This is a genomic window from Bacillus massilinigeriensis, assembly GCF_900111815.1.
Lineage (GTDB): Bacteria > Bacillota > Bacilli > Bacillales > Cytobacillaceae > Mesobacillus_C > Mesobacillus_C mediterraneensis.
Map to the genome: position 1 here is coordinate 2,809,908 of NZ_LT630004.1, position 57,671 is coordinate 2,867,578.

Genomic DNA, 57,671 nt, shown 5'->3' on the forward strand with positions numbered 1-57,671 from the left:
CTCCGAAAGTGAACCAAAATGACACAGCAACTAAACCAAGTATATCACCTCTCAATCATTCTAATATAGTTACACAGACAAATTCAGCGCCGCGAGCTGAAAATGCCACACAGTCAAAACGTGTGCCGCAATTTGAAAATAACGCACACCCAAAACCTGCACCACAAGCTGAAAATGCAGCACCTACCGAACAAAAGCAAAAAGAAGATTTCATTATCATTGACGGCAGCAAATTTGAACTAGTTACGGAAAAAAAGTTCTCCATCTGGATCAATGCTGTGAAAAAGCATGGTGCAAAACTATATGGCATCAATGAGTCAGATGTTTTTGCAGTTGTTAAAGATGGCACCCAAGTTGCTGCGCTCAGCACAGGCTACGCATCTACTTCCGTTCAAAACAAGGAACTATTGATCGACCTGATGGCCAACCAAGGCAAAGTCTCCGGGGCAATAGCGGAAGGAATCCGATCGGTTGCAAGCACAGGAAATCCAGTAAATGTACCAGGAGAGTCCGAATTTGAGAGCTACTCCATCTATATTGCTGAAAACGGAGCATTAACGATTTCTTGGTAAAATAAGTACCCTCCCACTCGGGAGGGTTTTTTCATTTTCATATGTTTCCTTCAGAGCCACTTTGTTTAACCCTTTCCAATTTGGGAAGAAATAATAAAAGTTATATTTTGGGACAATGGAGGTAGCTATGGTTCAACAAAATTCGGGATATTGGAGACGAAACCTGCTAGCCGGCACGCTATTTGGCATTGGTCTCGCGGCATTTTTGGATGAGGCGGTTTTTCACCAGTTGCTTCACTGGCATCATTTTTATGATAAGTCAACAACTGCAGCCGGACTTGTTTCTGATGGATTTTTTCATGCGTTTAGCTGGTTTGCCACCGTTGCTGCGCTGGTTTTAGTTGCGGACCTTCGGCGAAGAAATACCTGGATGCCGGCAGCATGGCGGGGAGCAGTTCTTCTGGGGACCGGCGGATTTAATTTTTACGATGGGACGATTCAGCATAAAGTCATGAAGCTCCATCAAATTCGCTACAATGTCGACCTTTTGCCATACGACTTGGCATGGAATATCGCAGCGCTGCTCCTCATGATTGCTGGAACGTTTATTCTATTCAGGGAAAAGAGAAGGATTCATGCATAATCATCATAGAGGCGCGACTGCTCCCAGTATTGATTTTTCAACCGGTTCTATCGTCCTGCTGCTGCCCTTCATGCTAGTAACCGTACTCTATCTTTGGGCTGTTTTTTTCAGTAAAAATAATCTAGGCTGGCCAGTACATAAAACGCTGCTTTGGATTGCCGGAGTGACATTTGTGTCTTTTTCCGTTGCCGGCCCTTTGGCTGAAAAGGCGCATGAAGATTTCATGGTTCACATGGAAGTTCACTTGTTACTCGGGATGTTGGCTCCCCTGTTAATGGCGCTTGCCGCCCCAGCAACTGTCATTCTAAGAGCATTAAGTGTTAAGAATGCTAGGATTGTCACGCGGGTTCTGAAAAGCCGATATAGCAGGTTTGTGAGCGATCCATTTGTGGCAGCAGTCTTGAATGTTGGTGGGTTATGGATGCTTTATAGAACTGATTTGTTCGGATTAATGCATCACATTCCAGCTTTGCATGTGATCATTCATCTTCATATTTTTCTTTCAGGTTATCTATTCACGATTTCAATGGTGTATATTGACCCTACACCGCACCGTACGAGCTTTTACTATAGGGCGGGAGTGCTCATTGTAGCACTGGCAGGGCATGGCATATTGTCGAAATCCATCTATGCCAGTCCGCCAAGCGGGATTTCAGCTTCCGAAGCTCAAGCTGGAGGCATGCTGATGTACTATGGCGGAGATGCCGTCGATATCCTATTAATCATCCTCCTATGCTGGCAATGGTACAAAGCAGCCCGGCCAAGGAACGCGACTAGCAAGCGAAGCGAAGATGCTACGCTACCCCACTAAATAATTAAAGCGTGCCTGTCCCCCACTTTGCTAAAGTGCTAAACTGTGCCTGACCCCCGGTGCGTTACCGCGGTAACGCACCGGGGGTCAGGCACGCTTGCTGTTTTGCTGCATTCGATCTATGATGGTTGGTAAGATAGTACACGTGGAGGCCAGAAACATGAATAAGCTATTGGCAAGAATTGAAAAGGATTTGAACCACCTTTCGGACGCCGAGAGAATCATCGGCCAGTACATCATTGAGAACCATGAATTTATCCCAAATATGACAACGAAAGACTTATCCCACAAGACAGGGGTCAGCGAAGCCAGCGTCGTCCGCTTCTGCAAGTCAATCGGAATCGGCAGCTTCAAGCTGTTTAAGATTGAGCTCGTCAAACATAATACGATGACGCAGTCAAACCTGACAGATTTCTCCATCTTGCAAAAAAAAGATGCACCATACGACCTATTCCACAAGGTGACATACGCGAATAAATCCGCCATCGAATCATCCCTCTCCTCCCTTGACCGCAAGGAGCTGGAAAAAGCAGCGGAAGCCATCCAGCATGCCTCCCGCCTCGTATTCTTTGGTGTAGGCGGCTCCGCAACCGCGGCTTACGATGCCTATTATAAATTCACGCGCCTCGGCTTTCATTGCAATATGGACCACGATTTTCATTTCATGCTTAGCCTGATCCCTTACCTGAAACGAAACGACATCTTATTCGCAATCAGCACCTCAGGCAAAACAAAGGACGTGCTCGAACTCGCCAAATTTGCTAAAAGCAAAGGGATCATTGTCATCGCCATAACGAACCTTGACAAGTCACCGCTGCATAAATTGGCATCCATTCGCCTCTGCACCCCGGTCGTCGAACAGGATTTCCGAGTTGGGACCCTCTCCTCGAGGATGACGCAGCTCAATATCATCGACGCCCTCTACCTTGCCACCTTCAACAGAGTCGGGGACAGCGTAGTCGAACAATATCAGGAAGCCCGAAAGGAAGTCATAAAACTAAGACGTTAGCTTGCTTCTTTGTATAAAACTACTGCTCGAAGCTGGAGAAAATCCTCCAGCTTCTTTTCTTTATACATATCAAAAGCATTCTCGACAATACATTAATACCGAAAGCGAGACCAATCCTTCTTGTTTATTTTTCAAAAAATTATCACATATGAAATTTTGATTCATTTAAAAATAAAATAATATTGACTTTAAATTTCACGAGAGTAAAATGTAACTTGTAAAGGCTTCCAAGAAAGGGTGATCTTATGCTTGATAAACTCACGACAGAAAAAAGAAACAACCAGACGATGAAGCTTGACACCATGACAATCAAAGAAATCCTTACCGTTATGAACGAAGAAGATAAAACCGTTCCTATCGCAATCGCCAAAGAGCTCTCCAGCATCGAAGCAGCAGTTGCAACCGTTATCGATTCTTTTCAAAAAAACGGCAGGCTCATCTACGCAGGGGCAGGAACGAGCGGCAGGCTTGGTGTTCTTGATGCAGTCGAGTGCATGCCTACTTTTGGTTCTCCAGAAGAAATGGTCCAAGGGTTTCTTGCAGGCGGGATGAAGGCGTTCACAAAGGCGGTGGAAGGCGCTGAGGATAGTGAAACACTTGGCGAGGATGACATGAAGGAAATCAAGCTCACCGAGAACGATACTGTCATCGGCATTGCAGCGAGCGGCCGGACACCTTATGTTATCGGCGTGCTCAAACACGCAAATTCCAAAGGAGCAAAAACAATCAGTCTCAGCTGCAATAAAAATTCCGAAATCGCAAAACATGCGCATCTTGCAATCGAAGTCGAAACTGGCGCTGAGATTTTAACAGGCTCCACAAGACTGAAAGCAGGCACAGCGCAAAAGCTTGTCCTCAACATGATTTCCACCGCATCCATGATTGGAATCGGAAAAGTATATAAAAACCTAATGGTCGACGTACAGCCGACAAACAAAAAATTAGTGGAACGTGCGAAAAGAATTATCATGCAAGCTGCTGAAACGGACTATGATACTGCTTCTAAAGCATATGAAGAAGCCAACGGAAACGTAAAAACAGCCATCCTCATGGTCCTGCTCCACTGCAACCTAGAAGAGGCACAATCCAAGCTAGAACATGCTGGTGGTTTTATCAGAAAAGCATTATAAGGAGGTTTACTCATGAAAAAAGAACAGCGTTTGGCTAAAGAAATCCTTGAGCATATTGGCGGACAGAACAATATTAAAAGCCTTGCCCACTGCATGACACGGGTTCGCCTGAGCCTGCGGGACAACAGCCTTGCCAATATCAAAGCGCTGAAGGAAATTGACGGTGTCATGGGCGTAATTGAAGATGATACGCTTCAGATCGTCGTCGGCCCAGGAACTGTCAACAAAGTCACGGACGAAATAAGCAGACTTACCGGCATCCGGTCTGGGGAAGCGGCGGAAGAATCATTCAACACCGCGTCAGATATAAGAGCCGGCATCAAGCAGAAAAATAACACACCTGTAAAAAATCTTCTCCGTCGGATCGGCAGCATTTTCATTCCACTGATTCCAGGGCTTGTTGCGTCAGGTATCATCAACGGTGCAGCAAACTTCGCAAAGAATGCCGGCGTCGATGAAAAAGCAACTTGGATGCAGCTTCTTCTCGTGATTGGCGGCGCTGTATTTGCTTACCTTGCCATCCTTGTCGGCTGGAATACTGCAAAAGAGTTCGGCGGCACCCCTGTTCTCGGCGCAATTGCCGGCGGTATCCTGTTCAGTCCAGCACTCGCAGAAATCCAGCTTTTTGGTGAACCATTGGTTACAGGGCGCGGCGGGTTGTTTGGAGTTATGTTCGCCGCATGGCTGATGGCTGTTGTGGAAAAACAAGTGAGAAAAGGCATGCCAAACTCTATTGACATCATTTTTACACCTCTTATCACCCTTTTGGTTGTCGGAATGTTCTCGCTCGTTGCCATCCAGCCGATTGCTGGAATTCTCTCTGACGGCATCACTTCTGCGATTAAGATGATTCTTGATGTTGGCGGAATTGTAGCTGGTGCTCTGCTCGCGGGCTTTTTCCTGCCGCTCGTCATGGTCGGACTCCATCACGGGCTGACCCCAATTCATATGGAGCTGATCAACACTTTGGGCAACACGCCGCTTTTACCAGTGCTTGCAATGGCTGGTGCAGGTCAGGTAGGCGCAGCAATTGCCATTTATGCTAAAACAAAAAACAAGCGCTTGCGCAACATTATCAAGGGTGGCCTTCCTGTTGGTTTCCTCGGCATCGGCGAACCGCTATTGTATGGGGTCACTTTGCCGCTAGGCCGTCCGTTCATCACCGCTTGCCTTGGTGCAGCGATGGGTGGCGCATTCCAGGCAGTGATGAAAACGGCAGCTACAGGCATTGGCGTTTCCGGATTGTCGCTCACACCGCTGATCGCTGACAATAAATACTTGCTTTATCTTGCCGGGATTCTCATCGCGTACATCTTTGGATTTATTTTCACCTACCTGTTTGGGTTTAAGGATGAAATGGCGGAGAATATTTAAAAAATAAACCTGGAAAGCCTGCATACCTTATGTCAGGCTTTTCTTTTTACAAGAAGGAGGAAAAGGATATGCTCGGTATTTCTGTGTATCTCTCTGAGACTATGGAAAAACAAGAAGCTTACATTCGCAAGATGCGGGGAGCTGGTTGCAAGTCCATTTTCACTTCCCTTCATATTCCTGAGGATGACCCTGGTATGTATAAAAGTCGGCTGCAGGAGCTTGGAGGATTGGCAAGGGAGATTGGCATGGAACTGATGGCGGATATTTCCAGAAAGTCGTTGGAGCATCTCGGCTGTACATGGGAGACAGCCGGAAAGCTTTTGAACTGGGGACTTTCAGGGCTGAGAATCGACTATGGCGTGGCGGACGAGGTCATTGTCCAGCTTTCGCATGAAATGAGAGTTGCCTTGAATGCGAGCACATTGACGGAGGCTGGCCTGGATAGTTTGAGGAAGTTTGGGCTTATAACGGAAAATGCGGAGGCTTGGCATAATTTTTACCCAAGAAGAGAAACAGGGCTAGACCGTAATTTTTTCCGCCGGCAAAATCGGCTGATTAAGGAAGCAGGACTTGGCGTCATGGCCTTTATTCCTGGAGATGCTATGCTGCGGGGGCCGCTGCATGAGGGGCTGCCGACGCTTGAGGACCACCGGAGTCAATCTCCGTTTGCGGCATATGTGGATTTGCTCGAGTGCGAGGGTGTGGACAAGGTGCTCGTTGGGGATATCCAGATAAGCGACGATACTCTGGAGCAGTTCGCGATGTATCAGGATGGCGTGGTGCTCCTGCGCGCGCGCGCGGCTACGGTTCCGGCTGTTGATACGGTTCCGGTTCCGGCTGCGGCTGCGGCTTCGGTTCCGGCTGCGGCTTCGGCTTCGGTTCCGGCTGCGGCTTCGGTTCCGGGGGAAACGGATGGAGGCTTATCGACCGGACGGGCGGGTGGCTTGAGTTCTAGCTTGCCCGCAAAGGATGGAAGCAACCTTAGCGGGAACTTGCTTTCGGATAATGAAAGGATCCCTTTCGGGCGCATGCTCTTAAAGGTCGGAACCGTCCACACGAACAGGCCGGATGCTGCGCGGGATGTCATCCGATCGCTCGAATCACGGCTTTATGCGACAATTGGTCCCGGCGGAGTGGTGCCTGACAATACAACAGAGCGTCGTGCAGGTTCGATTACGGTAGACAACGAGCGGTACGGACGATATCAGGGAGAAATCCAAATTGCGAAACGAGACTTACCACGCGATGAGCGGGTGAATGTTATCGGTAGTGTGATCGATGCTGACCTCCCGCTTCTGCCGTTTATCGGAGGAGGACAAAAATTCAAAATAGAGTGGGTGTAAGTCTTGCAGGAGATGAGGTGTGGGGGGCAGTGTGGCCAGTGATGGATTGGACTCTGCCTGGCGATCACTTGTTTTAAGAGGTAGAGTCAGGTTGATTTACCAGGTTAAAGCATCACCACATCACTCCACCCCACCGTGCCTGACCCCCGGTGCAGCAGTGTGGTGAAGCGACAAAGTGTCCATACGCTGAGACTGGTTTGATGTATGAACAGCTTCCGCTTTACCGCATCACCGCGCCGGGGGTCAGGCCCCCATTGCTTTAATGTGATAAATGCTTTTCCTACACCCAACTCGCTGTTTTCATCTTTAAATGGAGTGAAAAAGCTGCTGAAATTCCGTTTTCTCCCCTATTTTCTCCCCAAATTTGTATTATCACGATTAGACTGAAAACTCGCCTTCTACTATGGTTAAGGTACCCGGGAAACTAAATGCAAAGCGCGCTTTCCGAAAGGAAGCACAATGGAAAGTTTCGAGCACCTTTACCGCCAATACACACCGCTGATCAACGGACTGATGAACTCGCTGCATATATACAAAAACAAGGAGGAATTTTTCCAACTAGGGCTCATCGGCTTATGGAAAGCCCGCAATCAGTTCAACGGCAGCAAAGGGGACTTCACTTCATACGCCTACACAACCATTAGAGGACTCTTCCTCACAGAATTAACAAAGCACAACCGTGAATCTCAGACCGCCACTCCCGCCACAGACGAACTTTTGAATGCTTTCCAGGACAATCGCCCTAGCCCAGTCCTCGAGAAAGAACTGCTGCAAAGCTATTGCGCCGCTGGACACTTAACTAAAAATCAAACGAAATGGGTGTTCCACCACTGTTTAGATAAAATGACAATCAAGGAAATCTCCGCAAAAGAAAATGTTTCTCCTTCCGCTGTAAAACAGTGGCGAGCAGGAGCAAAGGAAAAACTAAAAAACGCCATTCTATCCGGCCAAATGGACGATTAATCATCATTAATTAAATACTCAGAAAGAGGAAAGCTAACACACCTTACAATAAAACCTTTTCTCTATTTTTAATGTATACATGGTTGTTAATACAAATATAGTCAGCAATTTCAAGCGGAAAAAGACATAAATTCTTGACATTTTTTTGAATTTTACTTCCAATCCATTTATTATTTTCAAAAAAATGTTACTTTTAATGCACAGATTGTTTTCCCTTAACATCTGAACTAATTTTCCCGCGAGAGGGGTTCCTTCATGCTAAGCAATTATTTAATCAGCAAGGATACTAGTTGGTTGACAGGCGTTTACGATCAGAATGGAAGACCAATCACAAGAGTCCTCGAAAAAGGAAAAGATTTTCTCGTCAATATGACACCGCAAGCAATAATCGAAGATACTCTAAACTACTATGGTTCAAATTTGCAGGGAGCACTCGCTTCTGCTAAAAAACTATTCGGCAATATTAAAATGACACCATTCATCGTCATTCCGCGCCATGCGGTTTGCCTTTTTCCAACGAAGTCACCATCGAAACATGGTTGTATATTCATCAATGTTCAGCATATTTTAAATACAGTACCTCATGACCGCCACACAAAGATCTTTTTCATCTATGACCGCACCCTTGTTATCCCCTCAAGATATGGGCAATTTATTCAAAAAAAGGACAAAGCAGAACAGCTTCAGCGAATCTCCTATGCTCGGAATGAAGGTCTGATTGAACCCTATCAACCTACAAAGCAGCACGATTACTTCTACAGCCAAGAAACCGGCCTTCTAACACTTACTCGCGAGGAGTCTTCGAATGAAACTGGTGATGACGGAATATCGGGGTTAGTGAAGTAACCTTCCTATTGACGCTGCAAAGAGGAGGAAAACAAAATCAAAAAAAACAGCATAAAACTTCTTGTCCCAACAATTCCCCAGCTGCCTGAACTTCCAACAGGATGTGAAATAACTGCTGTCACCATGATGCTGTGCTATAAAGGGGCAACCGTCAGCAAAAAGCAGCTAGCCCATAAAATGCTGCGTCATGATACCGACCCTGACAAAGGCTATGTCGGGGACCCTTTTACGACAGAGGGCTGGACGATTTATCCACCAGCACTAATGGACCTTGTTAAAAAATATAGGGGGCACTCCATCAACCTGACAGGTGCCGCCATCTCCGCGCTTGAAGAAGTGCTTTACAACGGTAAGCCTATCGTCGTTTGGGTCTCTCCTATGCACGGATTTACTGTGCATGCTCTCGTTCTGACAGGATATGACGAAAAATATTTCTACTATAATGATCCTTGGACAGGCCGAGGCAATACCCGCCTTAGTAAAAGCACTTTCCAAACCCTATGGAGCAATCAAAGTAAACGAGCGCTTTCCTATTAACCTAAAAAAGGAGCCCCCTTTAAAAAGCGGTGCTCCTCCCATTTCTATAAAATCTCCAATGTATATCCAGTTAACTGTAACACTTTACGCGAAACTTCTTCTCTCTCCGCTTGCTCTGGCGTGTTCTCAAGTTTAATCCCAACCGCCTTACGGTCCACAAAAATCGAGGGGTTTTTTTTCATAATCCAGCTTGAAGGAATACTTTCCCCTGCTAGACGAATAATTTCATTCTGCTTCGGGTTTTTTGCATAGGTGACCGGCATCCCAATTCGCCAAGACAGCTCCTCCAAATCGGTTGTATGCCGGACAGCCACTTCAGGGGAAATGAAGTGGACTTCCATGATTGTACCTCCATCCTGCTGTTTGAGGCCAGTCTTATAAACGGTGATACCCCTGTCTGCTGCCCATTTTTTCGCTTCTTCAATTGCCTGATTGTTTTCCATTCTTTTTTCCGATGCCCCAGCAGTAAAAAAATTTGATTGCGAAGCCATTTGCGCCTCTTCTTTAAACTGGAGCGTAAATCCCGTCGTCTCCAAGAACTCTTTCAGCGCTGCATCCCCATTGTCCGGCTTTGTAACAGGCACGACCACTTTCCTCTCATGAAGCCGAATAGAAACAGGGCCTCCTGTTGATCCAATCAGCCGGATAACTTGCGACTGAAGCAGATCCTGCCTGACGGAACTCGAAAAAGAAATGTCCCAGCCTGTCTCTTTTTTCAGAAGATGTACAATTTCAGATTGTTCTTTTTCGCTAATGCTGTCAGGGAAATCAAAGTATAATGTGAGCCTTTCTCTTTCCGTTCCTATATCATCCGCACCGCAACGTAAAAACCGTGGGTGCTCCCCCATTAGCGCTCTTGTTTTTTCCATCGCTGCTGCCGGATTCATTTTCAATCCTTGTACTGCAATATCCAGTCGGGAAAACTTTTCTAATGCTGCCTTATCCAATGTGTATACAGCTGTTCCATTTTTTCTTGAGATTGCTCTTTCCGGAAGTGCCTGGAGCATGACTGCAACGGAAAGCATTTCTTCCATTGATGTGATGCCTAGTGCCTGTGAAAGGGAAGGGAAGGAGTATGTTCCTTGATTTACAGCGCTCCAATCTATTTTTTCTAAAATAGGGCGGTTGAACGAAAACGCCGTATTGGCCGCTTCAGTCAATTCCGTGATTGGTCCGTTCCAACGGCCAACTGTATCCAAGACAGTGTCCAACGCTAGCTTGACAGGCTTGCCTTTCAGTGTGGTGCAAAAAAGGATGTCATTTTTTGGATGCACACCAGTGCAGATTGCCAGTTTACAATCGCTTCCTCCTTCTGTTTTATATAGCAATACGTTCCCGATCAATTTACGCAGATTCTCACTAGACTCGCTGACTTGATACCTCTTTCCTTTCATGCCTTTTCCGGAAGTTCTTTTTTCAAAAGCGTAGGAGCCTCCATTTTCCACAAGCTCCGGCCGATACAGCGGGTTAAGGATTCCAGCCAACTGGGCGCGCGCCTCGTCGTCGCCGTGGACAAGCAGCGTGTAGCTTGGTTTTAACGTATGAATAAAACGGTTCATTTCATTTGCGTCAGCATGGGCGGACAAGCCGTACTTGCCAATCCGGCATTGGACTTCATAGTCGACACCGCTCAGTTCGAGATTCCGGGTCGTCCCTTCGGCAAGGTTTAGAAGCTTTCTGCCAGGGCTCTCTTCATCTTGATAGCCAGTAATGAAGATGGCGTTTTTTTCACCGGAAACGAGCTTTTCAGCATACCATGAGCTTGCGCCGCCTGTCAGCATGCCAGAGGATGCCACGATGCAGCCTGGTTTGCCTTTTAAAATGGCTTCCCGCTCTCTAGGATTCACAGCACGGCAGCGTTCGGTCAAGAAGGCATCTCCATGGGTTCGGACTCGGTGTGCGACTGGCCCTTTTAAATAGTGCGGATATTCGCGATAAATCCTGCTGATTGGTGTCACAAGTCCATCGACGAATATCGGAAACTCAGGTATGAGCCCTTTTTCCATATAATCTTGAAGAACGAGCAGCACCTCTTGGGCACGGCCCAGGGCGAATGCCGGGATGAGCGCGAAGCCTCCGCCTGCAATGACATCGGCCACATCCTCGGCAAGCCGCTTCTCTTCGGTATTTCGGTCAGTATGCGCGCGATTTCCATAAGTGGATTCCATTATAACGACATCAGGCTGGATGCTGTGGGGCACTTCGGCACCAGGAATGGTCCTGCCTGCTTTAAAGCTCAAATCTCCTGTGACAAGCAGCGTCTCGCCGCCACCTTCGAGCAGGAACATGACAGCGCCAAGAATGTGACCAGCCCGGTAGCTGGTTATGTTTATATTTCCGATGGAGAGCTTGTTGCTTGCCGGGAAAGAGATGACGTTCTGAAGCACGGCGTTAACCTGGTCTTCCGTATACGGGGGAAGCGTCCCCGCTTGCTTGCTGCGCTGTTCCATGATTTTCAATGAATCCCGCATCATAATGTTCATCAAATCGATTGTTGGCGGAGTTGCATAGAGCGGAGCATCAGGGTAAAGGGCGTGAACAATCGGCAGTGCGCCGATATGATCAGCGTGGGCATGTGTGACGAGTATAGCATCAGGGCGGCCTACATTCTCGAGCATCCCCAGTGCAGGAAGAAGGTCATCACCATGCATGCGCATTCCGGCATCAATTAAGATATCCGTTCCGGCCATATTGATATGGAGACAAGATGCACCTACCTCGCTTCCTCCACCTAAAATATTGATATTCATAGAATGTCCTCCCTTTTGCTTTTTTGCTTGATTTATCAGAATGTAGAAGTTGTCAACTTTTTTTCAAGGAAAGGTGTTGCAAAACTAATCTTAATCATTCTTTAATTCTTTTATTCTTTATGTGCTGATTCCCATTTATGTACGATCATTCGCAGAATCGCTTTATAAGGTTTCTGTTGGATAGTATATAGAGTCTTGCTTAGTATTGTCTATTATTATATGATCTATTCTCGTTTTCTAAATCGACAGAGCGAAAGCATTGCTTTATGTTATTCTCATATTTTAACATACAGCTGTCGCGAGTTTGGACTCCCAACGACACAAAAATCCCGGCTGAGAAGCCGGGATTTTTCTCCAAACACATATGATTTAGTACGTTAACGCGCCGGGGGTCAGGCACGCTTTGGTGCTTTAACTCGCCGGGGGTCAGGCACGCTTTGGTGCTTTAGTTAGACGAGATTGGTCTTTGTGCTATCCTTCATATTGAAGGTTTTGCGCAGGTATGGGATAACCCAGTAGTCTAGTCCGAAGCGGCCTGCGTTGTAGCCTGCGAAAAGGACAATTGCGCCTAGGAACAGGTCAGTAGGGTTATGAGATACAGTTCCTGCGAGGAAGAAGGCAAAGTTCATCACAAGTCCGAAGAACATTGCAGCAGTTGTCAAGCAGCCAAGAATCAAGCCTAGTCCGACAAGGAATTCTCCAAGAGGAACAATTGAATTGAAAATATCTACATTCGGCAAAGCGAATTTCTCTAGGAAAGATACATACCAGCCATAGACAACACTGCCGTCCGGCCCTTTAACAGGGTTTGCAATTGCGCCTTTCAGATAGCCTGAAGCATCGAATCCACCAGTCAATTTACCATATCCTGCAGTCAGCCAAGAATATCCAAGGAACAAACGGATGACAAGAAGAATGCCGGCAGCAACTTTGCTTTCCCTTAAAAAATTTGCAACCATTATGATCGCTTCCTTTCGATATAAAAGATATATTTGATTACACTGTTAATATATCAAAAACCACCGCCCTTGGATCATCCACGTGACAAAGTTCACACTTCGTTAAAAAGATTATGACAAATAGAGTAACAAAAGGACTAGCCCCTAGCGTTCCCGCCCAGGAACCCCAACGGCTAACCCTCCCGTTCCTTCTCCATCGGCTAATTCGTTTCCGGAACAATCGGCAAATACTTCGACAACAAGGAAAAAACAACAGAAGAGATCAAAATGCCAAAGTCACTAGGCTTCCTTCGTGACTCTTCTGTCACACTCGCACTGACAATGGCATTGATGTTCATCATTGTCGCTGCTTTCACAGGTCCTGACTTTATCGAAAAAAAACGGAGCGGCGGAACAAACCTCATAGTATTCTCGCTCACTCCAAACCATTCCATTTGCTGGCGGCGTCTACACCTAGTACTGGCAACAGCAGTGCTGGCAGGAAGCTGATGATGAGTCCGGAGCACAAATGGTGTGAAGGGCTTTACTTTAGAGTAAGTCTAACTCAAAAACTCCAGAAATAATCGTAGTTTTTACCAGCCTCTGGTTCATCTATCAGTTTCAAATAACGATTATCTTTATTTAATCCAATCTCCAAAGCAAGAAAATAAATAATGTTTGTATTTATTGTAAAATTATTCTTAATAAATCTTACTGTTATGAATGGAAAGGTGAAGGAACCTTCTTAGAATTTGTAGATGTTCTTGACGTAACTTTAAGTTTTCTTTCATATTAAAGCTTAAGTCTGATTTCTCCTTTTTATTGTCCGTTCTCGGCATTTTATTGTCCGACCATTAGTCGAGCACCTTTCTATTTGCCGTTCCACTCGCTTATTATCCGAAATGGCATTTTATTATCCGATTTCTCACTTTTATTATCCAAAATGGGCATTTTATTGTCCGATCAGGGGTTGGATCACCTTTTTATTTTCCAAATCCCCACTCTTATTTCCCAACCGGATTGGTTTACAAATCCATTTCTGCTAGGCCATTTCCGTTTTCTATATTTTAAAAGAGTCTGCTTTCTTCCCTGTATTATTTACTTTTCAACAAAATATCCCAATATACTTTTTCCAGGATTATTGCCCCTTGCTCTCCGTTTCGTTACAATATAGATTGTCGCTGTGTAAATATAGTAAAAAGGGGGCAGGGGTATGCACCCACTCGAAGAAGAGTATTTGGAATTGCGGCTTTCCTTATTTAAAGAGAGTTTCATCGAGATTGTGCTGAAATATGGAATTAACAGCAACAAAGCAAAGCGGTTCAGTCAACGTCTCGAAGAACTCATCCGGAAACACGAGCAGTTTTGCAGCGAGAAAAACCAAATCCTTGTAAGAAGCTAAAAAGGGCAAACTCCCTACCATCACTGCCCAAGCGGACTAATCCTCGCAGCATCCTTCTGCCGGTGCGAAAAGAGTCATCCTCCACTCTTCTCGCACCAGGAGCCGGCACTCCATTTAAAATTCTCACTAACCTTAACATCCATAAACTGCTTGTATGACAACAATACTTTTTACAGATATTATCCCAAAAGCAAGTCACGACTATCCAAAGGGTGATTGTCTTGAAAAAAGTATTCGTTACATCAATTGTATTAGCATTTTTAATTGGGGCAAGTTTTTTTACCGTTAAGTTAATCGAGGCAACAAGCCAGGAGGATATGCTGAAGGAAGATAAATTCCTGATTATCGCTCATCGCGGGGCGAGTGGCTATGCACCTGAGCATACGCTTGAGTCTTACAAGCTTGCCAAAAAAATGGGTGCAGATTACATCGAGATTGACCTGCAAATGACGAAGGACGGCGAGCTTGTCGCCATGCATGATGAGAAGGTAAACAGAACAACGAACGGAAAAGGCTATGTAAAGGACTATACGTTAAAAGAATTGAAGCAATTAGATGCAGGGTCGTGGTTCAACAAGAAATTCCCCAACCATAGCAGCCCTCACTATAAGGGACTTCAAGTGCCGACGTTAAAAGAAATTCTAAAAACCTTTGGAAGCAAGGCGAACTACTACATCGAAACAAAACACCCGAAGGACCATCCCGGCATGGAAAAAGAATTGATTACTCTGCTCGATCAACACGGTCTTCTCGATGGAGATCTCGCAAAAGGGGCAGTCGTCATCCAGTCATTCAGCAGCGAAAGTCTCACCAATATCCATAAGCTGAACAAGGACATACCGCTCATCCAGCTGCAGCATTTGAAAAAAAACAAGAAAGTCACGAAAAAAGAGCTCGCTGAAATTAAGACGTATGCGGTGGGCGTTGGACCGAAGTTTTCCAGAATGTCTAAAGACTACGTGAAAAAGGTCAAAGAAGCAGGCCTTTTCCTTCACCCATATACCGTTAACGAAAAAGAGCCTGCACAGTCGCTTCAGGAAATGGGGGCAAACGGTGTCATCACCAATTTTGCCGATATTTTATCAGAGGAAAAAGGGAAACGAGCTTCAAGGTAAGAGTTTTCAAGTCGGGTTTCTCCCAGGCTAAGCCTTTTTCTTGCGCATGCTGCTGGCTGAGCATGACCGTGCTCATTTTAACGGTCAGACGTCTACAAAGAAAATAGCATAATGTGATATAAATCACATTGTTATTCGGTGCAATATGTTATTTTTATGTTATCCAAAAATTAACTACCCTCAAAGGAGAGCTGCTTCATGAGCTGTGGTTGTTCCAGTTTGAAAGATGGCAAGGCGATTGTAGACCATGTCAAATACAAAGGAAAAGAAAATCACCAGCCCCTCGCGCCACTTGAAATCCATTGTGAATGCGGTGAAAAGTTCACCATGCCAACTGTTATAGCCAACTGCCCGAACTGCGAGATGACTTACGCTGTCACACCGTGCAGTTCCGATAATATCGAAAACGTTAAGCCAGCCGGCATCAAATATGCCTAAGTTCTAGAAGAAAACTTGCAGCTAATTTTGGCTGCAAGTTTTTTGGTGTGGAGTGAGGATGCTGAGAGAGAGTTTGCGTATGTTTATTTTCCTATTTTATACATAATTACAATTAAAAGGACTCTACTGTAGATATACTAAGGATTACTGTAGATATATGGTGATTTACCGTAGATAAATTCGTGTTTACCGTAGATAAATCACCTTTTACCGTTGATAGCACCTTCTGCGGCAGTAGTTCACGACCAATAACGGCTTGTGTAATCGGTTACATATTGCTGCTACTGACATCTTTTTATCCAAAATGTACTTTTTCACAAGAAAAGGCACCAAACTTGATGCTATATTTAATTTTTCGGGTAAGTATGCAAAAATCTCGATGCAATGCAATACATGTACCCAGCTTGCGGATATGCCGGATAGAAGAATCGGAGATAAGATGATGTACATATGAATTTACAACAAACAGCTTCAAATAAAAAAGGCGCCCCATAAGGGCACCAATTTAAAAATGTTTCAAGTTCCAATTTACTGATTTGATATCAAACTCCTTGTAACCCTGCCACTTTGCCCACTCACGCATATGCTCATGGTTCGGATCGCTTGGGTCGGCCAGGATTCGTAAAAACTCTGCGTATCCGCCAGCACCACCGACATCCTCTGGAGGCGTATTTCCCTCTCCCTCCAGACAGATTGGATAGTTGACACTATAGTCTTCGATTACTTTTTCAAATATAATATGATGCTCCCAGTTGTCTCCTAAATCATAAATATAATCTAGCTCTTGATATTTCGGGAATAAATCGGCGAGCGTTGAATCGACCTCAAAGAAAAAATTCCCTTCAAGGTGAAATTCATGTTGGTGGCTGTCTGTCCAGTTAAAAGCTTCCTGTATAATATAATGAAGCCTCGCAAAAGGCAAAAACAACGGAACTGCCAAGCGGCGCCACACATCCGTGCCATCCAGCTTAATGAGAAGCTGCGCCGCTTCCTTTCTGATTATAGGCTCACCGGCAAAGGTCTCGAGAAGCTTAAACATTTCCTTACTAGGGGTAATAGTTACTTTACCCTTGCCAGCGTACATTCCGCTTAATCTTTTACCAAGCTGAGGCTGATACATACTCTCCAAATCTAAGTCTTCCTCGAAATAAAGAACAGTTTCACAAGCTTTGTTCATCCTTGCAACAGTAGAGCGATTTTTTGTTTTTGCGAAAGAAACCTCACCTAACGCATCAAGGTACTTTTCAATGACCTCATCTTTCATTCCTTCTGCTTCGAAAGTTTTGCGGATTCCGTCTTTAGCAATCCGACCTAGATTTTGAAATTCCTTTGCCTTCAATCCGTAAAGTACAACAACATAAAGACTGCTGTCATTCACGAGCACGACTGTCTTCCGGCGATTTATCATAACCATGTGGGCATGCCAGGAAAAAAACTCATCCTCTTCGTTCCCTGGAACGGCCGGAAGCTTCAGTTGATCCAACAATTTTTTCGAACATTGAATGAGCATCGCTGTTCCCCCATATTTGCAATTTATCTCATTATATCAAACGCATGAGAGGGTTAGCTGACACCACTTTCCACAATAGAAAACTTCTTCTTTTCACAATCGATTTCAGCGAGCGCACCATATGGCAAAATAAACTTCGGCTCGGTATGGCCAAAATCCAAGTTATACAGGATCGGCAAGTCTTGCAAACCGTATTCCTCCATCACCTGCAGAATGGCGTCCTTATACTCTTCGTAAAAACTTTCATCCTTCGGTTTTGCAAAAATCATTCCATTCGCCTTTTGTAGAATACCTTGTGCAGCATAGTTTCGCAGCCAATATATAATAGAGGAAGGATGCGGCTTTTCTTCAGACGTTTCAAAGAAAAGAATGCTGTTCTCCCAGTACTTTTTTTCAGGCCAAAGCTCAGTGCCTTTTGCAAACTCGAGCACTTCTATGCACCCTCCCAGCAGGCGCCCCCTTACCGTACCGGAACCTTGCAGCAGTTCTACCTCACGATTCGGCTGCATCTTCCGCCGCTGCTTCGCGTTCTCTTCAACCGTCCACTCCAGAAATTCGCTCGTCCATTCTTTCGCCTGCTCAATCTCGCCGATACTCTCACTTGAAAAAAGCGTCCGTTGAATACTTTTAACCGTATAATCATGCATTTCCACATTCTCCGCAAAATCCGTCAAAACCGCAGGACCGTAAAAAGAAGAGAGCCCTGCCCTGTAGCAGAACAAGTGGGAAATTGTGATATCAGAGTATCCCATAAAGATTTTTGGATGATCACGAATCACATCAAAATCGATATAAGGAAGCAGCCGAATGCTGTCCGATCCGCCGATATTTGCGATAATCGCTTTAATGCTGTTATCGCGAAACGCTGTCATTAAGTCCTCCGCTCTAGCCTGAGGATTTCTATAGAGGTAATCGGCCCCCTTCAGGCTGTTTGGCATCGCAACAACTTCCAGGCCAAACACCTCTTCCAGCCTCTTTACCCCTTGTTCATAACGCGGCCTAAACTCAGATTCCCCCGCTCCACCCCACGAAGGACTCACCGTCGCAATCCGGTCTCCACGCTGCAGCTTACTTGGTTTTATCAGCATCTCCCCAGCCCCCTAAATAGTAGTGCCTTTGATTATAACAGAAAATTGAAAAATTTTAATTTGTTTTGGATATTTAGGGTTTAATGAAGCAGGAAACCTTGTTATGGGTGGAGTCATATACCAGTTGTTCTACCTCCATTATGAAGTGTAATTTGATGAATTCCGTATGTAACTAATTCCATCTATCCAGGTGTTTCTGCGTGATAGGCGCTTTTTATTAAACTGTCCGTAAATGGGGATACAGTTCAGTATTTCCTTCATGGAGTCTTTATTTTCGAATATCTTAATTAATCCGAGTATATTCTAGTAAAAAATTCTTATTCGAAAATTTAGATAGCTTTAATTTCGTAAAATTCCATACCTGTTAATGCATTATTTTCAATTTCTTTTTTAAATATTTCTGAAACAAAAATAGGAATTTCCTGTCTATTTCCCAATTTAAAAATATCACTATTTTCTACTTTACTCTCATAAATTGCATATTTTCGTACATTATATATTGTCCCAACACTTTTAGTCTGTATTTCATGGTAGTCTGATTCTTCTAAACAAAGTGCATCAACCACTTTAAGAATATTAGCAATATAATATCCTTCTAAAGTATCTCCACTTTTCAACTCAACAATGTCAATTGGAAAGTACTTTAGGTATAAGACCTAGTTCTTCAGCTCGAAGTTTTATCATTTTTCTTTTATTACTTGTTAATTTGTTTCCACCTTGAATATTATTGGCCCAAGACCAGTTTTTAATCTCTATTACTTCAACATAATGTCGAGCATAATCATCTATAACTTCATCAAATTTCTTATTACCTGCTATGAACTGATCAATATTTTTCAAATGTAGCTTACCTTTTTCAGTCTTACCCTTGCCCCCACCCTCAACCCGATCCCCAACCTTCGCAAACTGAGAAAACTGGTCGTTGATGGTTTTGGTTTTGTGGCCGTAGGTGGTGATGTTGTTGAAGCCTGTGGAGACGACTTGCTTTTCGATGCCGACTGGGATCTTCAAGCCCCCAAGGGCGCGGCCGACTTGGGCTAGTTCACTTCTGGCTCTGGAAAGAGCACCTTGGACAAACCTGTTGCTGAATGGTGCCTTTACGGCTTTTGTAAACTGGCTCGCAGCACTGCTAACTTGGCTAGAGACACGGTTTTTAAATCCCATAAATGCCTTGTTGCCACCGACGAGATTAACTATATTTGCTAATGGAAAGCAATGTGTAATGTAAAGTGCAGAGAATTATTTACCTATTAATTTAAAGCCCCTAATGGATCGATATATTAGTTTTTCTATCAAGTCTTATAAAAGGACAGCTATTTCGTTTAATTTGTCATGTGTTCTACTAAAAAAGCACTTGCTACCTAAATAGGCATCAAGTGCTTAGATCAACTAGCATTTTTATGGCTTTATAAAAGGGTTTTGCTAAAGGGAAATCTTTTGACCAGCAACTTATATCTCTTAGGATCATTAATTTATTAATAGTATTAAAGGTTATTATTCTTTATCTCCTCAAACCACTCATCTGCAATATGCCGAGCAGTTTTCTACTTGTGATTAGTATACACTAAGTCATACTTGTATTCAGCTTTAAACTTGCCACTCATTACATCATATATCAATTTCATTTCAGTAGGCATGTCTCTATCATATTCTTTGCACAATGCTTTTATTTTCTCTATATCCTGATTTAAGATGTCTAATACCATAAATCCCCTTTCTGGAGACACATCATACTTTGGATCGCCATCTTCCAATGCATCGTTAACTTTATGGCTTTTCACATACTTATTGTTAATCAAATAGAAGAATCTGGTTGAAATAACACCTTCTTCACATGAAGCATTTATACAAAGTATAGACTATTAATAATTGATGAAATTGGTTATTTGCCCATTGATCAAGAGGATGCCAAGCTGTTTTTTCAGCTGATTGATCAGAGGTATGAGAAGCGAAGTACCATCTTTACGACAAATGTAAATTTTAAAGCGTGGGATGAGATCTTTCAGGAAGCCAAACTGGCTAATGCGATTTTAGACCGTATTTTACACCATGCATCGGTAGTAGCAATGGTGGGAAGTTCTTACCGCCTAAAGGATCACTTTACAACAGAAAGCGAGTAATTTTGTACACTCTTAAACGAGCAATAATGTACATATTTACGTTGACATTTATAGGTTAGAGGCCAAAAATGTTGATAAATAAACGATTATAAAATACTGCATAATTGCTAAAAAACTGACAATTACCAAACCCTTTGTATACTCTGTTTGGCTATTTTTATCGTGTAATTGTAAATATGGGAAAAACACTGTAATTTCTCATCTGAAGAATCATGAGTTAAGACTACATAGCCCTTGAAATTTGAATGTTTCAAAGGATATATTGATTAATACCGTCTCTAATCTGAAACCTTATTTCTGTATAGATTAATTGCTTGACCATTGCCTTTTTTCCATATTTCTTTGATTTCCTTTGTTTGAAAATCATAATAATAAACTGCTGAAGCCGTCTCTGGTACTTTTTCGGTATTAATATCAGCTATAAAATAAAAACCTTTATTATCTTTGCTATATATTGGTTGTCGGATATTAATATAATCTTGAGATTCTTCTATTAGAACTTTTGAATTGTTATTCTTTATATTAAAGTTAACCATTTTTGATGGTTGGTTTAGTTCAAGCCCGTCTTTATAGTTAATTAAAAGTTCATCCCCTTTCTTTGATAAAGATGCGCTTCGAACAAATTTGGATAAGGTCAAAATGCTCTTCTTATATTCTCCTTGTTCAGTATATAAAGAAAAATGATACTTAGGGGGTTTTGGAGGGGTATTTGTTTTATTTGCAAGTTCTATATTTCCAGCTTCTTCTTTTAAAGATTTCGTTATGACTAACAACTCTTTTGTTTTAGGGTTATAATCAAAAGCGACTACAGAAGAATCTTTATTATTCGGATATAAAATTTTATATTTGGCCGTTTCTAAATCATAAATTACTGTTTTAAAACTCCGATCTCCCTGATTTAATAAGACTCTCATATACATAATTTTCTCGGTGTCATTTAAGGATAAGAGATCTACATAATAAAAGTCTTTAGTTACCTGTTTGGATTTTTTATTAATGATATTTTTTTCAAAAATCTGATATTTTTTATTTATAGAACCTGTATAATATATTTTGTTACTTTTCTTTGCATAGGCTGATGTGGGATAATCCTCTAATGTTTTTTTTAATAACAATTGTTCTTCGTTGTAATTATTGTTTATCTTCAACATGTATAAATAATGATTGTGGTTTAATTCATTAGCAAAGTCAATATATAGAATATCCGATTTCATTTGATTTGTAGATGCTTCATTTGTAGTGTTACATCCACTCAGAAGAATAAAACAAGATAGCGAAAAAATGATTTTAACAATTCTCATTAGTACACCTCAAGTGAAAAATTACCCCTATCAATATGACAAGTTCATAAAGATAGGGGATCTTCAGTAACTTATTTTCCCATTAGTGATATAACCTGCAGAAGTACTGCCACCTAAATTAGTTACATAAGTTTCTCTTTGTACATCCAAAATAATAGGATCCCAGAAGTTACCATGATCCCATTTGTAAAGTGTAGCAGACTTCATATTAGATAAATTAGTAGTATATATTGGAGTTCCCTTTGTAATAGTATATCTGTAATTAGAACCTACTGCACAATCCCACTTTGTTAATACCTTTCCATCAGATCCTACTCTACCTACCCCATCATAATAAGATATTTTCCCATTTCTTACCGTGGCAGCACTTGCTACTGATAAAGAGCTGAGGAATAATCCTAACATTAGAGTAAAAACAACTACTTTTTTAGGCAAAGACATTCTAAACTCACTCCTTTTGATATTATAATTCCACCCTTTTGCTAAAACCCCCATAACTTCCTATTTTTTGAATTATATTAAATATATTTCAACCAAGATTTATGATTTCCTTCTAATTTTCTGAAATTTTTAAAAATATATTTCGTAATTAAAAAAGATAGTGGATGGAGATATTCCATGAGAAGCCTTTTTTTCCTTTACCTCTGTAATCTCGAATTATTAGTATAAAGAGGGGGGATTTAATATTAACCTTTTTCCATCTAGGAGATTTTCGATTAATACTATTCCAGCAAATAATGTAACAAATAACANTGAATCCGTGAAAACCTGGCGGCTTTCTCCTGCCACCTCCAATTGATGTTTGATGTATTCTATCATTTCTTCGAAACTCATCCCATCAAGGTGGAAGCGGGTATTGATCCTTTGAGAAATGGCTTCCAGGCTTCTTAGACGGAGCTTGTCCCTTAATTCGGGCTGTCCAACCAAAATAAGGGCCAAAGGTGACAGGGAATCAATTTGAAAATTTGTTAGGAATCTGATTTCCTGTAACATCGATGATGACAATAAATGCGCTTCGTCAATCACTACGACGGGCGTTTTCTTTTTGTTTTCATAGATGTCTAGGAGGGCTGTTTTAAATTGTCGTTTGAGATCACTCGCCAGAAATTTGGGTTCTATTCCTACCTGGAGAAGCATTTCTCGATAAAAATCGCGGGGTTTTAAAGCTGAGTCAGATAAATAAAGAAAAACATGCTGATTTGCTTCCAATCGTTCTTTCAGTGACCTGATGGCGGTTGATTTTCCAGCGCCGACTTCCCCGGTAATCAGACCGAATGAACGCTGCTGAATCATAAATGTCAGCCGTGCCTGCAGCTCTTTATATTGTTTTGCCATGAATAAGTGTCTAGTAGGAATGTCCTTTTGAAATGGAGTGTGCTTCCATCCAAAATGTTTTGCAATCATTCTTCTTTTCCCCCTATAAGAGTTTGATAGCTTAATGACCCTCGCTTTTCCTTTTGTTTCTTTTCATGGTCGGGTTCTGTTAAATCCAAAAAGTTGAGGCCAGATTCTTCTTCAGCTCTATTTGAGGTTTCAGAAGCTACCTTTTCATGTCTTGGACGGGCAAGTTTTAAAGGAATTGCATTTTCAAACTGTTGTCCGTCAAACCATACTTCGATTGATTCCAGGTCATTAGGATCGAAACGGAGAGTAATCATTTCACCGACCAATCGGGAATCCACTTCGTATTTATTTCCCTGAAAAGAGATGCAGCCTGTCTTGTCCACTTTTCGCTCTTCTTCCCAAAAGAAGGCGTTCTTTAGTTCCTGAAAGGAGATGGAGACCGTAGGTTGCTCACACTCTTCCCAGCGATGTTTCGGCGCTTGCTTCGTTTCCCCATGTGTTCTTTCATGATAAATGGATTCTTTCCAAATGTGGAAATACCGATTTAATTGTTCAATGGATTGAATCCTTCCTGATTCGATCAGATCATAAGCCTCAGGCTTGAAGGACGTATCTACGAATCGGAAAAAACGCTCAATTTTCCCGCGCCCTTGTGGCCGTCTTGGAGTAGAGTGGGACAGTTTTATCCCGAGCTTTGCGCAGGTTGTCTCCAACGCCTTTGCGCGATAAATGGATCCGTTATCCACATAGATTTGTTCAGGCTTTCCATTAGTTAAGATGGCTTTAAAGAAGCAGTCTTCCAGTTGCGCACCTTTTTCGTCAAAGTAAAACTGCCCATGCACAATGAATCGGCTATAATCGTCAATGAATGCAAACAACTTGGCCACTCGCTTCTTATTTGAATCCTTGGGATCCGGAAGATACAAAGTATGTTGGACATCCCCTTGCCAACAGGCATTGCGATACGGAAATTCAAAGCGGCGAAACTGGTTGCCTACAGGTGTTTGTTGTAGCCGTTTTTTCGTTATACCTGCTTTCCTAAACTGTTTGGAGAGGGTGCTTTCGGATATGCTTCCCCTTGGCATAATGGCTGCCAACTCCATCATGCGGATAATTTGTTCGACCGATCTCTCTGGGCGTTCCTTTTTCAATTGAATGGCCTTTTCCAGTATCTCTTTTGAGATAGACCTTGGTGCATATCCGCCTCGTTTCACCGGCTTCAATGCCTCAAACCCTCCCTTGCGATAAAGCTGCAGATACCTTTCCAGCGTACGGATGCCGACCTTTTGCATCTCTCCATATGGATTCATATGTTCAGCCTCTGCGATGCTACGAAGCCGTTGTGCTTGTTCTCCTTTTGGGAGCTCTCTGGTGACAATTTCAGCGATCAAACCAAAGCGGTATAAGGCAATGTCATTTCTAAGCTTTTCGTCCATATAAAACTCTCCCTCTTTTTAATCAACTTCTACAAGTTTCATTAAATAACAGGAACCAATGAAAAGGGAGAGCCCAAATTCTGTGGGAACGTTCGTTTTAAATACATATTTTAGGAGAATTATACCCCGAAGGGGGGAGAAACAGGATTCGGAAAGAAAGTAGGCGGAGAGTGGAATGGGGAATAAAGGATGGAGTGGTTTATATTTTTTCTCTTAACTGATTTATATNTTTGCGATAAAGTAGCCATTAGAAGAATCCTTTCTAGTTGGTTGGTGTTTAGTCGCAATAACCATAACAGAAATGGATTCTTTTTTCATCTTTTAAGTGAAAAAGAGAATCCCACAGAAAAGCCAACAAGTCGGCTTTTCTGTGGGATTTTATATATATCGGTGAATAATCTAGGTAAAATCAATTTTATCTTTCATGACTGTATCTCCCATCTTTCAAGAACTAATTATTGAGAAAGGAACTCACCCCAAAAAGCAATCGCGGCCGCTAATACTACCCTTTCCTCACTACTTTGACAATCCTCATATTTATCAAGCAACCTTCCAATTTCTAAAATTATTGCTAAATATTCATCTTCTGTATACATTCTTGAACCTCAGCTCTGTTAAATGATTCTTTTTTATTGATTGGTTATCACCCTCANGTCTTGTCCACTTTTCGCTCTTCTTCCCAAAAGAAGGCGTTCTTTAGTTCCTGAAAGGAGATGGAGACCGTAGGTTGCTCACACTCTTCCCAGCGATGTTTCGGCGCTTGCTTCGTTTCCCCATGTGTTCTTTCATGATAAATGGATTCTTTCCAAATGTGGAAATACCGATTTAATTGTTCAATGGATTGAATCCTTCCTGATTCGATCAGATCATAAGCCTCAGGCTTGAAGGACGTATCTACGAATCGGAAAAAACGCTCAATTTTCCCGCGCCCTTGTGGCCGTCTTGGAGTAGAGTGGGACAGTTTTATCCCGAGCTTTGCGCAGGTTGTCTCCAACGCCTTTGCGCGATAAATGGATCCGTTATCCACATAGATTTGTTCAGGCTTTCCATTAGTTAAGATGGCTTTAAAGAAGCAGTCTTCCAGTTGCGCACCTTTTTCGTCAAAGTAAAACTGCCCATGCACAATGAATCGGCTATAATCGTCAATGAATGCAAACAACTTGGCCACTCGCTTCTTATTTGAATCCTTGGGATCCGGAAGATACAAAGTATGTTGGACATCCCCTTGCCAACAGGCATTGCGATACGGAAATTCAAAGCGGCGAAACTGGTTGCCTACAGGTGTTTGTTGTAGCCGTTTTTTCGTTATACCTGCTTTCCTAAACTGTTTGGAGAGGGTGCTTTCGGATATGCTTCCCCTTGGCATAATGGCTGCCAACTCCATCATGCGGATAATTTGTTCGACCGATCTCTCTGGGCGTTCCTTTTTCAATTGAATGGCCTTTTCCAGTATCTCTTTTGAGATAGACCTTGGTGCATATCCGCCTCGTTTCACCGGCTTCAATGCCTCAAACCCTCCCTTGCGATAAAGCTGCAGATACCTTTCCAGCGTACGGATGCCGACCTTTTGCATCTCTCCATATGGATTCATATGTTCAGCCTCTGCGATGCTACGAAGCCGTTGTGCTTGTTCTCCTTTTGGGAGCTCTCTGGTGACAATTTCAGCGATCAAACCAAAGCGGTATAAGGCAATGTCATTTCTAAGCTTTTCGTCCATATAAAACTCTCCCTCTTTTTAATCAACTTCTACAAGTTTCATTAAATAACAGGAACCAATGAAAAGGGAGAGCCCAAATTCTGTGGGAACGTTCGTTTTAAATACATATTTTAGGAGGATTATACCCCGAAGGGGGGAGAAACAGGATTCGGAAAGAAAGTAGGCGGAGAGTGGGATGGGGAATAAAGGATGGAGTGGTTTATATTTTTTCTCTTAACTGATTTATCCATTGGAAGTAACCACAGGAAGGATAGGGGGTGGTAGGATGAGAAATTTCCCATGCCAACGGGAGAAGGAATAATAGAAGTTGTTCCACTGTTAAGTGCTTAATTTTTTGAAATTCAAATGCAAATGGCTTAATTTCAACTGTTGAAGAAAGAAGGAATTGGACAAGAGACTTGAGCGGGCCCTTCCAAAGCCGATCCCATCGTTTAACAGTTTTGTAGCTTACTCCCCCTAAAACATTTTGCGAGAAGTACGTTTGAATAAAAGAATAGCTTCGACCTTTTACATACCGCAAAAGCCAGGCTCTTTGTAAAAGTTGCCCACTATGGATTTGGTAGCGGAAGAGAAAATCTGGCAATAATGAAAAAGTCTTTCCACAAGCAGGACAATACCATCGGTAGATCGGAATCCTTCTCGCCTTTTTCCCTGTGATAACCATACGATAGTACCGGCCATGCTTATATAATTTTCTATTACAATCAGGACAGTTCTCATCGCAAGGAGGTGGTACATCCTGATAATATCTTAAATATTCTCTGATTGTTCTACCAAGATACTTTATCCTAGTCATGGTTTTGGCTAAATTAGGCTGAAGGAACGCTGTCTCTTCGGGCCCTTTTTGCCCCTCCTCCCGCCAGGGAATGATTAACATTAATCTATTGTCGCATGATTTTCTAAAATTGTACCGCCACAATTTTTTCCTAAAACAACAAAAAACACTGCCAACGAATATGGCAGCGTACAGGAGACGACTTGCTTTTCGATGCCGACTGGGATTTTCAAGCCTCCAAGGGCGCGGCTGACTTGGGCTAGTTCGCTTCTGGCTTTGGAAAGAGCACCTTGGACAAATTTGTTGCTGAATGGTGCCTTTACGGCTTTTGTAAACTGGCTCGCGGCGCTGCTGATTTGACCTGAGACACGGTTTTTGAAACCCATAAATGCCTCGTTGCTCCGATGAGATTATCCACGGGTCTATTAGATATGGATAAATATTATAGGGCTCACCTGGTGGATAGTATCCTCTTTCATAGATATGAGGGTTACTGTGGATGATGGTTCTTTCTATTACTCTATAACCCCAAAAAGCACATGATTGCCAAATGGATAATCATGTGCTTTTAAATAATAATAACTCTCTAGATTTATTATTGGACCGAATACAATTCTAATGACCTTACTTGTTAATCATATAATTTATAAAGGAAATCTGTAAATGTCTCTGCAACGTAAAATACATTTTCTCTTGCACGGGTTTCTGCCTGTTCTTTAGTTAAGCCTTCTTCTCGCATTAACATTTCCTTTTCCCCTGCATTCTCACGTTCCCAAAAAACTACCAAATACTTTCTCTTTATTTTCTACATTAAATAGATCAGGTTCTACGTTTGCACCATTATTTATTGAAACACAACTTATATAATCTTTTGGAAAATTAAAACCTAAGGAGTCTCCAATTTCCCCTACATATTCTTCACTTACTGGTTCATCAGCAAATTGCCATTCGATTTTTCTCATCTAATACCGTCTCCCCATAATTTCCACCTAGATGGTTTACATCATGAACTTTTGAAATAACCAACTGCATCTTTCCTGGAAACTGATGATGATGCCAAGTTAATCCCTGTATCCTCGGTTTTCCAGCATTTATTTGCCATGTTTAAAGCCTTTCGCAGGTTTATCGTACTCCTTACAATATCACAATATTAAATCAATACATCATGTATGGTAGTACCTTTATAAGTAATACTAATTGTCTTATAAAAAAAACAGAAAACACTTGTTCCTAACAGGCAATCAAGTGTTTTCTGTTTAGCTATATAAAATAATTTACTACTAGTCCTATCATTAAATGAACGAGTTGTAAGACAGCTAACCCTCTATAACTCTTCCTTATTCTTTTTCATCCATCTTCTGTTTTAGATATTCAGCGATTTCTGTTTGCCCAAATTGTCTAGCATATTCATACGCGTCCATATTATTAATATTTTCTCCAGTATATCTAATTGAAATATTTATTCCCTTTTCAACTAGAAACTCAGCTACTTCTTTATGTCCGCCATAAATTGCTCCAAATAACGGATTTCTTTTTGCCAAGCTCACATCTAATTCTGCACCATTATCTATTAAATACTTTACTATCTCCAAATGCCCCGCTCCTGCTGCCACTCTTAAAGGAGAAGCGTCAAATATATCACCTTTTGTATTAACATCAATTCCTTTATGGATTAGATATTCTACTATTCCAAAATGTCCTTTTTTTGCTGCAACATGTAACCAAGTACCAAATGGTGTCATTGAATGTAAAGATTCTGGATTATCGCCTATTAAACGCTTTACTTCATTAATATCACCAACCTTAATAGCATTTCTTATAGTTTTATTGAGATTTTTTTCATCCATAATATTACCTCCCTATATTTCTGCTACCTTGTACTAGCTATGTCTCCTAAATCTTCAAGCGCTTCAACAATATCATCAAAGTCACCGCCCATTTCTTCAATAGCCTTTAATCGATTAACTACTAACTCTAAAGCATTAAGACTATGTTGTCCTACTACGGCATTTGGTGCCCAGATAAGGTTTTCTTTCCCAATTATTGGATCAATTCCATACCTTCTTAATATTTCCTGACCTTCTCGAACCAGTTTTTGCTGTTTCTGACCAAGCCCTTTTTTAAATAAAATATGATGTGCATGAGGATTTATCATAGCAGTAGGAGGCTCACCTATTAGTCCTCTGAGATACTTACCAAAATCGATTTTAATTAATGCTTCATCGTATTCCTTAGTAATACCTAATTCAGACATCTTTTTGCTAATCTCCGAAAGCTCATCTACACTAAATGTATTATTTTGAATAGCATTTTTTATCCTATTCATTTTAGCCGGATTGACATTTCCATTTACAATTATATCATCGAGATAATCATTTACAGTATTAGCGGTATTTCTTCTCCCACTCCCCTCAACCTTATCAACAACCTTCGCAAACTGAGAAAACTGGTCGTTGATGGTTTTGGCTTTGAGGCCGTAGGTGGTGATGTTGTTGAAGCCGGTGGAGACGACTTGCTTTTCGATGCCGACTGGGATTTTCAAGCCTCCCAGAGCGCGGCCGACTTGGGCTAGTTCACTTCTGGCTCTGGAAAGAGCACCTTGGACAAATTTGTTGCTGAACGGAGCCTTAACAGCTTTTGTAAACTGGCTGGCAGCACTGCTGATTTGACCTGAGACACGGTTTTTGAATCCCGAAAATGCTTTGTTTCCGCCGATGAGATTATCTATATTTGCTTTTATATTACCAGAAAAGCCCTTTGTTTTTGAAGCGGGAACCTTGCCGGCGACCTTCGCGACCTTTCCGAGTTTCCCGACAACCCCCGCCACAGGGATTAATGATGGCGCTGCAGCACCTGCCAGGTAGGCAATGCCTTCTTTTTCGNTTGTCGAGAATGCCATAATTGATCTGCAGGTCGCGCTTCATTTCGCTCCCCCCTTGATTTTACTGCTGATTTTCTCATCTGTTTCCTTCATCTGCTTGACGAGCATGACGCCGGCATCATGGATCGCGTCTAGGTGCTCGAGCAGCTTCGTGCTGCTGTCGTCGTTCATATTATCAAGCAGATCATCCACTGCATCGACGAAGTCAGAATGAAAGCTTTTCAGCTGACTCCGTGTTCCTGAGCGGAAATTGGTTGTATAGCTCTTGAAATCTGAAATGGCATGATCCAGCGAACGCAATGCCGACTCTAGTTCACTAAGATTCAATTTAATTTGTTTGCCCGCCAACTTTGCCTACACCCCTTTGCTTCCCTTCTTATACAAAAACTTCCTGTTCGCTCTATCACTTAAAATGAACTGCCATTATTTCCCCGATCAAATCATTGATTTCATTGGCCATTTCTCCTATGACCTCCCGCATCTCTTCCTTTGCATCGGCATTCTCAAAATCCATTTCTCTGTAATTTTCCCAGATGGACTCTCGTATGTCCTTCAGTTGTCCAATAATATTGTTCCTAGTCTTTTGACAGACATGGTAACTATAATACGCCATCAATGCTCACCCGCTTCCACTTTGGTTTTTTCCTCGGAATCGGAATGTTCGTCTTGTTTCGCTTGGAGCTTCGCCATGTCCTCTGGAGAGAACTCGATGGACTTCAAGCCTCTGTCGACGATCATTTCTTTTTTCATCAAAAGTTCGAAGGATGTTTCCATTTCGTCTCGGTAGCCTTCATGGATGACGCTCCGGATTAGCGGGCTGGTGAAATGGATTACCCGGTCCTTCTTCATTTCGCCAAGCGGGTATATTACCCCGGCGTATGGAAAATAAGAATGGTATCCTTCTGGGGCGATGCAGCGGGCAGTGATAACCACCTTCACCGCTGACTCGATGGACGGATCTGGCTGGAAGTAGCGCGAATCGAGTTCGACTACGGAACCTAGAGGCAAAAAGGGCCGCATGATTTCCGTGCAGCTTGCCAAATAATCCGCGAACAGTTCGCGCTCGAGCGCAAATTCTTTGCCTAGGAAGGAAACGGAATGAAGGCCAGCACCGCTCCGGTAAAAAATATCGACATTCTGGCTGAACAGCTCAAGACTTTCCATGTCTTGGCGGAACGCTTCGAGCAGATTTTCAAAAACGATCCAATCATCAAGGAACATGCCGGTGAACTCCTTGATCACCGACCAGTACTCCAAAGGCACCTCTTTATCAGATTGGTATAAAATGCTATGGACCCTTTCCATCGCCAATGCTTTTAGTTGTTGTTGATGCTTTTCGCTCATCTTTATCCCCACTCTTTTCCTATAAATATAGCTGTCTGCCTAAAAAATTGTTAGTTCATTCCAGTTTATTTTACGAAGCTACGGGACTAGTATTCAAGCATGGCAGGGTAATATTGGGAAAAATGAGAAAAAGGACCCAAACATGGATCCTTTTTTTGCGCTCTCTAGGCTATTTTGTTCATATAATAGGAATCAGTATTTAAAGGTTGCAATCGACTCTTTCAGCTCTTCCGCCATTTTTGAAAGTTCGTTGGCAGCGGAAGTGATTTCCTCCATCGAGGCTAGCTGCTCTTCGGAAGATGCAGCAACTTCCTCTGATGCATTTGAATTTTGCTTCGCAATTTCTGCAAGCTCGTTGGCCGTAATGACGACTTCTTCTACACCGGAAAGAATGCGCTGCGTACTCGAAGATATCTCGTCCATTTGCGGATTGATTTCTTTTGTGCTCACAAGGATTTTCTCGAACCTTTCAATCGCTTTATGAGAGATTTCCACGCCAGCTTGGACGTCCTCGTTCACCTTGCTCATGATTTCCACTGTGTTCTCTGTGTCCTGCTGGATGGTCTTGATAATATCACCGATTTTTCCCGCAGATTGTTGAGATTGTTCAGCAAGCTTCCGCACTTCATCTGCCACAACCGCAAAGCCTTTCCCATGCTCCCCTGCTCTCGCCGCCTCGATTGCCGCATTCAAAGACAGGAGATTCGTCTGTGCAGCAATGCCTGCAATGACTTCAAGAATGGAACTAACTTGCTTCGAGTTTTCGTGAAGAGCGCGGATTCTTTCATTGGACTCCGACACAGATGCCGCGATAGAATTCATCTGGTTCACCGTATTGTTCACCGCTTGGCCGCCCGTCTCCGCTTGCTCTGTCGTATGGTAGGCGAGTTCCGACACCTTCTGCGCCCTATCCGCAATGACCATAACTCCCTGCTTCATTTCATCGAGGGAGCGCGCATTCTGCTCAAGACCATTCTTTTGCTTCTCCGCACTGCCGGCAACCTCTTGGATGGAGGCCGCAACGTGAACCGTTGAACTGCTTGTCTGTTCCGCACTCGCTGTCAGCTCTTCCGCCGATGCCGCAACATGATCCGTTTTTGCATCCACCTTTTTCACCAGCTGCCTCAGCTTATCCTGCATCTCGTTAAAAGTAACGGCCAGCATGCCAATTTCATCTTTGGAATGAACAAGAACATCCTTCGTCAAATCGCCTTCGCTGATCTTCACAGCACTTTGCTTAAGCTCTACAATCGGCTTCATGATAGAACGGATGATGAAAAAGACAAGCACTCCGCCAATAAGAATGGCTGTTGCAATGACGATCATTGTCTTGTTAAGAATAGGACGGGCTACTGCATCAATTTCCGAAAGAACAATATTCCCGCCTATTTTCCAGCCGGTATGTTTATTTGTTCGATAAGTTAATGACTTTTCTGATCCGTCATACGAATAGCGTAACCGCCCTGAATTGTCTTCAAATATAGGATCTAATTCTTTCTCTGTAATTTTCGAACCAATTTTTTTCGTTGGATGGGCAATGACTCCCTTGTCCTGGGAAAAAAGAAAAGCGTAGCCACTCTCGCCAATTTTTATTTTACTTGCAGCTTTTTGAATAGGATTCATATAAATATCGACCGCGATTACCCCAGTACCATCCTTGATAGCTCGAGAAATCGTAAATACCAAATCATTTGTTCCAGCAGAAAGATACGGTTCGGAGATAATGACCTCCCCTCTTCTTTCCATTGCAGCTTTATACCATTCTCGATCTCTAGGGTCATAGCCCGGCGGGATTGCCAATGTATTGGGCTCTTGAATTAAAAGACCGGTATTGGTGCCGACGTAGCTTCCCTCAATCTCGGGATGGAGATTGCTATATTCAGACAATGTTTTTCTTAAATTTGCAGTGTCCTCTCCTGAATACGATTTACTGTCAATATTCTCTGACAGCCATTTAACGACATACTTCTTATCCTCAATCGTTGTATTAACCATATCGTCCAACTGTCTAACATTCTCGTTAATCCCAGCTAAAATTTCATTCTCCAAAGCGTCTTTTGCAGTAGTAAAAGAGAGAATACCAATAATGATTGCAGGAACAATGAGAATAAAAGCAAAAGACAGCAACAGCTTAGCCTTTAAATTTTTTGTAACTCTTTTCATACACAACCTCCGAAATTTCGATAAAATTGACACTTTGTTGCGTTGATACTTTCTCCCTTCTTGAAAATGTGGACCATTATTGTCCCAGGTAAATTATCGGCAGGAAAGTTGTATTTTGCAGTTTTTATCCCCTTTTTTTGTGAACATCTTTAGCAGTTTAATGGAATATTTAAGCGTGTTGGAGTAATTTTGTCTCTAGTTTCGACAACCTCAACCTTCATCTATTTCTGCATAAACGTTATTTTACTATAGTGCCCTTTAAGGGAATTTGGCCTAGTTACCATCTGACTTGTCTCATAATAGCGGAGGCTTAATTCTATATTCCTAGTAGCGCACCACTCGTGTTTTTACTTTTTCACTTCAAAAATACCAACATTAACAGCACTTTCTTTTAAATTATTTGTATATTTTTCTTAAAAATAATGAAAAGATTAAAAAAAGGGTAGATTTTATCGAAATTTCTGTTTATCATAATGTTTGTACTAATTTTTTAGTGCTTTTTAACAATTTAGGTAGAAGGGAGGGAAACTATCATGACAGGAACTCAACAACGTAAAGATATTCTTGTATGGTCTTTGGCTTTGGTTGGAGCTTTTGTAGCTTTAATTGCTAGCCAAACTATGGTACTAGAGCTTTATGGAAAAGTTGCTTGGACTGGAGTAACAAGTGCAACATTGACTAGTGTTACTCACGCTTTGCTAAACGGTGCGAGCATTGCTAACGCTGTAACAATAGTATCAGCATTCATCGCTGGTCCACTTGCAGCAGCTTTGACAGCTGTTGGCCGCGGTATGTTAGTTACACTAATTAAGCGCTGGGGCGTTAAGAAGTTTGTCGCATGGTAAAAAACGATTAGGCGTAAAAATTTGTATCTTGGTAAAATACTTTATCGTAAGCACTTCGAAATTTTCGAGGTGCTTACTACTTAATGAGGGGTAATTATTGATCGCAAAAATTTCTAACTTTAAAGTAAGTTTTACCATTGCTTTTTCGGTATATTTAATTGGAATGTTATTAAGCAGTGTGATCTTTTTTCTATTGAATATAAATGAAGGGGAACTATCATTCGATAATGACCTTGGAAATTGGTTTAATATCTTCTTACATAACTTTCGTATACATATCTTTTTAATTATTGGCGGTATTATCCTTAGTATTCCTACAATTATTATTGTTTTTATTAATGGTACTGTAGGCGGGTTTTATCTCACGCAGTCTATTATTATCGACCAATATCAGGATTTGTTTTTTATGGTAATGAAGCATGGTATATTTGAAATTCCGGCAACACTTATCAGTGCTGGAATCAGCATTCAAATATCCAGTTTTATTATTAGAAGGATATTTATTAAAGAAAAAGTTTTATTTAAAGACTTAAAGATTTGGAATCCTTTTTTGATTATGACCCTTTTAACTCTCATTGCTGCAATCATAGAGTCAATATAATTAGGAGGAAATGATTAATCGTGAATACTTTAGCCCAAAATGAGCTTGAAGAGACTTCTGCAGAAAATAGCAATCCCTCAATAGTTAAAACGATCACGTCCCCGCTAAGACAATTTAGTCTGATTAAAAAATCACCTAAAATCTTAAAACCGTTAATTGGTATTATCATCCTTCAATTATTCGTTTTTTCATTTTTAGGATTTTTAAGTGTAGATCCCGAAATACTCTCAAGCGTAAAATCCAGCTTAGAAATATCAGAAAAAAGAATAAAGATGGTTGTGGCCATTTTTACAACGCTTGGAGGAGTACTAAATTCCCTCTTTAGTTTGCTTATTATGTCCATTGCTATAAAGATTGGCATGATATTTGTTCAAAGTGATATAAATTTCAAACAAATTTTTTCTTTATTGGTACATGTATCTATTATTCCTATGATAGGGATATTCATTAATATTATAATGAATCTTCTTATAGAAACAGATGCTTTTACTACTTTTACCAATTTAGGAATATTCTTTCCTGAAGATACATCATTGTATAAAGTGTTTAGCAGTATAGATATCTTTTTTATTGCACAAATTATATTAATTGGGATGGGACTATTTATTATTGGTGGAATTAGCAAACTGAAAGCGACGATACTATGTTCTCTCATCATATCTTTCAATCTCGCATTTGCAATAATCAATGTTTCTATTTGAAACTTAAAGGGATGAAGTATTTTTGTTTACACAATCTTTATTGGCTATTTTAAAACTGAAAACGGCGTATTTCCTTTCTAGAAAACTCCAGTTTTTCGAAAAAGCAGTAAGTAAACTATTCCGAATCAAAAAGGTTGGTAATGGTGTCTCATCAATCTTTTTGATTTGGAATTTATTTCAATATGGACTTTATTTTGTGATTGTATTTTTTGGATATTCCAAATTGAAGGTTTATTTTAGTTCGTACGAAATACTGCACTTATTTTTCTTTTTTATCTTCATAAATGCTATTATTTCTGGTTTCACTTTGATTAAATATGTCATTTCCCCAGTGGAAGAAACCTTGCTTTCATTATCACCATTATCAAATAGACAAATATACTTTTTTACATGGATCAGCAATTATACGATAAATATACTTCCAAACTATATTTATATTATTTTAACGTTTTTCGTTATAAATAAAGGCGGGACTTTGTTAAGCTGGGGAATTTTTATATTGTATTTATTATTCGCCAATATTTGTTCTTTTATTTTAACGATCATTGGCGCGTACATCTCCATTAACAGAATTACGAAAGGATTTAGGTTCAGTACATTTATTATTAATCTTTTCTGGGGTTCATTAATTCTCGCTGTTAGTTATTGGATTTCTAAATCAGTAATATATTGGATGATCAACAAGCCCAATTTGCTGTCATTAGGCGAATGGAAAGGCCTGATAACAGTCGCTGTAAAATACTTTAAGGAATTATTAATATATAAAGAACAATTCTCCACGCCTGATGTCATTTTTTCAAGGATCTTAACAAACCATCCATTTAGTTATATGAGTATGGCCATATGGGTTAGCATCCTTGTTATTTTATTGGGCTGGTGCATTACGAAAGCTGGATTTTGGTACAGGACTTCCTGGAAACACAAATTAAGAACACAAAGAGATTGGCTTGATATTCTTGAAATAGCTTTTTCCAAATTCATTAGAAGCACAGTAGAAGAAATACAAATAAAAAATCTTTTTCGAAATAGGGAGCAATTATCACAAAATATCAGTTTCTTCTTTTTTCATTACACTAATTATATGTTTATTGGTATGGCTTTAGGTTTCGCTGCTTTAATAGAGTTCAATGGTAATCCAATGTTTAGATTAATTGGCCTTACATTTCTCTTCAACTCTGTTTCCCGAGATTCATTTGAATCAGGAAACACTTTATTTCCGGGAATATTTAATTTTGATGCAGATGGAAAATCTGTTTTGTTGTACCGGTTATCTGGCGTTACTTTAGAAAAACTGTATGATGCTAAAGTGAAGTTACAAAGAATATTTGGAGTTCCAGAGTTTATGCTGATGTTTATCGTATTCTTCTTCATTTTAGATATGAATTTTGTTGAATTATTATATGTTTCTTCCATTTGTATTTTAAACATTGTTTGTATACCTGAGCTTAAAATGCTCCCCTCTTACATGTCACCTCATTTAGACTTTCAACATTATACTGAGATTGAGGAGTATACAGAAAGAGAAGCATGGGGAGATACAGTTGAATCTAAATTAGTTCAATTCTTAATGTTTATCGTTTTCCTTCCGCCAATCGGATTATTGCTGTTGGATATTGAGGCAAACTTGGTTTATATCATATGTACGTCTGTCATCTTCATTGCGACACTTATTATTTACCAAACAATAAAATATTTTAAACAGAAGATTACGATTAAAGTTAATAGGATGGACTTATAAGAGGAGTTTATTATGTTAAAAATGAATGATTGTAAAAAGATTCTTGAAGGCAATGAAATTTTAAAGGGCATTGATACCGCTGTAGCTAACAAAAGAACTGCAATTATTGGAAAAAATGGTGCAGGAAAAACAACGTTACTTAAACTAATTGTCGGATTAACGAAGCCTGATAGCGGTGAAGTTTTATTTTTAGAAGAAGATTTATTTGAAAACCCAATGAATAGAAAGAAAATAAGCTATGTTCCGATAGAGAGTTTTTTTTATGAAAAGCTCTCTGTTTTCGATAATTTAAAACTTGTTGCCAGTCTTTATGGAGTTAGGAATTTCAAGAGCAGCTTGATTGAAATCAGTAAGATAACACAAATTGAATCCTTCTTAAATAAAAGTGTTGAAGACTTATCTAGTGGCATGAAAAAAAAGCTTGCTCTAGCTGCAAGCTTATTGACAGAACCAGATTTAATTGTATTGGATGAACCATTTAATGCATTAGATGTTGCTTCTATCTCTTTATTTACAGATATATTGCTTAATTTTAACGGATCCATTATATTTACTAGTCATATTCCTGAAACAGTATATGAATTGGCTGAGCGAGTAATTGTTTTAAAAGATGGAAAAATAAGTGATGATGTAAATATGGATCGTTTTTCACACTACAAGGACTTCCATCAGTGGATGAGAAACATCATCGATTAAGCTTTGACATTTTTATTGTAAGAGCGGTATAGACTGAGCATTCCTAATAAGGGAGTCAGAACAGCATAACCTACCGCATAAAGGATGAGAAATGAAGTTTCGGCGCCAATATAATTTAATAACAATAAAATACCAGCATAAGAAATAAGATGAGTTAACCAAAACTCTGGAGTAACTACTTTTTCTCTTAATTTAGATTTAAAGTATACGTTAAAAGATTTATTTTCCAATCTAATCCTATCCTTTCTAAAATACACCAAAGGAGAATAGCTTAAATATTAAATATCAATTTGTATCTTGGTAAAATACTTTATTTTTATTTAAATTAAGCTATTCTCCTTTAATTTATTTATAAATAAATAAATGATCCACTGTAACATCAAGAACCTTCGATAATTTAAATGCTAATTCTAAAGATGGATCATATTTGCAATTTTCAATGGCATTAATTGTTTGTCTTGATACGTTACACAATTTTGCCAGTTCTTCTTGTGAGTATCCCAACTGCTTTCTCAATCCCAGGATATTGTTTTTCATTGTCAGGAAGCCCTTTTCGTATTCAAGAAATAAAATACGATATATCCAAACAAACCGACAATAAACGTATCCAAGTATCCGTTGTGTAAATTGAATTTTTCCTCCGTAAAAAATCCAGAAACAACATTCACTAACAAATATAAGACTATGACATACCAACTGCCATTGGAGGCTTCTTTAAAAATAGTCTTCTGCCTTTCATCTCCCTTGCTCAGCTCACTGTTTTTTTCTCCTATTAAAGAGGGAACTACCAAAACTAATAAAATACATATGATACACAAAGTTATCAGATACATAAAAACTCCTTAATCTTAATGACTATTCTGTATATTTATGTTAGCATGTATGCAGGAATATGTAAAACATTTTTTACAAAAAGGAGGATACTATGAAAAAATCATTAGGTTATGGAATTTCATTTATTATTTCCGCGTTAATCATTATTGCGATTTTAAGAATAATCGGAGTGGATGTTTTTAATTAATATCAAATTTTAAAAGCAACTGCTTTGATTGACAAAGCCAAGGTTTATACCACCTATCGCCAAGCTCTTTACCAATAAAAACTCCTCCATTACTTTTTGCAGTGTGGAGGAGTTTTGCATTTACTATAGTGAAAATTGCTAGAGTCATGGCGGCTAGATGCGGCCCCACTTTTCTGACTTGGAGCGGAAGGAGTATCCTCCACTCTCCCCTCAAATAGAAAACCAATTTTCTCATTTGAACACCCAATTGATCCATGGAGTATTGCTATTTGTCTTTTTTGGCTAGTCAATGGAACTAGCCTTCCAACCAAAAAACGCATTCACTATTCCGTCACAATATTCTCCTGCCCACCCTGTCCTTTTTTTCCTTAAACCCATATATAGAGGGTGAAAGGATGGTGCAGAAAAATGACAATTAAATCGGGCAACATTAAAAAATTTGCAGGCTATTCGCAGTTTGAAAGCGTAGAGGAGTTCAACAAGCATGCGGAGCAATGGTTAAAAGATTGCAAGGACGAATTCACGAAGGGCGAGATTGTCGGACTCAAGCAGCTGATCACCTTCTCCTCTGAACTTCCCGGTGTGTGTAATCTTCGAATCACGACAATCCTGCAAAAGATTGCGGATGAGCATCTTGGCTGCGGCATTTCCCGCGCAACGTTCAAGCGAATGATCCTTAAGGCAAAGTCACTGGGCATCTTAACGGTCTATGAAACGGAGAACAAACGCGGCACCCAGAACAGCAACCTGTATGTATTCTCCCGTATTGCCGATCCTCAAACCACCTATCGAAAAAAATTGAACCACCTTAATAAATCTTTAAATCCTTTAAAAACAAAAACATCTAAAACCTTAAATATAATGTAAACGCTAAAATAAAAGTTGACCACTAAAGTACAATTCGCTAATCAAAAAGTTGACCACCCTTAACACCAAATCCCTTATCATAGAGTTTGTCGAGAACTTCATGATTTGGGAGGAAAAAAGGATGTTAAAGATGGCTAATATAGAGCTTATCAGAAAATTGCACTTTAAAGAAGGTCGATCTATTCGGCAATTATCAAAAGATCTCAAACTATCAAGGCAAACCATTCGCAAGGCATTACAACAGAATGAAATTCCAACCTATCAACGCTCAAAGCCAGCTGCCAATCCGGTCATCGATCCCGTTAAATCAACCATTATCCAATGGTTAATGGATGACGAAACAGCCCCAGTAAAACAGCGTCATACAGCTGCTCAAATCTTCAGACGCTTGGAGAAAGAATACGGTTTTAAAGGTGGAGAATCCACTGTCCACCGTTTCGTACGCCAATACATNGGAAGCCCAAGACGAAAAAAGGCTCCTCCAACTGGAGAAACAATGGTTGGCCGCAGATGTCACGATTATCGATGAACTTGGCTATATCCCCTATCATCAACGAGCAGCTGAATTATTGTTTCAATTTTTTTCTTCTCGTTATGAAAGAGGAAGTATGATTATCACAAGCAATCGGGAGTTTAGCCGGTGGGTAGAAGTTTTTCATGATGAACAGATGACCGCCGCCTTGTTGGATCGAGTGACCCATAAGGCCCACATTATTCCCATGAACGGAGAAAGTTATCGTCTTAAAGAAACCTATTCGAAATAACAAGAGGGTGGTCAACTTTTGCATGAGCGACATGGTCAACTTTTGTGTTGACATTTACAAATATAAAAAAACGTGAAGAAAAAGAACGTAAAAAAACGTATGCGAATGATACACACGCGCAAGAAATGGAACCACCTACGGACCAGAAGCCCCGAGAAGATTCGCAGGCCAAAAACAACAGCATACCAGAAGAGTTTGCAAGACTGGTAAAAAGCTTTTATCCCGAGCCTAAGATCATGAGAGAATTCTGGAGAATGAGCACCACCATCGCCTATCGTAACTGCCGTGAGAAGGAGCACGAGCTAATTGTGGAAACCTCCATCGAATCGTTCAAGCAGCTAATAAGAAAAATCAAAACCCGAAAAGAAGTGCGCAATCCAATTGCCTACTACACAGGGATTTTAAACAAAAAATATCAGGAAATGTACTTTGAGGAACTGTACCAAATGAAAATACAGATGGTGTATTTGGCAAGCAAAAAATGTATGAAACGGCAGTTAAAAATGTAGCCACCTGCCAACCGTTTTCTAATTTTANCCTGACACACTCGTACTCTTTAGACGGTAATGTGAGGAAGGCGGACTTATCCTCTTCAAAGAGTTCTGAAATCATCTTCTCCTTCTGGTAATGCTTCCTATCACGGTCTTTCTCTGCCATAGCCCATAATTCCTTATTTAGCTCGTCCAGGTTGATGACATGAAGTCCTGGGAGGAGGAAATTATTTCTGATATACTTGACCATTGCTTCCACATGGCCCTTTTCATTTCCACTATTAGGATTGCAGAATTCACACTCGAAACCGTAGTGAAGGACGAAGTTCTGGAACTCGTCCGTTAGTTGCCTTTCACCATTTGGCAAAACTTTCTTAACGGCAGGAGTAAGGTTATCAAACCTAATAGCCTTGGGTACTCCACCCATATGGTGAAATACTCTTTTCATCCCCTCAAGGAAACACTCCTTATTTTGGGATGGGAAAGCCTGAAAATAAAAGCCGTTACTGGAAGGGAAGGACATTACTAGGAACGGTAATACAATTTCTTCTCCTCCATAGATAAATGGAGCTTCACCAAAATCCACTTGGGCGGTTCCTGGAATGGATTTGAGTGGAAGAGCAGCCTCATCCGTCTCGTTAAGGAAGTCTTTTTTTCTTGTGGAAACATAATCCCTGACCGTTCGGTCGGATCCTTTAAATCCATGATGATCTTTCAATAGTTCCCACATTCTCTTGGCTGTTCTACGAAACTTCTTTTTCTTTTTCAGATCCTCCCTAATCCATTCATCTAGTATGGCTTTCACTGGATCTAATACAGGTGCTGTTCTTGTCTGTTTCTTTTTAGGCTTTTCGTTGAAATCTTCCAAGTTCGCATACTTCTTAATTGTCCTTGGATCTTTCCCCATTCTTTTAGCTACATTTGCATATCCGCAACCTTTATTGTTAACTTCATGTCTGATATACTTAATCTCGGCCACAGCCAACATCTCCTTAATACCTCCTGCACGTTTTGTACCCAACAGGAAGTGTATGTGTATTTTGGAATGTTGACAAGTGGCTTTTTTTAATTTGTGCAGTCCCCTCGGGGCCTGCACAAATTAAATGCCATAACCTACATTTTTATGATGCCATAAACACAGATGGGGTTGCGGGAAGCAGAAGAGGACCGGGAAGCGGTGTAAGCCTTATTGCGACCGCAAAATCGTTTTCACAAATATTTCATAAAAAAGCGATAAATGGTACATAATTGCGTACCGCTTTCATCATGAAAAAATGTTACTTTTTTACTATACATCCAAGAAAGGAGAAAGCAGATGGAGAGACAGATTACAGTCCATATTGACGCCAAAATACATATCTAGGAGAGATGGCAATGGACACGAGCAAATATATCGCAAGGGAAGTAACCCGCTGGATCAATCAAAACGGAGACGAAATCGAAGCAGAGATCTTTCAATACAAAAACCATTACAAAGTCGTCGCAACAATTTGCCAGGAGTTCCCGCCATACAAAGACCTAATCGCTTACGGGAAGGACCAGACCAAGTTTGGAGCACTTTTCAAAGCGGAAATGGGACTGCAAATGCAGGATTATTATACGGATTGGGATTGCTGAAATTCATGGGGAGGCGAAGATAAAGCCTATCATATCCGCCGCCTAATAGGCTTTATCTTCCTCCTAATTCATTGGTACTATATTTTTGAACTTAATGTGCCTGACTTTCCTGCTAATGGCCGCACGACACCTTCAGCAGCTGGAGCATGGTGGAGAGCCTTACTGATACCTACGGAAATACCGAGCCATTGAATCAAACCAATAGCGAGCATATTCGAAAACATGGATATCTCGAAGTTCTGATACACCAGCAACCCTAAAAAGAAACAGGCAGACCACTGGACATAATGGCAATCCAAGTTTACTTGATACGATTTCCAAATAAAATACAATAACAAAATAAAAGCAAAGAGGCCTAGAAAGCCGCTTTCGACAAAAACCTGCAAATACTGATTATGTACATGGTAAATGTTAATATGCGGCATATATTCCTCTAACGGAATCCCAACTCTATGCCCAAGCAATGGGGAGGTCAGTCCAAAATCAAAAACTTCACCCCAAAACCTTTCTCTACCAGAATAGAGCGGCTTGTCAGTCAGCCTTAGAAAGAAGTCATTGATAACTGGGGCATATGAAGTCTTAGACAAGTAGACATACACGAACAGAAAGAGGAAATTTCCGCTCAACACTAAATAGAATATCTTTGAAAAAATCTTTCTGGAAAAATGTAAGACTATGAATGCCCCTACAATAACTATAAGAGAAAGCCAAACATTACGGGAAGTTGCTACAAAAATTAGCAATAGATTAACTAATATTCCAATCAAGAAATACATCTTTACAAAAATAGGATTATTCTGTACATTAACTACTTGAAAATACAGAAGAGCGAACAGAATGTTAGCAAAAATATTAGGATTATCATAGATTCCGCTATACATGTAAGAAATATTTCCATGGCCAACCCAATGAAAAAGAAAATAAATTACAGCAATATTCGCTATATGTCCGAATATATTCAAGTGAGCGGGAGTCCAACTTATTTTCATCACTGCCAGGATGAAAGCAAAAATGCAGAACAGGAAAAAGAGCTTTTGATTTACTTCGAAGTTACCATAATAAATATGATTGGTTAAATAAATGCCACTTAACAATATAAAACCAATATAGATATACATATAGCTTCCTGCAAATCCCTTCATCTTCATCATTGCATAGGCAAGAAGAAAAAAAGAAATGTAAAGGGTAGCTTCCATCGTCATTGATGCAGCTCCCTTGTAATGCTGAGGTCCTGATCTGCCAAGAGTGTTAAATACCAATATAGAAAAGAAGATAAAACTGACAAGTCGGATACTACTTAAATTTAATTTAGTATTTGTCATCGCCTAATGTCCTCCCCACAGAATATTCAAACAACAAAAACGAGGAAATATCTTGGTAGAGCAGTTATTTCTAAATAGGTGATTTTCTCAATAACCTTATTAATTGAACAAAACACCAAAGCAGCACGTGCAGTACCAGTTCACCCCGTAATTATTACATTCTTCTTCACTGTTTTTTATAATACTTGCAATACCAATCGGTAAACTGCTGCAATCCATCTTCAATAGCAGTCTTTGGCTTAAATCCTACAGCCTCTTCTAATCTTTCTGTGGACGCATACGTTGCAGGAACATCTCCTGGCTTGATTGGCTCGAATACTTTCTCAAATACAACTTCCCTATCCAACGATTTACTTAGACACTTTTCTAATGTGGTGATAAAGGTCATAAGTTTTTCCGGATTGCTGTTACCAATATTATAGACCTTATGTGCGGCATCTCTTCCCCCTGCAGGAGGGTTGCTTAACAGCCGCTCGATTCCTTCTACAATATCATCAATAAACGTAAAGTCACGATAAAGGTCGTTGGCAAAATCCCCATTATTAAAGATTTTGATTGGGGCACCAGCGAAATACTTATCAGTAAAACCAAAGTAAGCCATATCAGGACGCCCCATTGGTCCATATACAGTAAAGAACCGCAATCCTGATGCAGGAATTTTATAAAGATGGCTATACGTATGTGCCATCAGCTCGTTGGATTTCTTCGTAGCAGCATACAGGGAAACAGGAGTATCAACAAGATCCGTCTCTTCAAAAGGAACCTTTTTATTTGCTCCATAGACAGAGCTGGAAGATGCGTATACTAAATGTTCCACAGGATTATTCCTGCATGCCTCAAGGATGTTGTAGAAGCCTATCACATTGCTTTGGATATAAGCATCCGGGTTTTCAATAGAATAACGGACACCAGCCTGCGCCGCGAGGTTGACCACGATATTTGGCTTGTATTCTTTAAATAGCGTGTCAATCGCTGCTTTATCTGAAATATCGCCTTCCATAAAAGTGAATTTTTCAAAAGGCTTCAGTTGCTCTAACCGGGCATGCTTCAGTTTAACATCGTAATACTCATTAAGATTATCAATTCCAATGACTTTACAGCCTTGCTCGAGTAGTTTCCTAGATAGATAGAAGCCAATAAACCCTGCTGCACCTGTTACGAGGTAGGTTTTAGTATTGTCTAACCGGTTGTAGTCTTTGTTCAACTGCTCCTATCTCCTCTGCATCATTATTATTCGATACTTTTCTTCCCACCGAATGGTACTAAACGCCTGCAGCACCCCTTGCATGAACATCATAAATATTACGGCCATCAAACACCAGCGGTGTTCTCATCAGCTGTTTATAAGCATCTGGGGTGATGGCTTTCACTTCTCCCCATTCGGTAAAGATGAAGCAAACGTTGGCGTCTCTCAGCGCTGTTTGTGCATTCGATACATAAGTGATAGTACCTTTCTCGTTCTTGCCTTCAGGATAGACTTTATATTTTCAAGAGAAGCAGTCTCTCTTAAATCATCCGTTCCCGACTTGAAGGTTAAACAAAGAACGTCCGTTTTCGGGATAATAATACTCAAAATACTCTAGATTACTACCATTCACACTTACTGCTTGGTGCACATTAGCACAGCTAAACCGTACTGGGTTTCTTTTGTTCGAATTGTAATTTTTACCACAGTCTTTTTCCCTCCTCATTATTGACGTCTACTTCTTGTTAGCTTTTATTTCTGGTCACTTGTCCTCTTCTGACACGAGCTTTACCATGCATGACACCCTGGTAACCAATGAACCAAGCAACTCTTCAAAGGCTTTTTTCCGTGTTCTTTTTCAAGCGTTATAATCGTATTCAACGTTTTCCTGTAGTTCACTTCACTGTCATCCTGCAGCTGAAAAGTTTTTGAGTATTGCGTTTTCATCTGTAAGTTTTCCTCTGCCTCTACCTTCCACAAGTTTCATATCTAGCCACTTCTTGTTTTATTCAATGGCCTTAATTCCTGAACATTCTTGCCCAACTGTTCAACTAATCAATTGAAGCGAGTCCTTCCGTCATTTCTTCACTTGCCAGTAGCGGAGGTTGCTGAAATCCAAAGATGCTAGTTTCATATTATCTTCCCCTTTCGCTCTGCACACCGCGTACGCCTTGCACCATCTACTGACTTCTCAAAAGGTGAAAATGCTACCCTGCGTTGGCTGACTAATCGTTATATGAATCGTTTCTAGGACATATTAGAAACCAAACTGATTGATTGTCCCAAGTGCGTAAAGCTTCATTTGGTGTATTCTCATACGCACTAACACCTTACTGAAGCCAGATACAAAACTGCCTCAACCATTTACTGTTCGCAAAGTGATCGATGTGGGAGGCACACAAAGTAAGGAAACGGGACCATCGCAGAAACGACGTATTATTCATGATTCATCTCAATCCTTACTAGGAAGGAGAGATCTCTATGCTCGAATGACATGACTTAGGAATTGAGGTTTAAAGAATGGAGGTACTGACTCCAAAAGATTTGATAAAGATGGAGGAAATTATTACTGGGCTAGTAATAAAGACCGAATCCCTTTCCCCATAGGATTAAAACTAGAGGTACTAAAAAGTATAAAAGTATTTAATAGAATACAAAACTCCTCAACATTACTAAAATGATGGAGGAGTTCATTATTGGTAAAGTGTTTGGCGTCGTCTGGTAAAAACATAGGCGTAGAGCGGTAAAAAGATGGCATAAGTGGTAAATTCCTTTGGCCTTGAGACTCTTGCCTGGTACATAAATTCCCCATTATCTGTTCATATTCTCACCGCTTATTTCGAGTCCAGAATGTGACACAGAAACCGTCCCTTGTCTCAATGATGTATTGCGTGCGGGTATATTAATTGCTGATTACGGTGTATTGTTTTTTAAAGAATGTAATATAGCTTTTGTCCATTAAATCTAGCAAAAAGTAAAGTAAACTAAACAAATAAGCACATTAAGTTAGAACTGACCCATCGGGTTATCTACTAATCCCTACTAAACAAATCTCTAGTATAAACCTTGTCCTTTACAATACGTAAATCATCAGACAAGCGATTTGCTACAATTACATCTGAAACACTCTTAAACTCTTCAAAATCATTGATTACTCTAGAATTATAGAATGTCTCTTCATCTAAAGCTGGCTCATAAACAACAACATCAATCCCCTTGGCTTTAATACGCTTCATTACACCTTGAATAGCTGATTGTCTAAAATTATCTGAGTCCATTTTCATGGTGAGTCTATAGATCCCAACAATTTTGGGTTTTTTATTTATAATCATTTCAGCAACATGGTCTTTTCTCGTTCTATTCGCATCAACAATTGCTGTCATTATATTGTTAGGAACATCCGAATAATTGGCTAATAACTGTTTTGTATCTTTAGGAAGGCAGTAGCCACCATAACCAAAGGAAGGATTATTGTAATGATTCCCTATTCTTGGGTCGAGGCCAACACCTTCAATAATTTGCTGTGTATCTAATCCTCGTACCTCGGCATATGAATCGAGTTCGTTAAAAAAAGCGACTCTCATGGCAAGATAGGTATTAGCAAATAATTTAATAGCTTCGGCTTCTGTAGAATGTGTAAATAAAACATCTATATTTTGTTTTAAAGCGCCTTCTACTAGTAAATCAGCAAATATCCTAGCTCTTTCGGACTGTTCTCCAACAACAATTCTGGAAGGATAAAGGTTGTCGTAAAGTGCCTTTCCTTCTCTTAAAAACTCTGGGGAGAAAATAATATTTTCAGTTTCAAACTTTTCTCTTACCTTTTCTGTATAGCCTACTGGTACTGTTGATTTAATTACCATTATTGCTTCTGAATTAATAGATAATACATTAGCAATAACTGCTTCAACGGTTCTTGTATTAAAATAGTTCTTCTCCGGGTCATAATTCGTAGGAGTTGAGATAATGACATAATCTGCATCTTTATAGGCTTTATAATTGTCAGTTGTTCCAGTTAATTTTAATTCCTTTGTTGCCAAATATTTTTCAATTTCATTATCTATAATCGGAGATTTTTTATTGTTAATCATATCTACTTTTTCTTGAATAATATCTAGGGCAATGACATCATTATTTTGGGCTAGTAGTATTGCATTGGATAACCCAACATAGCCTATTCCAGCAATTGTTATTTTCATAATAAAGAAACCCCTTTTACAGTTTTGCTACATAGTTTATATTTACTAACATATAAATAGTTTACCACCATATAAAGCTAAAACTTTACTATTTCCTATATTTCTAAATTCATTTTACTTAGATTTTTTAAAAAAACACTAGTGTTGCATTAAGTTAGTTTTACTATTAAAAATGTACAATGAAGTTATTTTGTGCAAATAAAGTCTTTTATAATAGATTAGTCAGCAAGTAACCCATCCAAATCTCTAAAATCTGCGTTGTGGAAACCAACGAAGATTTTGCTTCGGAAGATTGAAGGAAAAGCTATTCCTTAGTAATGGGAATTGTCGTTGTTGCACATGTTTATTTGTAAATAAATTTCCAAATGGATGAAGCCACCTTTGGTTGGGATTTGTTTTTTTGGCTATAACAAAGAAAGATAAATCAACTGAAAATTACACCAATATTTATGCGACGCTATTGATAAAAATGGTTAAACAAAATAGCATTTTCCCTATTATTATACGGACTTTTTTCATTGGTTTAGTTTTTACCCACTCTAACTTTGTCAAATTTCTTACTTATTTTGAATGTAATTAATATTAAACCTAAATTAAGAAGTGCACCTGATATGCCAAAAAGAGCTATTGCTATCTTATCATTATTAAAAAAATAATATCCTATACCTAACAAAACAAGTCTAGTCACTAACATAAAAACAGTATATTTTAATTGAAATGCCTGTGCAGATAACACAGGAAGAGATTTGACGCTAGGTATATTTATTAATGCAAAAAAAGACCAAAGCGAAATCCATCTTGCGTATTCTCCTGCATCTATCCAGTCTACACCGAATACAAGTCTAAAAAGCCAAGGACCAAGTATTATTACAATCCCAAACGGGATTATTCCAATAAACGCAAGTATTAGTGTTGCTTTTTTAATTAATCCCGTAACATTTTCTTTATTATTAGCAGCTTCAGCTACTCTTGGATAAAACACATCTCCAACTGATTTACCAACTAGTTGTGCTGGCATATTTAGAACCGTTTTACAAATTGAATAAAAACCTGCAGATGCCGGACCAAAAAAACTAGTTAACATTAAAATTGGTAAACTTTGAGAGAGCGCATTTAAGAATGCTTCCGGAGCTCTAAATACAGGGAATTCATAATATTTTTTTAAAAGAATTTTTCTGGAATATTGCTTGTTATTAATTTTTAATAGTTTATTTCCTTCCTTTTTCCTCATAAATAACATTATTAAAAAGGCTTTAAGCCCATCTTTCAAAGATTGAATAATTACCAATATTGAAGCTAACGGGTAAAAAACACCAATGCATACAATACTTCCTTGAGTTATAAGAGCTTGTATAAAAGTTACCCTAGCAGAAATTTTGAATTGTTTCATTCGTATAAGCCATTGTTCTGTTACTTGGAGTATTCCTGCAAAGAGGATTGCTAAAGGAATTAAATATACAAAGCCTCTAATTTCACTTAAATTAAATAAATTTATAATGGTTTGGTTAAACAATAAAAGAATTATAAACATTATCCCTGCAATTATCGTAGAAATAGTTAAAGAAAGGTGTATAAGACCCTTTGCCTCTAAATCGCTTTTAGGCAAAACAATAGCAATTGGATATGTGAGAGATGCAATAGGTACCAAGATGGCCACAATAGCTATAAATGACCCCATTAAACCATAAGCTTCTGGTCCATATAAACGGGTAGTAATAGGGGAGAGTACCATTGATATAGCTTGTGCCGCTGCTGTTCCGGTAACCATTACAATCACATTTCGTACAAAAGATTTTTTTAGTATTAACTGAAATTTACTTTTCATATTTGTCTTAACACCCTTGTAAAACTGTTATTAGTAATTAATGAAATTTAGATTTTGCTAAATAATTAATCCTCTCTGAAATTTTTCCATAATTCACCTAGTTTGAGATCATATTTTCTTGGATAGATCAAATCATATCCACTACCGTTGGTAAACGTCATTTCCCCAAAGTATATTTTCCCATCAACATTATAAAGGTCAACTCTTACATGAGAAAACCCAGTAGCAAGTTTCTCAGCTAAAGTGATCATCAATTCGAAATTTTCTGGCTTCGGTATAACGTTATCGGTATTCTTCTTTACTTGACCCCACGGCTGTAAATCCCAATTAAGATCATAAACATTTCTCCTATGATCTCCGTTTCTATCAACATCTACCCAACAAAAGTGGGCTTTCCCATCAAAACAAAGGAATTTATAATCTTGCAAGTCGTTTCCTTTTGTTTCAATATATTGTTCAACAAAAATCATTCTAGTTATATCCGAATAGTGTAATTCAAAACCATGACTATACCCAAAATCAGTCTTCATCCATCCATTGACTAATATCTTAGCAGTCTTTTTATCAAATCTATTTTTATCTTTTACAATAATATTAGTACCTGATCCATGATTAGTCTTAAGTACAAAAGAGTTTGGAAGCATATCAAAATCTATATCATCAAATGCAGCCCATTTACCTATTAGTGGTATTAAATATTCCTGTCCTATTACATTTTTAACATAATTTCTGACAAGAATTTTATCTGAATATTCCGTTCTACGATAATCTTGTGAATATAATTTTTTCCATTGCATTATTTCCGTATATTTTTTGGGGTTTTCCCAATCAATTGATTCATTAATTCTTTTATAATAATCATGTTCAATAATTTTTTTAACTTCTTCAATATTTAAACTTTTGCGTTCCTCGCAAATTTTAATTGTTTTGGAAAATTTATATTTAAGGTACAATCTATAAACAAACTGATTTTCCTTTAATCTGGTTCTGATATTCACATTATATACTCCTAAATTTAATATATTATTTGATTACTTTTACACTTTTGTACCTATCATAAACATAAGTGAAAACAAAAAAAGCTAAAATAAAACTGATTGTTTGATTGACTTGATTAAAGTAAAACCTAACCATAGAGAAAACTAATTTCTGTGCTAACAACAAATAAATAAGAACGTATTTATTTGAGAACGTTAACATCATTCTAGAGTAAAAATGACCCACAAATATACCGAAAAAAAACATACCTAACACTACACCAAAAATCCGCCCATCTATGTAAAACTGATAAAATATTGTAGCAAAAGCATTCATATTAGTAATTTCTCCACCAACGTTTATCCCTGTTTCCAATACTTCGAAGGAAAGTTCATTAGCCCTTAAAAAGGGATCCGGATATGAACCAATTACCTTAAAAACACGTAAAGTCAGGAAAAATGTTTGAGTTAATCCGTTTAATGAAGATAAACCAAAACTATAATAATTCGGGAAATGAGTGTCAATTACATTTATTCGATATTCCATATGAATTATCGGAACTCCAAAATAAATAAAAAACTCTTTAAATAAATTAAAATCGACTTTTCTTTCAATACTCATAAATATCATATAGAATATTATTAAAGATATACCGATGGTTATTGCTACTTTTGTTTTATAGTTTAATTTCAAACTAATTTTTTCCCCGAAAATCAGTTTTGCAAAGAAAAAGTAAAGAATTAACCAAATCAGTATGGAACGACCGCCCCCCGAAGATAATACCCATAATGCAACCATTCCAAAAGTCATAAAAATTAATACTTTATCACGTTTTCCATTAAAATAATCTATAGCTAAAATAGGTAATGATAAATATACTATTGGTGTAGATATATATCCTCTGAAGTTTACAACAACACTTGATGTATTCAAATTATCAACATACAAATGTCTTATAGTATCCATTGAATAGCCATTCAGCAATAGCTGAACTACATTTAATGATTGAGAGGCGAGAAATATAATTACCATTGTATACAAAATGTATAATAGTTTATAATTAAAATTATTACCCTTACTCCTACTCTTACTTATATTATTTGGGTGCATTTTCTTTTTAAAAACAAAGTATCTATTATTCATAAGTAAGATACCAATATTAAAAGCTAATAATCCTAGAAGAATCATACTATAGGTTTTATTGCTTGGTCTATCCACTCCATAAAAGGCGAAAAAAGAAAGAGTAGTAAAAAGCAGCCACATTATGTTCATTAAAAATAATGGATTATAAATGTTTCGTTCTTTAAGGTAACCTACAAAAGTAAAAGCTACCAAAAATAAAACTAAGATATATACCACGAATATTCTCCTTAACAATTGTGACTCTTGCCACTAAATTTGTATTTGCAAATTCTATTGCTACTTAAAACAACTCATCTATTAGTGTTAAATATTTACCATTTTGTTTACTGCGTGAATAATTCCGCATATTTCCTTTGTTTGTCAACGAAGAAATTTCCATATCTATAATTTTTACGATATTATCTACCAAATCAACCTCATTATAACATGAAAATCCATTTTCAAATCTATTAACTAGATGGTCTAATTGTGTATTTTTCTTTCCTAAATATATTAATGGCTTATTAATATAGACATAATCATAGAATTTTGTTCCCATTGCTCCTTTTCTAACATCAATAATTACGTTTACATTAGAATGTTGAAGTAACTGTATCCCATCAGTATACTTTACAAATCCTGTATTTATATATTTTTCTCTATCGAAACCACTGATCTTAATGGCTTCTTCTGTTTCCTTTTCAGGTAAACCGATATGAAGAATGAGTAAGTTAGGATACTTTTCACTAATTATCTTCATAGCACTGAAAAATTTGACTCCATATTCAATTGAGTAATATGAAAGTTTTCCAAAGGCAGATATAACAAAATTCTCATTATAAGGATAATCTTGTGTAAAGCCCAATTGGTGCAATTGTTCATCATCATATCCATTAGCAATAACTTCGAATTTACCATTTCTATAAACCTTCTTTAAGATTTGTTTCCAATTTTCAGTAACGGTAACCACTAAGTCAGCATGTTTTATACTTTTTTTCTCTATTGGAAAGTAAACAATCTTTTTTGCTATACTAATTGGATTGAAAAAGTCTAGCTTTTTTCTCATGTCAAAAATCCAAAGATCCCGATAATCGATTATGCATTTTGTATTATATTCTTTTTTTGCAACTTGACATAGAGGAATGGTGTAAAAAGGCCCTGCTGTTATAAAAACTAAATCAAAATTATTATTATCCATTACTTTTCTAAAAACAGTCTTATATCGCTTACTCGCTTCAGGAAACCTAACTGATTGATCCATTTTCACTTTATATGTTTTAAGATCAATTAACTCTGTATTACTATTTAATAATTGTTTGACTTCGTCATCGTATTCATTTCTTATTATAGTAAGTTCATGCCCTCTTTTTAAAAACGCATGTGCCAAACTCGAAATTCGCACTATTGCTACCGATGCGCTAGGTGGAAACAAGGGAGAAACTATTAGTATCCTCATAATCTATCTCCTCATAAACTTGGTAATTTATGCATCACAATATATTGAATACAGTTGTTTTGCTACTGCTTCATCACTAAAATTGAGTTCTGCATAATCCGATATGTCACGATGGTTATAGTTAAAACGCTGTTTATACATTGCTTCCATCTTATCTGCTAAATCATCAACATTATTTACTTTAAACAAAAGACCCCTAGCATTGTTAATATACTGTTTTATAGGTGAGGTATCGGCTATAATGACAGGTTTCCCACAAGACATTGCCTCAATGACTGGCACCCCAAAGGTTTCCACAGTGCTGGCTGAAATATATGCATTGCTTTTCCCTAGTAATTTGGCTGTCTTTTCTCGATCCAAAAATCCTGTTAAATTAATTTTATTTTCCATTTTTAGAGAAGAGACTTTCTTCTTAAGGGGTTCATATTCCTCACCATCACCAATAATGATCAATTCTATATTAGGATTATCTTTAAACCTTTTTGAAAAGGCCTCAATTATTAAATCAAATTTCTTCACTTTAACTAGTCGACCTAACGCAATAAAACGATAAATATCTTTATTAGGTTCTGATATGTTAGTAAATACTGAAGAAACAACATTTGGTACTACAATAAACTCTCTATTTACCCCAGTTAATTCCTTAATGACCTTTGGCAAAATATCATTAACACATAGAAATTTATCCGCTTGAATCGATATCTTTTTAAGTAAGTTTATTTGTTGAATTGTCAATTCTTTAGTTTGAACTCTAGTATAATGTTCAGTGATCACAATTTTGCTTTTTAAAGAAATTAAGTATTCCCATATTTCTTCAGTTAAAGTAATAATCGGAAAATGAATATGAATGATATCTGGTTTCCCGTATTTCTTAATCGCTTTTTTTAGAACTGTAATACTTAATTTTGATTTAATTTTATTAAAAACTGAAGTAGGAAAACCACCAATTGGAAAATACTTCCCGTAAGTGAATATACTTTTATCTTCCCTTGAAATACTATTAAACCTTCTTAATCTAAAAATTGAACGATTATCACAGAAGGCATATACTATTTTAACAGAATCACTGTAGAATTTTGAAACAGCCTCTGCCTGTTCATACTCAAAAATTCCAATCAACCCAGTTTCAACTTCGGGGTACCCTCTACCTATTACTAAAAGATTCACTATTACACCTCGTACAAGAATTAATAATATCCTTTCCTCTAGCTAAATCAGTAATACCTTTTTTGCTAGAGGAAAGCTGTTATAATATGTTGATTCAAAATTAGTAAAACTTTATATTAATTCCATTACAATTTTCTTTTCAATACTTGTAATTTTATCAACACATTCTTCGAGAGTTTTACCTTTAACTATTACTTGTCCAATGCAATCATTTGAACTTTCAAAGGCTCTAACTTCATCACCTGGTTTAATAAAAAAAGTGATTTCTAATATATCATCATCTATTATACCAGTGTATTCTATATTTTTTAGAATCCCATTTTCCTTTTCTGAAAAGAGCATTTTAGCTAAACCAACATTAGGTTCTTTATCACGTTTTTCCCATATAAGTCTAGGATCCTCACCCACTGCCATTGCACTAATCATTTCATAATAGTTAATTCCATAATTAATAGATACCAATTCAGGAAGGCAATTTGCACCTACACGGCCAGTAAGTTCAATAATATATACTTTCTCATCTTTTACTATTAAGTCGACATTAACCGCACAATTATCAAGGCCTAAAGCTTTTATTGCATTACGTATACATTCTTCAGTTTGTTGAAGTATATCCTCAGAACATTCAATCGGTACATAATGTCCCACAGGTATTGCTGTATGACTCATGAATGTTTCATCTCCATGAGGCAAAACAAATAAAATTTCACCATTGTAAATGAATGATTGTGCCCCATATTCCCAACCCTCAATAAATTCTTCGATAATACAATAGTCTCTCTTTGTATCATGCATTGTATTTCTATATCCTTCATACGCTTCTTCTTCTGTATGGGCAATATATATTCCTTTACTTCCCTGTAAATCCGTTGCCTTTATGATTACTGGTAACATTAAATTTTGAAGACATTGGCTTAGCTCTTCCTCTGTAGAAACTTTAAAAAATTTTGCCGTACTAACTCCATTCTCCATTAATGCTGTTTTCATTTTTAGCTTATCTTGGCATAGCTCTGCTGCATTTTCACTTAACCCTATAAAATCAAGTTGATCACAAGACTTTCCTAAAGCAGTAACTCCGGTATCTAAACAACATGTAGCTATACCATCTAAATTCAACTCTTTCGATTTTGTAAGAACATCATCGGGATTCGAAATATCCATATGACATACTTCATCAGCAATAGCTATCCCTGGTGGATTATTATTTGGCAAAGTACCAACTATTGTTTTTATCCCCATTTCCTTTGCTGTTTTAATTAATCCAATCTGTCCTCTTCCTGCTCCTAAAATTAACAATCGTTTGTTATCAAACATTTTTTTTCTCCTTTATCATTCAGCTATCAATAATCAAATTTTTATTTTTATACAACCCGCAGCTTTTTTACAAATATGCATTGCTTCAATTGCTGTCGAACCTTGTGCTATTATATAGCCTAATCTATCATGGCTACTACAAATTTCCCTTGACTGCTCTCCTACATTTTTCAACATCTTAATCTCAAAAATTCCGTCTATTTTGCCCGCTGTGTCTAGCCCTTCAATACTTTTTATATAGCCTTTGTCCCCAGATATATATTGAATAGAACTTCCTTTATTAAGATTTGGAGACAAATCCACATCTTCACCACATGCTATATTGATTACAGCCTTCACCATATCAATTCCTGTAGAAAGAGGAACTAAGTGTGTTGAGATAAAGTCCCCTCCCATTCGAGCTCCTAGTTCAATTATCTTCGGACCATTCTTAGTTAACATGATTTCAACGTGAGCTGGTCCATTTGTAATCCCAAGAGCTATAACAGCCTTTATTGCCAGTTCTTTAATTCTGCATATATTTTCATCACCTAAGCAACTTGGCTGACTGTGAAGCATTTCAACAAAATGTGGTGCCCCATTTGTCAATTTATCAGTAACAGCTAATACATGGACTGTACCATTATAAACCATTATTTCTACACTTACTTCATCACCTTGCATGTACTCTTCAATGATAACCCCTGCATTTCGACCATGAGATAAACTGTATGCAATAGCTGTTTCTAGTTCCTCCTGACTGTTTATAAGGACAACACCCCTACTACCGGAACTATCTACTGGTTTACTTATACAAGGATAAACTAGTTTACTTTCTATGCTTTTAAGTTCATCAAGTTCTTTTAAAATAAAATACCAAGGGTGTTTAACTCCATTTGCCTCAAAAGCTTTGATCATTTCCCCTTTGTCTGTAGATTTTAATGCCGCATCATATGAGATACCAATTAATCCGAGTTTCTCACAAGCGTATGCTACAGCACGCACTGGCATATCTGTTGCTAATGTAATAACCCCATCTGCACAGAAGTCTTTAGCCGCTTCATATACCCCTTTTTCATCTATAGTGCTTACATTATAAAATTTGTCTGCATAGGGGATACCTATTGCATCTGAATTAAAATCGGCAATAGCAACATGAAGTCCCATTTCCTTTGCCTTGACTATTGCTGGCAACTGCAAATAAGATCCACCTACGATAAGCATTTTTTTATTATTAATCATTTTGATTACCAGATAAACTACCTTTCTCTGATGTATTTGTATTAATATTTTTATTTAAAAGAACCGTTTTAATTGTCTGCAAAATAATCTTAATATCTAAAACAAATGAAATATGGTCTACATAATAACAATCATTTACATATTTTTCTCTTTGTGGAATTGAGTTTCTAAAGTACGCTTGATTATATCCAGTAATCCCCGGTTTGATAGTGATTCTTTTCAACTCGTAATCATCGAGAGCTTCCAATGGTTTAGAAGTTAAATTGGGTCT

At 39.0% G+C, this 57,671-nt stretch carries 53 protein-coding genes and 8 pseudogenes (2 of these 61 cut by a window edge); 23 read left to right on the forward strand and 38 right to left on the reverse strand.

Annotated features, from left to right (window positions below):
- From BQ5796_RS14560 to BQ5796_RS14605, 10 genes are all read left to right on the forward strand, one after another.
- Positions 1-572, forward strand: partial view of a hypothetical protein gene (locus BQ5796_RS14560; protein WP_071460877.1) — the 3' portion only. It extends 202 nt beyond the left edge of the window; the window shows 572 of its 774 coding nt (coding positions 203-774); the start codon falls outside the window, past its left edge; its stop codon occupies positions 570-572.
- Between the two features lie 127 nt (positions 573-699).
- On the forward strand, positions 700-1,155 hold the full coding sequence (locus BQ5796_RS14565; protein ID WP_200792887.1) for a DUF2243 domain-containing protein: 456 nt from the start codon (positions 700-702) through the stop codon (positions 1,153-1,155).
- Positions 1,148-1,966, forward strand: coding sequence for a cytochrome c oxidase assembly protein (locus BQ5796_RS14570; protein WP_071460879.1), 819 nt, complete (start codon positions 1,148-1,150; stop codon positions 1,964-1,966). The genes BQ5796_RS14565 and BQ5796_RS14570 overlap by 8 nt, the downstream gene beginning before the upstream one ends.
- A gap of 160 nt (positions 1,967-2,126) precedes the next feature.
- Entirely contained in the window at positions 2,127-2,975 is an 849-nt protein-coding gene (locus tag BQ5796_RS14575; RefSeq protein ID WP_071460880.1) for a MurR/RpiR family transcriptional regulator, read from the forward strand.
- Between the two features lie 245 nt (positions 2,976-3,220).
- Complete coding sequence (gene murQ / locus BQ5796_RS14580) at positions 3,221-4,105, forward strand: N-acetylmuramic acid 6-phosphate etherase (protein ID WP_071460881.1); 885 nt, start codon at positions 3,221-3,223, stop codon at positions 4,103-4,105.
- Between the two features lie 12 nt (positions 4,106-4,117).
- On the forward strand, positions 4,118-5,479 hold the full coding sequence (locus BQ5796_RS14585) for a PTS transporter subunit EIIC (RefSeq protein WP_071460882.1): 1,362 nt from the start codon (positions 4,118-4,120) through the stop codon (positions 5,477-5,479).
- A 68-nt stretch (positions 5,480-5,547) separates the two neighbouring features.
- On the forward strand, positions 5,548-6,822 hold the full coding sequence (locus BQ5796_RS17720; protein ID WP_071460883.1) for a DUF871 domain-containing protein: 1,275 nt from the start codon (positions 5,548-5,550) through the stop codon (positions 6,820-6,822).
- Between the two features lie 459 nt (positions 6,823-7,281).
- On the forward strand, positions 7,282-7,785 hold the full coding sequence (locus BQ5796_RS14595) for a sigma-70 family RNA polymerase sigma factor (protein WP_071460884.1): 504 nt from the start codon (positions 7,282-7,284) through the stop codon (positions 7,783-7,785).
- 255 nt (positions 7,786-8,040) lie between these two features.
- Positions 8,041-8,631 (forward strand): competence protein ComK, encoded by a 591-nt coding sequence (locus BQ5796_RS14600; RefSeq protein ID WP_071460885.1) that lies wholly within the window; start codon positions 8,041-8,043, stop codon positions 8,629-8,631.
- A gap of 51 nt (positions 8,632-8,682) precedes the next feature.
- Entirely contained in the window at positions 8,683-9,168 is a 486-nt protein-coding gene (locus BQ5796_RS14605) for a C39 family peptidase (RefSeq protein WP_071460886.1), read from the forward strand.
- A gap of 44 nt (positions 9,169-9,212) precedes the next feature.
- Here the strand turns inward: BQ5796_RS14605 and BQ5796_RS14610 are convergent, their stop codons facing one another.
- Together BQ5796_RS14610 and BQ5796_RS14615 are read right to left on the reverse strand one after the other, a co-directional pair.
- On the reverse strand, positions 9,213-11,918 hold the full coding sequence (locus BQ5796_RS14610) for an MBL fold metallo-hydrolase (protein WP_071460887.1): 2,706 nt from the start codon (positions 11,916-11,918) through the stop codon (positions 9,213-9,215).
- 449 nt (positions 11,919-12,367) lie between these two features.
- Positions 12,368-12,877: a DoxX family protein gene (locus BQ5796_RS14615; protein WP_071460888.1), complete on the reverse strand. Its 510-nt coding sequence runs from the start codon at positions 12,875-12,877 to the stop codon at positions 12,368-12,370.
- Positions 12,878-13,081: 204 nt separating this feature from the next.
- Here BQ5796_RS14615 and BQ5796_RS17495 point away from each other — a divergent pair.
- The 4 genes and pseudogenes from BQ5796_RS17495 to BQ5796_RS14635 form a co-directional block, all read left to right on the forward strand.
- Positions 13,082-13,328: pseudogene (locus BQ5796_RS17495) on the forward strand (PTS transporter subunit IIC); the annotation flags it as partial.
- A 741-nt stretch (positions 13,329-14,069) separates the two neighbouring features.
- A complete protein-coding gene (locus BQ5796_RS14625) occupies positions 14,070-14,258 on the forward strand; it encodes a hypothetical protein (RefSeq protein WP_071460890.1) in 189 nt (62 codons plus the stop codon).
- A gap of 221 nt (positions 14,259-14,479) precedes the next feature.
- Positions 14,480-15,373: a glycerophosphodiester phosphodiesterase gene (locus BQ5796_RS14630; protein ID WP_071460891.1), complete on the forward strand. Its 894-nt coding sequence runs from the start codon at positions 14,480-14,482 to the stop codon at positions 15,371-15,373.
- Positions 15,374-15,571: 198 nt separating this feature from the next.
- Positions 15,572-15,811 (forward strand): hypothetical protein, encoded by a 240-nt coding sequence (locus BQ5796_RS14635; protein ID WP_071460892.1) that lies wholly within the window; start codon positions 15,572-15,574, stop codon positions 15,809-15,811.
- Between the two features lie 505 nt (positions 15,812-16,316).
- Here the strand turns inward: BQ5796_RS14635 and BQ5796_RS14640 are convergent.
- From BQ5796_RS14640 to BQ5796_RS14660, 5 genes and pseudogenes are all read right to left on the reverse strand, one after another.
- Complete coding sequence (locus BQ5796_RS14640; RefSeq protein ID WP_071460893.1) at positions 16,317-17,321, reverse strand: plasmid pRiA4b ORF-3 family protein; 1,005 nt, start codon at positions 17,319-17,321, stop codon at positions 16,317-16,319.
- A gap of 53 nt (positions 17,322-17,374) precedes the next feature.
- Complete coding sequence (locus tag BQ5796_RS14645; RefSeq protein ID WP_071460894.1) at positions 17,375-18,409, reverse strand: S66 family peptidase; 1,035 nt, start codon at positions 18,407-18,409, stop codon at positions 17,375-17,377.
- Positions 18,410-18,738: 329 nt separating this feature from the next.
- Positions 18,739-19,026 carry an imm11 family protein gene (locus tag BQ5796_RS14650; protein WP_200792888.1) on the reverse strand — a complete coding sequence of 96 codons (288 nt, stop codon included), beginning with the start codon at positions 19,024-19,026 and terminating at the stop codon, positions 18,739-18,741.
- Between the two features lie 10 nt (positions 19,027-19,036).
- The gene (locus BQ5796_RS18510; RefSeq protein WP_234969355.1) at positions 19,037-19,573 is read right to left on the reverse strand and encodes a hypothetical protein; all 537 of its coding nucleotides are present in this window, start codon (positions 19,571-19,573) and stop codon (positions 19,037-19,039) included.
- Between the two features lie 380 nt (positions 19,574-19,953).
- Positions 19,954-20,256, reverse strand: a pseudogene (locus tag BQ5796_RS14660) (DUF600 domain-containing protein); the annotation flags it as partial.
- On the opposite strand from BQ5796_RS14660, the pseudogene BQ5796_RS14665 reads away from it, so the two are divergent.
- Positions 20,254-20,529: pseudogene (locus BQ5796_RS14665) on the forward strand (ATP-binding protein); the annotation flags it as partial. The pseudogenes BQ5796_RS14660 and BQ5796_RS14665 sit on opposite strands and share 3 nt — an antisense overlap.
- A 278-nt stretch (positions 20,530-20,807) precedes the next feature.
- Here BQ5796_RS14665 and BQ5796_RS14670 read toward each other — a convergent pair.
- The 15 genes and pseudogenes from BQ5796_RS14670 to BQ5796_RS18880 form a co-directional block, all read right to left on the reverse strand.
- Positions 20,808-21,830 carry a hypothetical protein gene (locus BQ5796_RS14670; protein WP_071460895.1) on the reverse strand — a complete coding sequence of 341 codons (1,023 nt, stop codon included), beginning with the start codon at positions 21,828-21,830 and terminating at the stop codon, positions 20,808-20,810.
- A 63-nt stretch (positions 21,831-21,893) separates the two neighbouring features.
- On the reverse strand, positions 21,894-22,271 hold the full coding sequence (locus BQ5796_RS14675; RefSeq protein ID WP_071460896.1) for a hypothetical protein: 378 nt from the start codon (positions 22,269-22,271) through the stop codon (positions 21,894-21,896).
- Positions 22,272-22,490: 219 nt separating this feature from the next.
- Positions 22,491-23,234, reverse strand: a complete 744-nt coding sequence (locus tag BQ5796_RS14680; RefSeq protein ID WP_083413139.1) for an ExeA family protein — start codon at positions 23,232-23,234, stop codon at positions 22,491-22,493.
- On the reverse strand, positions 23,231-24,610 hold the full coding sequence (locus BQ5796_RS14685) for a DDE-type integrase/transposase/recombinase (RefSeq protein WP_071460622.1): 1,380 nt from the start codon (positions 24,608-24,610) through the stop codon (positions 23,231-23,233). The genes BQ5796_RS14680 and BQ5796_RS14685 overlap by 4 nt, the downstream gene beginning before the upstream one ends.
- A gap of 649 nt (positions 24,611-25,259) precedes the next feature.
- Positions 25,260-26,327, reverse strand: a complete 1,068-nt coding sequence (locus tag BQ5796_RS14690) for a DDE-type integrase/transposase/recombinase (RefSeq protein ID WP_071460897.1) — start codon at positions 26,325-26,327, stop codon at positions 25,260-25,262.
- A 199-nt stretch (positions 26,328-26,526) separates the two neighbouring features.
- On the reverse strand, positions 26,527-27,204 hold the full coding sequence (locus tag BQ5796_RS14695; protein ID WP_071458604.1) for a DUF6431 domain-containing protein: 678 nt from the start codon (positions 27,202-27,204) through the stop codon (positions 26,527-26,529).
- Complete coding sequence (locus tag BQ5796_RS14700; RefSeq protein ID WP_071460898.1) at positions 27,204-27,488, reverse strand: hypothetical protein; 285 nt, start codon at positions 27,486-27,488, stop codon at positions 27,204-27,206. Before BQ5796_RS14700 ends, BQ5796_RS14695 begins: the two co-directional genes overlap by 1 nt.
- Positions 27,489-27,733: 245 nt before the next feature.
- Positions 27,734-28,064: pseudogene (locus tag BQ5796_RS14705) on the reverse strand (hypothetical protein).
- Positions 28,061-28,200 (reverse strand): annotated as a pseudogene (locus BQ5796_RS17500) (HNH endonuclease); the annotation flags it as partial. The pseudogenes BQ5796_RS17500 and BQ5796_RS14705, both read right to left, overlap by 4 nt.
- 239 nt (positions 28,201-28,439) lie before the next feature.
- Positions 28,440-28,949 carry an ankyrin repeat domain-containing protein gene (locus BQ5796_RS14710; RefSeq protein ID WP_071460899.1) on the reverse strand — a complete coding sequence of 170 codons (510 nt, stop codon included), beginning with the start codon at positions 28,947-28,949 and terminating at the stop codon, positions 28,440-28,442.
- A gap of 1,073 nt (positions 28,950-30,022) precedes the next feature.
- On the reverse strand, positions 30,023-30,331 hold the full coding sequence (locus BQ5796_RS14720) for a hypothetical protein (RefSeq protein WP_071460900.1): 309 nt from the start codon (positions 30,329-30,331) through the stop codon (positions 30,023-30,025).
- A gap of 55 nt (positions 30,332-30,386) precedes the next feature.
- Entirely contained in the window at positions 30,387-30,596 is a 210-nt protein-coding gene (locus tag BQ5796_RS14725; RefSeq protein ID WP_071460594.1) for a hypothetical protein, read from the reverse strand.
- A complete protein-coding gene (locus tag BQ5796_RS14730) occupies positions 30,596-31,327 on the reverse strand; it encodes a DUF4176 domain-containing protein (protein ID WP_071460901.1) in 732 nt (243 codons plus the stop codon). Before BQ5796_RS14730 ends, BQ5796_RS14725 begins: the two co-directional genes overlap by 1 nt.
- Before the next feature lie 192 nt (positions 31,328-31,519).
- On the reverse strand, positions 31,520-32,467 hold the full coding sequence (locus BQ5796_RS18875) for a methyl-accepting chemotaxis protein (protein ID WP_428839321.1): 948 nt from the start codon (positions 32,465-32,467) through the stop codon (positions 31,520-31,522).
- Positions 32,459-33,490: pseudogene (locus BQ5796_RS18880) on the reverse strand (HAMP domain-containing protein); the annotation flags it as partial. The gene BQ5796_RS18875 and the pseudogene BQ5796_RS18880, both read right to left, overlap by 9 nt.
- Before the next feature lie 533 nt (positions 33,491-34,023).
- Here BQ5796_RS18880 and BQ5796_RS14740 point away from each other — a divergent pair.
- From BQ5796_RS14740 to BQ5796_RS14760, 5 genes are all read left to right on the forward strand, one after another.
- Positions 34,024-34,335, forward strand: a complete 312-nt coding sequence (locus tag BQ5796_RS14740; protein ID WP_071460903.1) for a putative cyclic bacteriocin — start codon at positions 34,024-34,026, stop codon at positions 34,333-34,335.
- Positions 34,336-34,432: 97 nt separating this feature from the next.
- Entirely contained in the window at positions 34,433-34,936 is a 504-nt protein-coding gene (locus BQ5796_RS14745) for a stage II sporulation protein M (RefSeq protein WP_071460904.1), read from the forward strand.
- Between the two features lie 20 nt (positions 34,937-34,956).
- Positions 34,957-35,637, forward strand: coding sequence for a YknW family membrane protein (yknW, locus tag BQ5796_RS14750; protein WP_071460905.1), 681 nt, complete (start codon positions 34,957-34,959; stop codon positions 35,635-35,637).
- Positions 35,638-35,659: 22 nt separating this feature from the next.
- A complete protein-coding gene (locus BQ5796_RS14755) occupies positions 35,660-37,375 on the forward strand; it encodes a hypothetical protein (RefSeq protein ID WP_071460906.1) in 1,716 nt (571 codons plus the stop codon).
- Between the two features lie 12 nt (positions 37,376-37,387).
- Entirely contained in the window at positions 37,388-38,071 is a 684-nt protein-coding gene (locus tag BQ5796_RS14760; protein WP_071460907.1) for an ABC transporter ATP-binding protein, read from the forward strand.
- On the opposite strand, the gene BQ5796_RS14765 is transcribed toward BQ5796_RS14760, so the two are convergent.
- From BQ5796_RS14765 to BQ5796_RS14780, 3 genes are all read right to left on the reverse strand, one after another.
- The gene (locus BQ5796_RS14765; RefSeq protein ID WP_071460908.1) at positions 38,068-38,301 is read right to left on the reverse strand and encodes a hypothetical protein; all 234 of its coding nucleotides are present in this window, start codon (positions 38,299-38,301) and stop codon (positions 38,068-38,070) included. The genes BQ5796_RS14760 and BQ5796_RS14765 overlap by 4 nt on opposite strands.
- Before the next feature lie 115 nt (positions 38,302-38,416).
- Entirely contained in the window at positions 38,417-38,608 is a 192-nt protein-coding gene (locus BQ5796_RS14770; RefSeq protein ID WP_071460909.1) for a helix-turn-helix transcriptional regulator, read from the reverse strand.
- Positions 38,609-39,084: 476 nt separating this feature from the next.
- Entirely contained in the window at positions 39,085-39,327 is a 243-nt protein-coding gene (locus tag BQ5796_RS14780; protein WP_071460911.1) for a hypothetical protein, read from the reverse strand.
- A 173-nt stretch (positions 39,328-39,500) separates the two neighbouring features.
- Here BQ5796_RS14780 and BQ5796_RS14785 point away from each other — a divergent pair, with 173 nt between their 5' ends.
- Positions 39,501-39,959, forward strand: coding sequence for a hypothetical protein (locus tag BQ5796_RS14785; RefSeq protein WP_071460912.1), 459 nt, complete (start codon positions 39,501-39,503; stop codon positions 39,957-39,959).
- 500 nt (positions 39,960-40,459) lie between these two features.
- The gene (locus BQ5796_RS14795; protein ID WP_282956868.1) at positions 40,460-40,723 is read left to right on the forward strand and encodes an ATP-binding protein; all 264 of its coding nucleotides are present in this window, start codon (positions 40,460-40,462) and stop codon (positions 40,721-40,723) included.
- 537 nt (positions 40,724-41,260) lie between these two features.
- Here the strand turns inward: BQ5796_RS14795 and istA are convergent.
- Positions 41,261-42,202, reverse strand: a pseudogene (istA, locus tag BQ5796_RS14800) (IS21 family transposase); the annotation flags it as partial.
- A gap of 386 nt (positions 42,203-42,588) precedes the next feature.
- Between istA and BQ5796_RS14805 the strand changes: the two are divergent.
- A complete protein-coding gene (locus BQ5796_RS14805; protein ID WP_071460914.1) occupies positions 42,589-42,831 on the forward strand; it encodes a hypothetical protein in 243 nt (80 codons plus the stop codon).
- Between the two features lie 77 nt (positions 42,832-42,908).
- Here BQ5796_RS14805 and BQ5796_RS14810 read toward each other — a convergent pair whose 3' ends face one another.
- From BQ5796_RS14810 to BQ5796_RS14860, 12 genes and pseudogenes are all read right to left on the reverse strand, one after another.
- On the reverse strand, positions 42,909-44,153 hold the full coding sequence (locus BQ5796_RS14810; RefSeq protein ID WP_071460915.1) for an O-antigen ligase family protein: 1,245 nt from the start codon (positions 44,151-44,153) through the stop codon (positions 42,909-42,911).
- A gap of 166 nt (positions 44,154-44,319) precedes the next feature.
- Positions 44,320-45,357, reverse strand: a complete 1,038-nt coding sequence (locus BQ5796_RS14815) for an SDR family NAD(P)-dependent oxidoreductase (RefSeq protein WP_071460916.1) — start codon at positions 45,355-45,357, stop codon at positions 44,320-44,322.
- Positions 45,323-45,708, reverse strand: a pseudogene (locus BQ5796_RS17725) (UDP binding domain-containing protein); the annotation flags it as partial. The gene BQ5796_RS14815 and the pseudogene BQ5796_RS17725, both read right to left, overlap by 35 nt.
- Positions 45,709-47,150: 1,442 nt before the next feature.
- Positions 47,151-48,317 (reverse strand): nucleotide sugar dehydrogenase, encoded by a 1,167-nt coding sequence (locus BQ5796_RS14820; RefSeq protein ID WP_071460917.1) that lies wholly within the window; start codon positions 48,315-48,317, stop codon positions 47,151-47,153.
- A 523-nt stretch (positions 48,318-48,840) separates the two neighbouring features.
- The gene (locus BQ5796_RS14825; protein ID WP_071460918.1) at positions 48,841-50,142 is read right to left on the reverse strand and encodes a lipopolysaccharide biosynthesis protein; all 1,302 of its coding nucleotides are present in this window, start codon (positions 50,140-50,142) and stop codon (positions 48,841-48,843) included.
- A 65-nt stretch (positions 50,143-50,207) separates the two neighbouring features.
- Positions 50,208-51,140 carry an ATP-grasp fold amidoligase family protein gene (locus tag BQ5796_RS14830; protein ID WP_071460919.1) on the reverse strand — a complete coding sequence of 311 codons (933 nt, stop codon included), beginning with the start codon at positions 51,138-51,140 and terminating at the stop codon, positions 50,208-50,210.
- Between the two features lie 25 nt (positions 51,141-51,165).
- Entirely contained in the window at positions 51,166-52,479 is a 1,314-nt protein-coding gene (locus BQ5796_RS14835) for an O-antigen polymerase (protein WP_071460920.1), read from the reverse strand.
- Positions 52,480-52,543: 64 nt separating this feature from the next.
- A complete protein-coding gene (locus BQ5796_RS14840) occupies positions 52,544-53,698 on the reverse strand; it encodes a glycosyltransferase (RefSeq protein WP_071460921.1) in 1,155 nt (384 codons plus the stop codon).
- A 27-nt stretch (positions 53,699-53,725) separates the two neighbouring features.
- Positions 53,726-54,865, reverse strand: a complete 1,140-nt coding sequence (locus tag BQ5796_RS14845; RefSeq protein ID WP_071460922.1) for a glycosyltransferase — start codon at positions 54,863-54,865, stop codon at positions 53,726-53,728.
- Between the two features lie 111 nt (positions 54,866-54,976).
- Complete coding sequence (locus BQ5796_RS14850) at positions 54,977-56,179, reverse strand: ATP-grasp domain-containing protein (RefSeq protein ID WP_071460923.1); 1,203 nt, start codon at positions 56,177-56,179, stop codon at positions 54,977-54,979.
- Between the two features lie 33 nt (positions 56,180-56,212).
- A complete protein-coding gene (locus tag BQ5796_RS14855; protein ID WP_200792889.1) occupies positions 56,213-57,358 on the reverse strand; it encodes an ATP-grasp domain-containing protein in 1,146 nt (381 codons plus the stop codon).
- Positions 57,359-57,392: 34 nt separating this feature from the next.
- Positions 57,393-57,671, reverse strand: partial view of a sugar transferase gene (locus BQ5796_RS14860; RefSeq protein WP_071460924.1) — the 3' portion only. The gene runs 351 nt beyond the window's last position; the window shows 279 of its 630 coding nt (coding positions 352-630); the start codon falls outside the window, past its right edge; its stop codon occupies positions 57,393-57,395.

Bases quoted from the DNA above. Each gene is read 5' to 3' on its own strand.
- BQ5796_RS14785 (WP_071460912.1), top strand. From the start codon at position 39,501: ATGACAATTAAATCGGGCAACATTAAAAAATTTGCAGGCTATTCGCAG.
- BQ5796_RS18510 (WP_234969355.1), bottom strand. From the start codon at position 19,573: ATGGGATTTAAAAACCGTGTCTCTAGCCAAGTTAGCAGTGCTGCGAGC.
- BQ5796_RS14740 (WP_071460903.1), top strand. From the start codon at position 34,024: ATGACAGGAACTCAACAACGTAAAGATATTCTTGTATGGTCTTTGGCT.
- BQ5796_RS14820 (WP_071460917.1), bottom strand. From the start codon at position 48,317: ATGAAAATAACAATTGCTGGAATAGGCTATGTTGGGTTATCCAATGCA.
- BQ5796_RS14585 (WP_071460882.1), top strand. From the start codon at position 4,118: ATGAAAAAAGAACAGCGTTTGGCTAAAGAAATCCTTGAGCATATTGGC.
- BQ5796_RS14670 (WP_071460895.1), bottom strand. From the start codon at position 21,830: ATGAGAATTGTTAAAATCATTTTTTCGCTATCTTGTTTTATTCTTCTG.
- BQ5796_RS14595 (WP_071460884.1), top strand. From the start codon at position 7,282: ATGGAAAGTTTCGAGCACCTTTACCGCCAATACACACCGCTGATCAAC.
- BQ5796_RS14760 (WP_071460907.1), top strand. From the start codon at position 37,388: ATGTTAAAAATGAATGATTGTAAAAAGATTCTTGAAGGCAATGAAATT.
- BQ5796_RS14635 (WP_071460892.1), top strand. From the start codon at position 15,572: ATGAGCTGTGGTTGTTCCAGTTTGAAAGATGGCAAGGCGATTGTAGAC.
- BQ5796_RS14730 (WP_071460901.1), bottom strand. From the start codon at position 31,327: ATGAGCGAAAAGCATCAACAACAACTAAAAGCATTGGCGATGGAAAGG.
- BQ5796_RS14725 (WP_071460594.1), bottom strand. From the start codon at position 30,596: ATGGCGTATTATAGTTACCATGTCTGTCAAAAGACTAGGAACAATATT.
- BQ5796_RS14810 (WP_071460915.1), bottom strand. From the start codon at position 44,153: ATGACAAATACTAAATTAAATTTAAGTAGTATCCGACTTGTCAGTTTT.
- BQ5796_RS14640 (WP_071460893.1), bottom strand. From the start codon at position 17,321: ATGCTCATTCAATGTTCGAAAAAATTGTTGGATCAACTGAAGCTTCCG.
- BQ5796_RS14645 (WP_071460894.1), bottom strand. From the start codon at position 18,409: ATGCTGATAAAACCAAGTAAGCTGCAGCGTGGAGACCGGATTGCGACG.
- BQ5796_RS14610 (WP_071460887.1), bottom strand. From the start codon at position 11,918: ATGAATATCAATATTTTAGGTGGAGGAAGCGAGGTAGGTGCATCTTGT.
- BQ5796_RS14615 (WP_071460888.1), bottom strand. From the start codon at position 12,877: ATGGTTGCAAATTTTTTAAGGGAAAGCAAAGTTGCTGCCGGCATTCTT.
- BQ5796_RS14840 (WP_071460921.1), bottom strand. From the start codon at position 53,698: ATGAGGATACTAATAGTTTCTCCCTTGTTTCCACCTAGCGCATCGGTA.
- BQ5796_RS14685 (WP_071460622.1), bottom strand. From the start codon at position 24,610: ATGGACGAAAAGCTTAGAAATGACATTGCCTTATACCGCTTTGGTTTG.
- BQ5796_RS14570 (WP_071460879.1), top strand. From the start codon at position 1,148: ATGCATAATCATCATAGAGGCGCGACTGCTCCCAGTATTGATTTTTCA.
- BQ5796_RS14825 (WP_071460918.1), bottom strand. From the start codon at position 50,142: ATGAAAAGTAAATTTCAGTTAATACTAAAAAAATCTTTTGTACGAAAT.
- BQ5796_RS14780 (WP_071460911.1), bottom strand. From the start codon at position 39,327: ATGAGAAAATTGGTTTTCTATTTGAGGGGAGAGTGGAGGATACTCCTT.
- BQ5796_RS14710 (WP_071460899.1), bottom strand. From the start codon at position 28,949: ATGGATGAAAAAAATCTCAATAAAACTATAAGAAATGCTATTAAGGTT.
- BQ5796_RS14700 (WP_071460898.1), bottom strand. From the start codon at position 27,488: ATGGGTTTCAAAAACCGTGTCTCAGGTCAAATCAGCAGCGCCGCGAGC.
- BQ5796_RS14770 (WP_071460909.1), bottom strand. From the start codon at position 38,608: ATGAAAAACAATATCCTGGGATTGAGAAAGCAGTTGGGATACTCACAA.
- BQ5796_RS14625 (WP_071460890.1), top strand. From the start codon at position 14,070: ATGCACCCACTCGAAGAAGAGTATTTGGAATTGCGGCTTTCCTTATTT.
- BQ5796_RS17720 (WP_071460883.1), top strand. From the start codon at position 5,548: ATGCTCGGTATTTCTGTGTATCTCTCTGAGACTATGGAAAAACAAGAA.
- BQ5796_RS14575 (WP_071460880.1), top strand. From the start codon at position 2,127: ATGAATAAGCTATTGGCAAGAATTGAAAAGGATTTGAACCACCTTTCG.
- BQ5796_RS14695 (WP_071458604.1), bottom strand. From the start codon at position 27,204: ATGTTAATCATTCCCTGGCGGGAGGAGGGGCAAAAAGGGCCCGAAGAG.
- BQ5796_RS14805 (WP_071460914.1), top strand. From the start codon at position 42,589: ATGGACACGAGCAAATATATCGCAAGGGAAGTAACCCGCTGGATCAAT.
- BQ5796_RS18875 (WP_428839321.1), bottom strand. From the start codon at position 32,467: ATGCAGGATAAGCTGAGGCAGCTGGTGAAAAAGGTGGATGCAAAAACG.
- murQ (WP_071460881.1), top strand. From the start codon at position 3,221: ATGCTTGATAAACTCACGACAGAAAAAAGAAACAACCAGACGATGAAG.
- BQ5796_RS14565 (WP_200792887.1), top strand. From the start codon at position 700: ATGGTTCAACAAAATTCGGGATATTGGAGACGAAACCTGCTAGCCGGC.
- BQ5796_RS14675 (WP_071460896.1), bottom strand. From the start codon at position 22,271: ATGTCTTTGCCTAAAAAAGTAGTTGTTTTTACTCTAATGTTAGGATTA.
- BQ5796_RS14600 (WP_071460885.1), top strand. From the start codon at position 8,041: ATGCTAAGCAATTATTTAATCAGCAAGGATACTAGTTGGTTGACAGGC.
- BQ5796_RS14850 (WP_071460923.1), bottom strand. From the start codon at position 56,179: ATGTTTGATAACAAACGATTGTTAATTTTAGGAGCAGGAAGAGGACAG.